This is a genomic window from Ideonella lacteola (assembly GCF_038066555.1).
Classification (GTDB): Bacteria; Pseudomonadota; Gammaproteobacteria; order Burkholderiales; family Burkholderiaceae_C; genus Ideonella; species Ideonella lacteola.
Window position 1 is genome coordinate 1 of record NZ_JBBUTG010000012.1, and the last position, 57,535, is coordinate 57,535.

47 protein-coding genes, 1 tRNA gene and 1 pseudogene (1 of these 49 cut by a window edge) are annotated in these 57,535 nt (G+C 67.6%); 28 read left to right on the forward strand and 21 right to left on the reverse strand.

What is annotated here, in order from left to right; genetic code table 11:
- The 7 genes from AACH06_RS18065 to AACH06_RS18095 all read left to right on the forward strand — a co-directional run.
- The coding region (locus AACH06_RS18065; protein WP_341427153.1) for a TlpA family protein disulfide reductase at positions 1-402 on the forward strand (402 nt) is incomplete at its 5' end.
- Positions 403-419: 17 nt separating this feature from the next.
- The gene (locus AACH06_RS18070) at positions 420-674 is read left to right on the forward strand and encodes a DUF4266 domain-containing protein (protein ID WP_341427333.1); all 255 of its coding nucleotides are present in this window, start codon (positions 420-422) and stop codon (positions 672-674) included.
- Positions 661-1,794 carry a DUF3570 domain-containing protein gene (locus AACH06_RS18075; protein ID WP_341427154.1) on the forward strand — a complete coding sequence of 378 codons (1,134 nt, stop codon included), beginning with the start codon at positions 661-663 and terminating at the stop codon, positions 1,792-1,794. The genes AACH06_RS18070 and AACH06_RS18075 overlap by 14 nt, the downstream gene beginning before the upstream one ends.
- Before the next feature lie 2 nt (positions 1,795-1,796).
- Entirely contained in the window at positions 1,797-2,756 is a 960-nt protein-coding gene (locus AACH06_RS18080; protein WP_341427155.1) for an FAD:protein FMN transferase, read from the forward strand.
- A complete protein-coding gene (gene dsbD, locus AACH06_RS18085; RefSeq protein WP_341427156.1) occupies positions 2,753-4,642 on the forward strand; it encodes a protein-disulfide reductase DsbD in 1,890 nt (629 codons plus the stop codon). Before AACH06_RS18080 ends, dsbD begins: the two co-directional genes overlap by 4 nt.
- An 11-nt stretch (positions 4,643-4,653) precedes the next feature.
- A complete protein-coding gene (trxB, locus tag AACH06_RS18090) occupies positions 4,654-5,613 on the forward strand; it encodes a thioredoxin-disulfide reductase (protein WP_341427157.1) in 960 nt (319 codons plus the stop codon).
- A 148-nt stretch (positions 5,614-5,761) separates the two neighbouring features.
- Positions 5,762-7,225 (forward strand): carotenoid oxygenase family protein, encoded by a 1,464-nt coding sequence (locus AACH06_RS18095; RefSeq protein ID WP_341427158.1) that lies wholly within the window; start codon positions 5,762-5,764, stop codon positions 7,223-7,225.
- 57 nt (positions 7,226-7,282) lie between these two features.
- Here the strand turns inward: AACH06_RS18095 and AACH06_RS18100 are convergent, their stop codons facing one another.
- From AACH06_RS18100 to ku, 7 genes are all read right to left on the reverse strand, one after another.
- Complete coding sequence (locus tag AACH06_RS18100; RefSeq protein ID WP_341427159.1) at positions 7,283-9,592, reverse strand: PAS domain-containing sensor histidine kinase; 2,310 nt, start codon at positions 9,590-9,592, stop codon at positions 7,283-7,285.
- Positions 9,593-9,614: 22 nt separating this feature from the next.
- Positions 9,615-10,472, reverse strand: coding sequence for a phosphate/phosphite/phosphonate ABC transporter substrate-binding protein (locus AACH06_RS18105; protein WP_341427160.1), 858 nt, complete (start codon positions 10,470-10,472; stop codon positions 9,615-9,617).
- Complete coding sequence (locus AACH06_RS18110; protein WP_341427161.1) at positions 10,469-10,873, reverse strand: response regulator transcription factor; 405 nt, start codon at positions 10,871-10,873, stop codon at positions 10,469-10,471. Before AACH06_RS18110 ends, AACH06_RS18105 begins: the two co-directional genes overlap by 4 nt.
- A gap of 201 nt (positions 10,874-11,074) precedes the next feature.
- A complete protein-coding gene (locus AACH06_RS18115) occupies positions 11,075-11,752 on the reverse strand; it encodes an alpha/beta hydrolase family protein (protein ID WP_341427162.1) in 678 nt (225 codons plus the stop codon).
- 19 nt (positions 11,753-11,771) lie between these two features.
- Positions 11,772-14,417 (reverse strand): DNA ligase D, encoded by a 2,646-nt coding sequence (gene ligD / locus AACH06_RS18120; RefSeq protein WP_341427163.1) that lies wholly within the window; start codon positions 14,415-14,417, stop codon positions 11,772-11,774.
- Positions 14,414-15,334: a tetratricopeptide repeat protein gene (locus AACH06_RS18125; protein ID WP_341427164.1), complete on the reverse strand. Its 921-nt coding sequence runs from the start codon at positions 15,332-15,334 to the stop codon at positions 14,414-14,416. The genes ligD and AACH06_RS18125 overlap by 4 nt, the downstream gene beginning before the upstream one ends.
- Before the next feature lie 59 nt (positions 15,335-15,393).
- The gene (ku, locus tag AACH06_RS18130) at positions 15,394-16,347 is read right to left on the reverse strand and encodes a non-homologous end joining protein Ku (protein ID WP_341427165.1); all 954 of its coding nucleotides are present in this window, start codon (positions 16,345-16,347) and stop codon (positions 15,394-15,396) included.
- A gap of 368 nt (positions 16,348-16,715) precedes the next feature.
- Between ku and AACH06_RS18135 the strand changes: the two genes are divergently transcribed.
- The 3 genes from AACH06_RS18135 (at position 16,716) to AACH06_RS18145 (ending at position 18,788) form a co-directional block, all read left to right on the forward strand.
- Entirely contained in the window at positions 16,716-17,612 is an 897-nt protein-coding gene (locus AACH06_RS18135) for a tetratricopeptide repeat protein (RefSeq protein WP_341427166.1), read from the forward strand.
- Positions 17,613-17,710: 98 nt separating this feature from the next.
- Positions 17,711-18,184 (forward strand): NUDIX hydrolase, encoded by a 474-nt coding sequence (locus AACH06_RS18140; protein ID WP_341427167.1) that lies wholly within the window; start codon positions 17,711-17,713, stop codon positions 18,182-18,184.
- Between the two features lie 67 nt (positions 18,185-18,251).
- Positions 18,252-18,788 (forward strand): GrpB family protein, encoded by a 537-nt coding sequence (locus AACH06_RS18145; protein ID WP_341427168.1) that lies wholly within the window; start codon positions 18,252-18,254, stop codon positions 18,786-18,788.
- A gap of 47 nt (positions 18,789-18,835) precedes the next feature.
- Here AACH06_RS18145 and AACH06_RS18150 read toward each other — a convergent pair whose 3' ends face one another.
- Complete coding sequence (locus AACH06_RS18150) at positions 18,836-20,530, reverse strand: sensor histidine kinase (protein WP_341427169.1); 1,695 nt, start codon at positions 20,528-20,530, stop codon at positions 18,836-18,838.
- Between the two features lie 485 nt (positions 20,531-21,015).
- On the reverse strand, positions 21,016-22,530 hold the full coding sequence (locus AACH06_RS18155; RefSeq protein WP_341427170.1) for a cellulase family glycosylhydrolase: 1,515 nt from the start codon (positions 22,528-22,530) through the stop codon (positions 21,016-21,018).
- A gap of 556 nt (positions 22,531-23,086) precedes the next feature.
- Here AACH06_RS18155 and dapA point away from each other — a divergent pair.
- A complete protein-coding gene (gene dapA, locus AACH06_RS18160) occupies positions 23,087-24,016 on the forward strand; it encodes a 4-hydroxy-tetrahydrodipicolinate synthase (protein ID WP_341427171.1) in 930 nt (309 codons plus the stop codon).
- A gap of 39 nt (positions 24,017-24,055) precedes the next feature.
- Here dapA and AACH06_RS18165 read toward each other — a convergent pair whose 3' ends face one another.
- Complete coding sequence (locus tag AACH06_RS18165; RefSeq protein ID WP_341427172.1) at positions 24,056-25,396, reverse strand: alpha/beta hydrolase family protein; 1,341 nt, start codon at positions 25,394-25,396, stop codon at positions 24,056-24,058.
- Positions 25,393-25,905: a MarR family winged helix-turn-helix transcriptional regulator gene (locus tag AACH06_RS18170; protein ID WP_341427173.1), complete on the reverse strand. Its 513-nt coding sequence runs from the start codon at positions 25,903-25,905 to the stop codon at positions 25,393-25,395. Before AACH06_RS18170 ends, AACH06_RS18165 begins: the two co-directional genes overlap by 4 nt.
- 323 nt (positions 25,906-26,228) lie before the next feature.
- Here AACH06_RS18170 and AACH06_RS18175 point away from each other — a divergent pair, with 323 nt between their 5' ends.
- Positions 26,229-26,999, forward strand: a complete 771-nt coding sequence (locus tag AACH06_RS18175; protein ID WP_341427174.1) for a hypothetical protein — start codon at positions 26,229-26,231, stop codon at positions 26,997-26,999.
- 30 nt (positions 27,000-27,029) lie between these two features.
- On the opposite strand, the gene AACH06_RS18180 is transcribed toward AACH06_RS18175, so the two are convergent.
- Both AACH06_RS18180 and AACH06_RS18185 read right to left on the reverse strand, forming a co-directional pair.
- Positions 27,030-27,857 (reverse strand): cyanophycinase, encoded by an 828-nt coding sequence (locus AACH06_RS18180; RefSeq protein ID WP_341427175.1) that lies wholly within the window; start codon positions 27,855-27,857, stop codon positions 27,030-27,032.
- Positions 27,858-28,005: 148 nt separating this feature from the next.
- Positions 28,006-28,686, reverse strand: coding sequence for an ion channel (locus AACH06_RS18185; RefSeq protein ID WP_341427176.1), 681 nt, complete (start codon positions 28,684-28,686; stop codon positions 28,006-28,008).
- Between the two features lie 281 nt (positions 28,687-28,967).
- Between AACH06_RS18185 and AACH06_RS18190 the strand changes: the two genes are divergently transcribed.
- Positions 28,968-29,822 carry an alpha/beta fold hydrolase gene (locus AACH06_RS18190; protein ID WP_341427177.1) on the forward strand — a complete coding sequence of 285 codons (855 nt, stop codon included), beginning with the start codon at positions 28,968-28,970 and terminating at the stop codon, positions 29,820-29,822.
- A gap of 43 nt (positions 29,823-29,865) precedes the next feature.
- Here AACH06_RS18190 and AACH06_RS18195 read toward each other — a convergent pair whose 3' ends face one another.
- Both AACH06_RS18195 and AACH06_RS18200 read right to left on the reverse strand, forming a co-directional pair.
- A complete protein-coding gene (locus AACH06_RS18195; protein ID WP_341427178.1) occupies positions 29,866-31,395 on the reverse strand; it encodes a protein adenylyltransferase SelO in 1,530 nt (509 codons plus the stop codon).
- A 246-nt stretch (positions 31,396-31,641) separates the two neighbouring features.
- Positions 31,642-32,610: a hypothetical protein gene (locus tag AACH06_RS18200; RefSeq protein ID WP_341427179.1), complete on the reverse strand. Its 969-nt coding sequence runs from the start codon at positions 32,608-32,610 to the stop codon at positions 31,642-31,644.
- Positions 32,611-32,942: 332 nt separating this feature from the next.
- Here AACH06_RS18200 and AACH06_RS18205 point away from each other — a divergent pair, with 332 nt between their 5' ends.
- From AACH06_RS18205 to AACH06_RS18215, 4 genes and pseudogenes are all read left to right on the forward strand, one after another.
- Positions 32,943-34,289, forward strand: coding sequence for a lysine N(6)-hydroxylase/L-ornithine N(5)-oxygenase family protein (locus AACH06_RS18205; RefSeq protein WP_341427180.1), 1,347 nt, complete (start codon positions 32,943-32,945; stop codon positions 34,287-34,289).
- Positions 34,286-35,539 carry an MFS transporter gene (locus AACH06_RS18210; RefSeq protein WP_341427181.1) on the forward strand — a complete coding sequence of 418 codons (1,254 nt, stop codon included), beginning with the start codon at positions 34,286-34,288 and terminating at the stop codon, positions 35,537-35,539. The genes AACH06_RS18205 and AACH06_RS18210 overlap by 4 nt, the downstream gene beginning before the upstream one ends.
- Before the next feature lie 3 nt (positions 35,540-35,542).
- Positions 35,543-36,040, forward strand: a pseudogene (locus tag AACH06_RS30190) (GNAT family N-acetyltransferase); the annotation flags it as partial.
- A 120-nt stretch (positions 36,041-36,160) separates the two neighbouring features.
- The gene (locus AACH06_RS18215) at positions 36,161-38,047 is read left to right on the forward strand and encodes an IucA/IucC family protein (RefSeq protein ID WP_423222057.1); all 1,887 of its coding nucleotides are present in this window, start codon (positions 36,161-36,163) and stop codon (positions 38,045-38,047) included.
- A 62-nt stretch (positions 38,048-38,109) separates the two neighbouring features.
- Here the strand turns inward: AACH06_RS18215 and AACH06_RS18220 are convergent, their stop codons facing one another.
- On the reverse strand, positions 38,110-38,607 hold the full coding sequence (locus AACH06_RS18220; RefSeq protein WP_341427183.1) for a sigma-70 family RNA polymerase sigma factor: 498 nt from the start codon (positions 38,605-38,607) through the stop codon (positions 38,110-38,112).
- A gap of 681 nt (positions 38,608-39,288) precedes the next feature.
- On the opposite strand from AACH06_RS18220, the gene AACH06_RS18225 reads away from it, so the two are divergent.
- Complete coding sequence (locus AACH06_RS18225; RefSeq protein ID WP_341427184.1) at positions 39,289-40,215, forward strand: S1 family peptidase; 927 nt, start codon at positions 39,289-39,291, stop codon at positions 40,213-40,215.
- A 62-nt stretch (positions 40,216-40,277) separates the two neighbouring features.
- Positions 40,278-40,928 (forward strand): choice-of-anchor tandem repeat GloVer-containing protein, encoded by a 651-nt coding sequence (locus AACH06_RS18230; protein ID WP_341427185.1) that lies wholly within the window; start codon positions 40,278-40,280, stop codon positions 40,926-40,928.
- A 39-nt stretch (positions 40,929-40,967) separates the two neighbouring features.
- Here AACH06_RS18230 and mfd read toward each other — a convergent pair whose 3' ends face one another.
- Positions 40,968-44,417 carry a transcription-repair coupling factor gene (gene mfd / locus AACH06_RS18235; RefSeq protein WP_341427186.1) on the reverse strand — a complete coding sequence of 1,150 codons (3,450 nt, stop codon included), beginning with the start codon at positions 44,415-44,417 and terminating at the stop codon, positions 40,968-40,970.
- A gap of 98 nt (positions 44,418-44,515) precedes the next feature.
- Between mfd and ispD the strand changes: the two genes are divergently transcribed.
- From ispD to AACH06_RS18250, 3 genes are all read left to right on the forward strand, one after another.
- Entirely contained in the window at positions 44,516-45,241 is a 726-nt protein-coding gene (gene ispD / locus AACH06_RS18240) for a 2-C-methyl-D-erythritol 4-phosphate cytidylyltransferase (RefSeq protein ID WP_341427187.1), read from the forward strand.
- Positions 45,238-45,738 (forward strand): 2-C-methyl-D-erythritol 2,4-cyclodiphosphate synthase, encoded by a 501-nt coding sequence (gene ispF, locus AACH06_RS18245; RefSeq protein ID WP_341427188.1) that lies wholly within the window; start codon positions 45,238-45,240, stop codon positions 45,736-45,738. The genes ispD and ispF overlap by 4 nt, the downstream gene beginning before the upstream one ends.
- A gap of 150 nt (positions 45,739-45,888) precedes the next feature.
- Positions 45,889-46,488, forward strand: a complete 600-nt coding sequence (locus tag AACH06_RS18250) for a chalcone isomerase family protein (protein WP_341427189.1) — start codon at positions 45,889-45,891, stop codon at positions 46,486-46,488.
- 73 nt (positions 46,489-46,561) lie between these two features.
- Here AACH06_RS18250 and AACH06_RS18255 read toward each other — a convergent pair whose 3' ends face one another.
- Complete coding sequence (locus AACH06_RS18255) at positions 46,562-47,893, reverse strand: sensor histidine kinase (RefSeq protein WP_341427190.1); 1,332 nt, start codon at positions 47,891-47,893, stop codon at positions 46,562-46,564.
- Between the two features lie 230 nt (positions 47,894-48,123).
- Positions 48,124-48,858, reverse strand: a complete 735-nt coding sequence (ompR, locus tag AACH06_RS18260) for an osmolarity response regulator transcription factor OmpR (RefSeq protein ID WP_341427191.1) — start codon at positions 48,856-48,858, stop codon at positions 48,124-48,126.
- A gap of 215 nt (positions 48,859-49,073) precedes the next feature.
- Here ompR and AACH06_RS18265 point away from each other — a divergent pair, with 215 nt between their 5' ends.
- Positions 49,074-49,778: an SIMPL domain-containing protein gene (locus AACH06_RS18265; RefSeq protein WP_341427192.1), complete on the forward strand. Its 705-nt coding sequence runs from the start codon at positions 49,074-49,076 to the stop codon at positions 49,776-49,778.
- A gap of 67 nt (positions 49,779-49,845) precedes the next feature.
- Here AACH06_RS18265 and AACH06_RS18270 read toward each other — a convergent pair whose 3' ends face one another.
- Positions 49,846-50,625 carry a 3-hydroxybutyrate dehydrogenase gene (locus tag AACH06_RS18270; RefSeq protein WP_341427193.1) on the reverse strand — a complete coding sequence of 260 codons (780 nt, stop codon included), beginning with the start codon at positions 50,623-50,625 and terminating at the stop codon, positions 49,846-49,848.
- Between the two features lie 57 nt (positions 50,626-50,682).
- On the opposite strand from AACH06_RS18270, the gene AACH06_RS18275 reads away from it, so the two are divergent.
- The 3 genes from AACH06_RS18275 to AACH06_RS18285 all read left to right on the forward strand — a co-directional run bounded on the left by AACH06_RS18275 (position 50,683) and on the right by AACH06_RS18285 (position 53,957).
- Entirely contained in the window at positions 50,683-51,558 is an 876-nt protein-coding gene (locus AACH06_RS18275) for an alpha/beta fold hydrolase (RefSeq protein WP_341427194.1), read from the forward strand.
- Complete coding sequence (locus AACH06_RS18280) at positions 51,555-53,831, forward strand: RelA/SpoT family protein (protein ID WP_341427195.1); 2,277 nt, start codon at positions 51,555-51,557, stop codon at positions 53,829-53,831. Before AACH06_RS18275 ends, AACH06_RS18280 begins: the two co-directional genes overlap by 4 nt.
- A gap of 49 nt (positions 53,832-53,880) precedes the next feature.
- Positions 53,881-53,957: transfer RNA gene (locus tag AACH06_RS18285), tRNA-Val, on the forward strand.
- 486 nt (positions 53,958-54,443) lie between these two features.
- On the opposite strand, the gene AACH06_RS18290 is transcribed toward AACH06_RS18285, so the two are convergent.
- Complete coding sequence (locus tag AACH06_RS18290) at positions 54,444-55,196, reverse strand: HEAT repeat domain-containing protein (RefSeq protein WP_341427196.1); 753 nt, start codon at positions 55,194-55,196, stop codon at positions 54,444-54,446.
- 131 nt (positions 55,197-55,327) lie between these two features.
- Between AACH06_RS18290 and AACH06_RS18295 the strand changes: the two genes are divergently transcribed.
- On the forward strand, positions 55,328-55,783 hold the full coding sequence (locus AACH06_RS18295; RefSeq protein WP_341427197.1) for a hypothetical protein: 456 nt from the start codon (positions 55,328-55,330) through the stop codon (positions 55,781-55,783).
- Between the two features lie 405 nt (positions 55,784-56,188).
- Positions 56,189-57,535: the 5' portion of a PQQ-dependent methanol/ethanol family dehydrogenase gene (locus AACH06_RS18300; protein WP_341427198.1), read on the forward strand. Its footprint extends 405 nt past the window's final position; 1,347 of the gene's 1,752 nt are visible here — the first part of the coding sequence; it begins with the start codon at positions 56,189-56,191; its stop codon lies off the right edge, out of view.

Here is a 57,535-nt window from a genome sequence, read left to right on the forward strand (position 1 = left end):
GTGCCGGGCGCCAGCGGCCAGCCCGCCGTGCCCCTGTTCGATGGCAAGGCACGCGCCACCTACATCGACTTCTGGGCGTCGTGGTGCGGCCCGTGCCGCCAGTCGTTCCCGTGGATGAACCGCATGCAAACCAAGTTCGGCCCGCAAGGCCTGCGGGTGGTGGCGGTGAACCTGGACAGCCAACCGGCTGACGCCCAGCGCTTCCTGGCCCAATGGCCAGCCCAGTTCACGCTGGCGTTCGACCCCAGCGCCGAGGCGGCGCGCCGCTTCGGCATCAAGGCCATGCCGAGCTCGGTGCTGCTAGGCGCTGATGGCAAGGTCATCACCACCCACGCCGGGTTCCGCGATGAGGACATCGCCCCGCTCGAAGCCCGCATTGCTGCGGCGCTGGGCGTTTCTTGATCGAGGAGCAAGCGTTGATGACGAACCCCAACTTCAAGCGCCCCATCGCTCGCCTGGCCGCACTGGCCGTGGTGGGCGGTGTGGCGGGCGCAGCGCTCGGCGGCTGCGCCCTGCAGCCCCCGCAGGCCTGGGAGAAGCGGGCCCTGGCCAAGCCCGAGATGACGTTCGCGGGCGACCCGCTGGCCGACCGTTTCGACCAACACACCTACGCGAGCAAGGAGAACGCCTCGGGTGGCTACGGAGTCGGTGGGGGTGGCTGTGGCTGCAACTGATTCCGCACTCGGCGGTGTGCTGGCTGCGGCGCTGCTGTTGCCCGGTGTCGTCGCTCCGGTGGCCCACGCAGAGAACGCGCCTGAACAGGGTGTGGTGGCGCTGAAGCTGTCGAGCTACCGCGACTGGCAGCCCGGGCTCGACCGGGTGAAGGTCGATGCGCCGTCGATTTACGCGCTCGTGCCCCTCGACACCCGCTGGTCGCTGGAGGGCTCGGTGGTCAACGACGCCGTCTCGGGCGCCTCGCCGCGCTACCACAGCGCGGTGTCGGGTGCCTCGAAGATGGACGATTCGCGCACCGCCGGCGACCTCAAGCTCACCCGCTACGACGAGCGGCAGGCCTGGTCGGTGGGCGTGGCGAGCTCCAGCGAGCACGACTATCGCTCCAACACCGTGTCGGGCGAATGGCGCCTGTCCAGCGACGACAACAACCGCACCTGGAACCTGGGCCTGTCGTACGGCGTGGACGACATCGGCTCGTCCAACGACCCGACGCTCGACAAGCAGCGCCGCACCTGGCAGATGATCGCCGGGGTCACCCAGGCCTGGACGGCGAACGATCTGGTGCAGTTCAACCTGGGCCTGAGTCAAGGGCGCGGCTACTACACCGACCCGTACAAGTTCCCCGACTCACGGCCGGACAAACGCCGCCAGACCACTGCGCTGCTGCGCTGGAACCATCACTTCGACAGCTGGGGCTCCACGCTGCGCAGCAGCTGGCGCGTCTACGACGACAGCTGGGGCGTGCGGTCGCACACCCTCGATGCCGCCTGGGTGCAGCCGGTGGCCCCGGGCTGGACGCTCACGCCCAGCCTGCGCTACGCCACGCAGCGCGCCGCGAGCTTCTACTTCGATCCGGTCTACGACGGCACGCTGGGCGAGCCGTTCCCGCCCGGCTTCAGTGGCCTGACGCACTACTCGGCAGACCAGCGCCTGTCGGCCTTCGGGGCGCTCACGGCCGGCCTGCGGGTCGACTGGCAGCTCACCCCGCAGTGGAAGCTGGACCTGAGCTACTCACGCTACGAGCAGCGCGGCGACTGGCGCATTGGTGGCGATGGCTCGCCGGGCCTGGAGCCGTTCTTGGCCCAGTGGTGGCAGCTCGGCATGGCGCGCAGCTTCTGACCATGCGCGGCCTGGCCCACTTCGACCGCGATGGCTGGCACTGGCGCTTTGGTGCCATGGCCTCCCACTGCGAAATCGTGGTGGGCCACCCGGAGGCGGAGGCTCGGGCTGCCGTCGACGCGGCTGTGGCCGAAGTGCGGCGCATCGAGGCCAAGTACTCGCGCTACCAGGCCGACAGCATCGTGTCGCGCATCAACGCGGCCGCCGGCACCGGCGTGGCCACCGCCATCGACCCGGAGACCGCCGGCCTGCTGGCCTTTGCCGACCAACTGCATCGGCAAAGCGGCGGCCTGTTCGACCTGACGAGCGGCGTGCTGCGGCGCGCGTGGGACTTCCGTGCTGCCCGCGTGCCGGGCGAAGAGGAGCTGGCGGCGATCCGGCCGCTCATCGGCTGGACACGCGTCGCCTGGGACGATCACCAGGTGACGCTGCCCGAGCCCGGCATGGAGCTGGACTTCGGCGGCATCGGCAAGGAATACGCGGCCGACCGGGCGCAGGCGGTGCTGCTGCAGCACGGTCTGCAGCGCGGCTTCGTGAACCTGGGGGGCGACATCCGGGTGCTCGGGCCTCGGCCGGACGGGCGGCCCTGGCGCTTCGGCATCCAGCATCCCCGCCACCCCGAGGCCACCTGTGCCAGCGTCGAGCTGCGTGAAGGAGCGCTCGCCACCAGCGGCGACTACGAGCGCTTCTTCATCACGCCCGAGGGCCGGCGCTGCTGCCACATCCTCGACCCGCGCACCGGCCAGCCGGTGGCGTACTGGCAGGCCATCAGCGTGGTCGCGCCCGTGTGCGCCGCTGCCGGTGCGCTGGCCACCATTGCCATGCTGCTCGGCGAGCAGGCCTTGTCCTTCCTGCAACGCCAGGGCGTGGCCTTCATGGCCATCGATGCCCAGGGCGGCATCGCCTCTCACGACATCACCATTTCTTCACCTGATTCCGGCGACATCGCCTTCCATCCATGAACTCATTGCTGCTCCACTGGGCCCTGCGCCTGGCCGCCTTGGTGCTGGCGGCCGCTGCCTGGCTGCCTTCGGCGCACGCCGCCGAAGAGGCCTTCCTCGACCCGGCCGAGGCCTTCCGGCCACAGGTTCGCATCGCCGCCGACGGCGCGTTGCAGATCGCCGTGGCCATCGCACCGGGCTATCACCTGTACCGCGAGCGATTCAGCCTTCGGCCCGAGGCGAGCCAGCCGCTGCCGGCTGCGACGCTGCCGCCGGGTCGCGAGACCTTTGACACCAACTTCAACCAGACGATGACGTTGTGGGAGGGCACGATCGAGGTGCGGCAGCCCCTGCCGGCCGATCTGAAGCCGACCACTGTGGGCGTCAGCTACCAAGGCTGTGCCGATCGCGGCCTGTGCTACCCGCCGCAGCAAGGCACCGTGCGGCTGACCCGCGACGCCGGTGGGGTGTTGACGGCGGCGTGGGAGCCCGCGGCGGACCTGTTCAGCGCCGCGCCGCCGACGACTTCCGGCGCGGCCGCTGCCACCGCCACCACCGCCACCGCGACCACCGCCAGCCCCGCACCCGCACCGGCGGCCGCTGACGCGGCCCTGCCGACCGACGACCACGCGAGCGTGCTGTCGTCCGGCAGCCTGCTCAAGGTCGTGCCGATGTTCCTGTTGGGCGGCCTGCTGCTGTCGTTCACGCCGTGCGTGCTGCCGATGCTGCCGATCCTGTCATCGATCATCGTTGGCCAGGGGGCCCCGGTGTCGCGCCGCCGTGGTTTCACGCTGGCCCTGGCCTACTCGCTGGGCATGGCCATGGTCTACACCGCCGCAGGTGTCGCGGCCGGCCTGATCGGCTCGGGCCTCGCCGCCACCTTGCAGAACCCGTGGGTGCTCGGCTCGTTCGCCGCGCTGCTGGCGGGGCTGTCGCTGTCGATGTTCGGCGTGTGGGAGTTCCAGATGCCCGCCGCGATCCAGAACCGCGTCAACAACGCGTCGAACCAGCTCGCGGGTGGCCGCCATCTGGCCGTGTTCTTGATGGGCGGGCTGTCGGCGCTGCTGGTGGGCCCGTGCGTGGCCGCGCCGCTGGCCGGTGCGCTGCTCTACATCAGCCAGACCCGCGACGTGGTGCTGGGCGGTGCCGCGCTGTTCGCCCTGGCGGCGGGCATGAGCGTGCCGCTGCTGATCCTTGGCCTGTCGGCGGGCAGCCTGCTGCCCCGCGCGGGCCGCTGGATGGAGCAGGTCAAGACCTTCTTCGGCCTGATGCTGCTGGGCGTGGCCCTGTGGCTCGTATCGCCGGTGCTGCCGGCCGCGGTGCTGATGTTCGTGTTGGGCGCCGGTGTGCTGGCGGCGGTGCTGTCGCTGGGCGCGTTCGAGGCCGGCACCTGGCGCCTGTGGCGTGGGGTGGGTGGCGTGGCCGCCTTGTGGGGGGTGTCGCTGATGGCGGGTGCGCTCTCCGGCGGCGACAGTGTGCTGCAGCCGCTGCGGCACCTGGCGCGCGCGGGCGGCGCCGGCTTGCCGGTGGCCCAGGCTGCGGCGGCCGAAGGGCCCTCGTTCCAGCGCATCACCAGCGTCGCGCAACTGGACGAGGCGCTGCGCACCGCCGGCCGCCCGGTGGTGATGGATGTCTACGCCGATTGGTGCGTGTCGTGCAAGGAAATGGAGCACCTCACCTTCCGCGATCCGGCCGTTCGACCGCGCCTGGAGCGCGCGATGCTGCTGCAGGCCGACGTCACGGCCGACACGCCGGAGGCCAAGGCACTGATGAAGCGCTTCAGCTTGTTCGGCCCGCCGGCCGTCATCTTCTTCGATGCGGCCGGCGCCGAAGTGGCGACGGCTCGCACCATCGGTTTTGAGAAGGCGGAAGCCTTCATGCGCCGCCTCGACCACGCCAAGCTCTGAGATTTCCACGAATGAGTGCTTCGATGACCCATGCCTCGGTCCTGATCCTCGGGTCGGGCCCGGCCGGCTACACCGCCGCCATCTACGCGGCACGCGCCAATCTGCAGCCCCTGCTCGTCACCGGCCTGACCCAAGGCGGCCAGCTGATGACCACCACCGAAGTCGACAACTGGCCTGCGGATGTGATGGGCGTGCAGGGGCCCGAGCTGATGCAGCGCTTCCAGCAGCACGCCGAACGCTTCCACACCCAGATCGTGTTCGACCACATCAACGCGGTCGACCTGTCGCAGCGCCCCTTCCGCCTGCAAGGCGACAGTGGCGCCTACACCTGCGATGCCTTGATCATCGCCACCGGCGCCTCGGCCCGCTATCTCGGCTTGCCATCGGAGGAGGCCTTCATGGGGCGTGGCGTCAGCGCCTGCGCCACCTGTGACGGCTTCTTCTACCGCGGCGAAACCGTGGCGGTGGTCGGCGGCGGCAACACGGCAGTGGAAGAGGCGCTTTACCTGTCGAACATCGCCGCCAAGGTGCACCTCGTTCACCGGCGCGACAAGTTCCGCGCGGAGCCGATCATGGTCGACAAGCTGATGGACAAGGTGGCGGCCGGCAAGATCGAGCTGCACCTGTTCAAGACCTTGGACGAGGTGCTCGGCGACGCTTCCGGCGTGACCGGTGTGCGCGTCAGAGACACGAGCGATGGTCGCACCACCGAGCTGCCACTGAAGGGATGCTTCATCGCGATCGGCCACCAGCCCAACACCGACATCTTCAAAGGCCAGCTGGAGATGAAGGACGGCTACCTCCTCACCGCCGGGGGCCACGAAGGCCTGGCCACGATGACCAGCGTGCCGGGCGTGTTCGCCGCCGGCGACGTGCAGGACCACGTCTACCGCCAGGCCATCACCTCGGCCGGCACCGGCTGCATGGCCGCGCTGGACGCCCAGCGCTTCCTGGCCGCCAGCCAGGGCTGAAAGGCGCGCTGTCCTGCCCCTTCTTCGTGGGGCGCCGGCTCGCTCCATCAGTGAATATCCGGGCAGGCAGCTTCTCGGGCCCCACGTACAACCGCGGGTGGCGCGCCGCCGCCGCTGTTCGTCGTCAGGCCCACCGAGGAGCCCCCGGATGTCCGCTGTCCTGGAACGCACTTCGCGATTCGCTGATTCCGCGCCGGCCATCGACAGCACGGCATTCAGCCGCCTGCGGGGCTTCCATACCGGCGCCCGCGAAATGGGCGACACGGTCTGCGCGGTGCATGGTCGCTTGCCGGTCTGGCTGCAGGGGCGCCTGCTGCTGAATGGGCCCGCCGTGTGGGAACTGCCCGAGGGCGCTTACCGGCATTGGTTCGACGGCCTGGCGATGTGGCATCGGCTGCAGTTCGCCGGTGGGCATGTGCTCTACCGCAGTCGGTTGGCCGACAGCCAGTCGGCCCGGCTGGCGCGGGCCGCCGGCCGGCCCGTGATGGGAGAGTTCGCCACCGCTGACACCGAGCCCTGGCTGTCGCGCTTGACGCACTTCTTCCGTCCCCGCGCCAGCGACAACCCGTCGGTGGCGATGTCGCGCATCGGCGAGCGCTGGGTCGCCTGCACGCAGACCCCGCACCTCATCAGCTTCGAGCCGGACAGCCTGGCCACGATCGGCGAGCTCGCGCACGACGATGACCTCGACCTGGCACTGATGGCCGCCCACGGCATGACGGACTCTCGTGGTGACTACTGGAACATCGGCATCGAATTCGGCCGCCGTTGCACCTACCGGCTGTTCCGCATCGCGGCCTCGGGCACGCGGCGAGAGTCGATCGCCGCCATCCAGGTGCCGCGGGCCGGCTATCTGCACGCGTTTGCGCGCAGCGCGAGCCATGTGCTGTTCGTCGAGGCGGCTTGGCGCGCCCAGCCGCTCGCTTTCTTGTTCACGCGCCGGGCCTACGCCGCCAATTTCCGGTGGGAGCCGGGCAGCGCGTCGGCCATTCACGCCATCTCTCTGGCCGACGGCTCGGTGCAACGCTGGGAGACGCCGCCGGTGATGTCCTTCCACCCCGTGCAGGCCTTCGAGGATGGGCGCGAGCTGGTGCTGGACTTGTGCGACTACCCGGATGCCGGAGTCATCGACGATCTGGCCCTGGACAGGCTGCGCGCCGGTGTTCGCCATCGTGCCGCTCCGAGGCTGACGCGCTACCGGCTGCGACCCGGCTGCGCCGACGCGCAGATCGAGCGCCTGGGCACCGGATTCGAGCTGCCGCAGATCCACCCTTCACGACCCGAGCAGGGCGCGGCGCGGTGGGCCTGGGGCGCCGGCTACGACGCGGGTGAGCGCAACCACTTCCTCGACCGCACGGTGCGGATCGACCTGCACACCGGCGATCGGCTCGAGTGGCAGCGCCCGGGTGCGATCCAGCTGGAGCCGCTGTTCGTGCCCCGGCCGGGCGCCAGCGACGAGGACGACGGCGTGTTGCTGGTGCCCACGCTGGCCGATGGCGATGCCTCGACCGTGATCGCGGTGCTCGACCCCCGCCGCATGGAGTGCCTGGCCACCATCCAGGCCCCACAGGTGGTGCCTTTCGGCTTTCATGGGGTGTTCCAGCCGCGATGAGCCGGTGCCCGTTGCCAGGCCCTTCCACCGCTGGGGCGTCGCACGACGCCGGGCGACTCAGCACACCGCGTGCAGACCGCTGTCGGACGACGACGCGGAGGCGGGCGCCAGTGGCAGCCACAAGGTCACTTCAGTGCCGCGACCCGGCTCGCTGGCCAGGCTGAGCGAACCACCCAGCAGCTCGACGATCTCTTTGACGATGCTCATGCCCAGCCCGGTGCCGGGGATGTTGCCCGAGGTGTCGGCGCGGAAGAAGCGTTCGCAGACGCGGGCCAGTTGCTCCTGCGTCATGCCGATGCCGTGGTCGCGCACCACCAGGCCGGCGCGGCCCGCGACCTCGTCCACCTCCACGTGCAGGTCGACCGCCCCGCCTTCGGGCGAGTACTTGTAGGCGTTGGACAGCACGTTGCCAAGCGCCTGGCTGAACTTGCTGCGATCGACCCGGGCCATCAGCGGCGAGGCCGGCAGTTGCATGCCGGGCGCTTCGCGCTCGTTGGGCGGCTTGAAGTCGCGCACCACGTCGCGCACCAGCTCGCACAGGTCGAGCGATTCGATGACGAAGTCCTTGCCGCGGCGCGCTTCGATGCGGGCCAGGTCCAGCAGCTCGTTGACGATCGAGATCATCAGGCCCGTCTGCCGATAGATGGTGGAGATGACCTCCTGCTGGCGCTCGGCCGACAGGCGACGGTGCATCATCAACTCGGAGAATCCGTAGATGCTCGCCATGGGCGTGCGCAGCTCGTGGGCGGCGGTCGAGAGGAACTCGCTCTTCATCTGGTCGACCTCGGATTCGAGCGTGACGTCGCGCAGATGCAGCACCTGGGAGATCTTGCCCGCGTCGCCCGGTCGCAGCGCCACTTCGAGGGTGCGCCGCGTGGGGCGTTCGATGTCGATCAGCCGGCGTCGGCGCTCGGGGCGGGCGCCTTCCTTCTCTTCGACACGCAGTTGCTCGAAGTCCAGCACCTGCGCGCGGCGGCCGAGGCAGCGCGCATTCAGCAAGCGGGCGAATTCATGCTCGTACAGCGCCAGCACTTCGCTCGCATCCAGGCCGGTGAGGCGGGTGAAGGCGGGGCTCACGTAGCTCACCGCCATGCGCTCGTCGAATGACACGAACCCATCGGGGCTCAGCGCGAAGATGGCGCTGAGCTGGTCGCTGTGCTCCTGCACCCGGTGCACCAGCTGCGAGATCATCCGCGAGATGGCTTCGATGTCGTCCGAGGCCTCGCGCTGGGGGCTGTTGAACTGCGGGAGCAGGCCCTCCAGCACGCCGCGAAGGGCGGTCAGCGCGCTGCGGCGGCTGCGCAGTTCGTCCTGCAGCCGCAGGTCCAGCGCATGCTGTTCGGAGACATCGCGGCAGGCCAGCACATGGCCGCACAGCCGCCCTTCGGCGTCGGTGATCGGCGAGAGCGTGGTGTCGAGGATGCGGTGCGTGCTGTCGCGTGCGGTGATCTCGACACGCTTGCCGCGCCAGGGCGCGAAGCTGACCGGGCTTGGGAACAGCTCTGGCAGCAGCCCGTCCAGCGCGTGGCCCAGCAGCACCTCTGCCGGTGCGGCCAGGATGTCGCAAGCCGCCGGGTTGGCCAGCACCACGCGGCCGTGGGCATCGAGGGTGAACACGCCGTCGGCGATCGCGCCCAAGGTCACGGCAGCCTGTTCGCGCTGGCTTTGCAGCGAGGCGGCCACCCGGCTGAGCACTTCGAACGTGCGTTGGAATTCGATGGGCGCGTCTGAACCCAGACCCTCGTCCGATCGTGTGGTGCCCGATCGCACCTCGGTGCCAAAGCTCTGCAGCCGCCCCAGGTCGCCCAGCCAGTGCTTGAGCGGCAGCCAGATCAGCAGCAAGCCCGCAATGAAGCCGGCCATCGCCAAGGCCAGCGCGGCCCGGGCCTGCCGCCACATGTCACCCGCGATGTTCTCGGCGGCATAGCTCAGCCGAAGCACGCCGTAGTCGCGCCCGCCGGCGACGATGGGCAGGTTCACGTCGTACAGGCGCTCGGACACCCCCGCCACCAGCCAATCGGGCGGCCGGGTGTCCGGGCCTGACGTGCGCTGCGCCTTGACCGTGCCGCCTTTGAGGTCGATGAAGGCGGCGTAGGCGAAGTCAGAGCGGTCGATGGCCGATTCGAGCGTTCGCTGGATGGTGTCGTAGTCGCCGATCACCGCGCTGTCCGACACCGCCGGGGCGATCACCTTCACCAGGCCATCGGCCCGGTCGAGCGCGGCATCGAGCTCGCGGGTGAATTGGTAGCGGTAGAACAGCGCCAGCGCGCTGCCCACGAACAGCAGCAGGGCGGTCGTGTACAGCGCGAAGACGCGGCCGACCAGCGACTTCGGCAGGCAGCGCGAAATCCAGCGAATGGGCGCCAAACCGGGCTTCCTTGTGGGTCTGTCAGCGAACCTGCGGCGGCGCGGTGCGGTAGAAGTCGCGGTAGGGCGCGTATTCGCTGCCGTCCGACGGCACGAAGTAGGCTTCAACCGTCAGCCCGACCAGCTTCGACGACTGCTCCAGGATCTCGCGACCGGCCGGGTCGGTGTGCATCTCGAAAAATGCCTTGGCGACGGCCTTCACATCCGCCTCGGGCACCTTGGACGAGTTCATCAGCGCCAGGTCGTGCAGCGGCGCCGACGACCACAGCACACGGTACTTCTTGTCTTCACGCCGCGCATAGCCTTCGACCAGCTGCGAGTTCACGCCTGCTGCCGCCGCTTTGCCGCTGAACATCTGGGCCAGTGCACCGTCGGTGTTGCCGCCGAAGACCACCTTGGTGTCGATCTTGCGCGTCAGCAACTGGCCGTAGGTGAACTTGTACGAGATGGTGGCCTCGGGGCCGGGATAGACCACCTCCTTGCCCGCCAGGCCGCTCAGGTCGGCGATGGGCGAATCGGCGGGCACCACGATCTGGCCCTGCACCGGGGGGGTCTGGCGGCGGCCGAACACCTTCCAGCCCAGCGCTTCACGCTCCGGGCTGAACAGGTGATTGCTGAACACGAACTCCACCTCGCGTGCCAGCACGAAGGCCGTGGTGTCCGCCGAGGTGCGGCCGATCTTCAGCTGCAGCTTCACGCCGCTCTTGGCACTGACGTGGTTGATGATCGGGTTCCAGTAGGCGGCGGTGAGCTGGATGCCGTACTGGTTGACCGGTGAGAACTGGTAGACCGTCTCGGCGACGGCCTGGGGCGTGCCGGTCAAGCTCGCCAAGCCCGCCAAGGCGAGCAGGCAGAGGCGGCGGCGGTGGGTTTGGGTCATGGCGAGGTCTCGGTCGTGGGGGCAGTCTGAGGGGACAGCAGCCGCTCGACGGTTTCGAGCAGGCGCTGTGGGCTGAATGGCTTGACGATGTAGGCGTGGGCGCCGGCCTCGATGCCGGTTCGGACATCGGTGGCCTGGCCGCGGGCCGACACCAGCACCACCCGGGTCGACGCCAGCATGCTGTTGGCGCGGATCTGGCGGCACACCTCCAGCCCATCGATGGGGCCGGGCATCATCACGTCCAGCAGCACGATGTCGGGCTTCAGCGTCTGGACGAGTTGCAGGGCGACGGTGGCGTCGCTGGCCTCGTGCGCTTCGGCGGGCACGTCCAGCATTTCAAGGGACCAACGAACCAGCCGACGCAGGTCGGCCTGGTCGTCGACGATCAGGACTCGCTTCATCGAAGTCTTTTCGGCATTTGCGCGCGTTCGTTGAGTGGCCGAGCGCCGGGGCATGCACTTTTGCGCGCTCCGGTGGGCGCGGATGGCTGGTCTTGATGCGGGTCAAGCCGGCACTTGGGACGTCAGCGGGGGCCGTCAATCGGGGCCGTCAACCGGGGGCCTCACCGCGGCCGTCACCGCGGCCGCCGCTCGTGCGGGACGTCAGGCGAAGCGGCCGATCCACTCGGCGGTGACGTCCAGCAGCGCCTCCAGCACCTCAGCGTCGCGCCGGCCGCTGCGTGCCAGGACATGGAAGCTGTGGTCCGCATCCGGCAGGGGGGCCAGCGTGGCACGCTCGCCCAGTTGCTCGACCACGGTCGTGATCAGGTCGAAATCGGCCAGCTCGTCACGGGTACCCTGCAGGAACAGCATCGGGCAATGCACCTGGGCCAGGTGCGCGGCGCGTTCGACCGCCGGCTTCTTCGCCGGGTGCAGCGGGAACCCGAGAAACACCAGGCCATGCACATGCGGCAGTGGGTCGGCAGCCTGGGCCTGTGAGGTCATTCGCCCGCCGAACGACTTGCCCCCCGCCACCAGCGGCAGTGTCGGCAACTGCCGCTTGGCCTCGGCCACGGCGGCGCGCACCGCCGCGTGGGCCACGGCCGGGGAGTCGGTCCGTTTGGAGCCCCGTTCCATGTACGGGAACTGGTAGCGCAGCGTGGCCACGCGGCGCTGCGCCAGCCCCTCGGCCACCGCGGCCATGAAGGGGTGGTCCATGCCGGCACCGGCACCGTGCGCGAGCACGTACACGGCCAGCGGGTCGGCAGGCGACTGCAACAGGCCGGACACGGTGGTTTCGGCGTCGACGTCTATCGACAACCTGGTGGGCAGAGGGCTCATGATGGGGTTCCGCTCGGGTTCAATCTGCCAGCATCTTGCGCGCATGGGTGAGCGTCTGCCGGCAGTCCCAGTACCCTGCCCAAGGGTCATCCTGCTGAAAGCTCAGGTACTCGCGGGCGTTCGCGATCGTCCACTGCGCACTGCTTTTCAAGGCGGTGAGCTGGCTCCAGCTGAGGGGCATGGAGACGCCGAGCCCGGGCCGGGATCGGGCCGAGAAGGCGGCGGCGGTGGTGGCGGCGTGGTTGTTGCGCAGGTAGTCGACGAACACCTTGCCCACGCGGTGTTTCGGCCCGGGGATCGCGACAAACTTCTGCGGCAGGGTGCGGGCCAGATGCTCGACGGTGGCCTTGCTGAATGCCTTGACCTTGTCATGAGACCACCGGGGCGAAATCGGCACCACCACGTGCAGCCCCTTGCCGCCCGAGGTCTTCAGCCAGCACTGCAGACCGAGCGTGTCGAGCAGCGTGTGCACGAGCACCGCGGCCTCCTGCACATCTTTCCAGGCGACGCCTTCGCCCGGGTCCAGATCGAAGACGACGCGGTCGGGTTTGTCGATGTGGCGGGTGGTGGCGTTCCAGGTGTGAAACTCCAGGACGTTCATCTGCGCCGCCGCCACCAAGGACGGGGCATCGTCCACCGCCAGCAGCGCGCCGTGATCCGGCCACAGATCGGGCGGCAGGGCGCGCAGCCCGGGGATCTTGCTGTCGGGGTGTTTCTGGAAGAAGAGTTCCCCGTTGACACCCTCGGGCGCACGCACGAGCGACACCGGCCGGTCTTTCAGGTGCGGCAGCAGCCAGTCGGCCACGCTGTCGTAGTAGCGCACCACATCGATCTTGCGCAGGCCGGTGCTGTGGTCGATCACCCGCTCGGGGTGGGTGATCTTGATGCCGTGCAGGTGGGGCGTGGGCGAGGTGGAGCCGGCCGTGCTGGTGCCGGCCGCGAAGGTGCCGACCGGGCGCGTTGCGGTGGCCGAAGGCTCGGCCACCGTGTCGGGCTCGCGCACCACCTCGCTCGCGGGCTTGTCGATGCGCTCGCCCTTGAACACGCCGGCGCGAACCTTGCCGTCTGGCGTCCAATCGGCGAATTGCACTTCCACCACCATCTGGGGCTTCACCCAGTGTTCGCTGCCCGCCACCCGGCGGCTCCAGCGACCCGGCTCGATGCTGCCGGGGTCGACGGGCGCCCGGGGCGTCTGCAGCGACGCCAGGCGCCGGTAAAGCGCGGTGGCGGTGCGGTGGTCCCAGCCGGTGCCCACGTTGCCGGCGTAGCGCAGCGCCTGCCCATCGTGGTAGCCCAGCATCAGGCTGCCCACTTCGGCCGGGGCGTTGGCGCGGTCGGTGTACCCCAACACGACGAATTCCTGCCGCTGCGTGCTTTTGAGTTTGAGCCAGGTCGCGGTGCGGGCCGACACGTAAGGGGCATCGAGCCGCTTGGCCACGATGCCTTCCAGGCGCATCGCCCGGGTGGCCTCCATCAGCTGCGCGGGCGGCACGTCGAAGTCGGGGCTGAAGCGCAGCCGGCCCGGTGCCTGGGGCCCCAGCAGTTCACGCAGCCGGGCGCGCCGCGCCCACCACGGCAGCGGCCGCAGGTCTCGCCCGTCGGCGAACGGCAGGTCGAAGAGAAAGTAGACGATGTCGTCGCTTCGCGCGCCGTCCATCGCGTTTTGCAGTGCGTTGAAGTCGGGCGCGCCATCGGCGCCCAGCACCACGATCTCGCCGTCCAGCCAGGCCTGATCCAGCCCAAGCTGTTCGACCGCAGTGGCCAGCGTCCGCATCTTGTCCGTCCAGTCGTGGCCCTTGCGGGTGTAGAGGCGGGCTCGGCCATGGTCGATGCGGGCGAGGATGCGGTAGCCGTCCCATTTGGGTTCAAGCGCCCACCGGTGGGTGGGCGGCAGCGCGGTGGCTGCCGTGGCCAGTTGGGGCTCGAGCCGGGCGGGCAGCGGCGCGGGCTTGGCCTGGGCGATGACCGCGGCCGCGTCGTCCGGCCGATCGCCGCCGGATGTCGCGGGGGCCATCGGGGGAGGGCCCTCGCGCGGTTCACGCGCTTCGGCCATCCCGAGCGGGTGCGTCATGACACTGTCCGGCAGGGCCGCGATCACGTCGTACTCGGCCGAGGGGCGGGCCCAGGCATCGCGCTTCTTGAACAGCATCCACGGGTCTTGTCGATCGCCGGGCTTGGCGATGCGCACCAGCTCCCAGCGACCGGCGAGTTTTTCGCCGTGCAGCTCGAAGATGAGCTTGCCGGCGGCCAGCCCGGCGCGCGGATCGCCCACGGGCGTCCAGGTGCCCCGGTCCCACACGATCACCCGACCGGCGCCGTACTGGCCGGGAGGGATGGTGCCCTCGAAGCCGCCGTAGGAGATGGGGTGGTCTTCCACATGCACCGCCATGCGCTTGTCCTTCGGGTCGAAGCTCGGCCCGCGGGGCACGGCCCAACTGAGCAGAACGCCGTCGAACTCCAGGCGAAAGTCATAGTGCAGGCGGCTGGCCCAGTGTTTCTGGATGACGTAGCGCAGGCCCGGCCCGGGTGGCGTGGTGGTGGCGTCGTCGGCTACTGAGGCTTGGTCGGCCGGTGGCTCGGGTGTGAGGTGAAACCGTCGCTTGGCCTGATAGCCCGAGAGTCGCTCGGCACGGGCAGGCTGGCCGGGGGCGGCGGCCTTGGTCACGGCTCCGCAGGCGTGGGGGTGACGGCGGGCTCTTGCGCCAGCTGCAGCCGCCGATAGGCGCTGTAGTGGCGCAGCGCGCCCTGGCGATCACCCAGCTGCTCGCACAGCTTCGCCGCATTGTGGTGGGCATCGAACAGGTCGGGTGCGAGTTCGAGGCTGCGCTCGTAGCGCGCCAGCGCTTCGCCAGGCCGGTTCAGGTCTTCCAGCGCAATCGCCGCGTTGAAGTGCAGCAGCGGCTCGTCGGGTTGATGGCGGATGGCCCGCTCCAGCACCTCGATCGCCTCGGTGCAGCGCCCGGCGTCGCACAACATCGCGCCCAGGTTGACGGCCGCGTAGACGTGATCGGGCGCCAGCGCCAAGGCACGGCGGTAGGCGGCCTCGGCCGCACGGGGATCGGTGGCTTCCAGCATCTCGGCCTGGCGGTACCAGTCTTTCACGCTGGGTTCGGGCAATTCCGATGCCTGAGCGGCGCTGGGTGCCGGCGTGTTCGCGCCCGCGGGGGCAGGCTCTCGCGACAGAACCGCCACGGTGCCGCGAGACGGCGCAATCTCGAAATCCATCAGCAGTTGGCCGGACTCGGCACCCCAATGGGCATCGCCTTCTTTTACGGCGACCTCATTGCCGATCGCCTTGATGCGAAGGCCGCTCAGCGGCAGCTCGGCCGGCAGGCGCTCGCGCAGCAGCTTCAGCGAACGCAGCAGCCGCTTGGGTGGGATCTTCGCGGCGCGCAGGTGGTGGGCCGTTCTCAGCAGCACCACGTCCTGGAACGAGAAGCGCCACTCTTGTCGAGGCCCGCGGGAGGGGGTGACGAAGCCCGCGGCCACCAGCGCCATCACCGCACGGCGCCCCAGGCCCAGCATCTCTTCGATCTGGCGCAGCGTGTAGGGCGTGGCAGTAACAGGGTGGGGGGCGCTCACGGCGTGGAGGCAGGACGGGACCGATCCGGGGGGCCGCATCAGCCCCCACGGCCCGCAGCTTACTTGCGTGCTCTGCCGCGGCCGCCGGAAACGAGCGCCACCGCGGGTTCTTCCACCCGAGGCGCGCGTTTGGCCGGCTTGCGTTCTTTCAACGCGCCGGCCGGGATGGACTCGGCAGCAGCCGACTTCTGGGGCTTGGCGGCCTTCGCCGGGGCCGCCGCCTGCCCGCGTGCCCCGCCACGAGCACCGATGCTGGCCCGGAGGGCCTCCATCAGGTCGATGACCTGGCCGCTGGAGGGTTCTTCGCTGTGGGCCGACGCGACGACTTCCTTGCCGGCGATCTTCGCGTCGATGGCGGCGAGGATGCGCTGCTTCTCTTCGTCGACGAACTCCGTCGGGTCGTACGCGTCCTTCGAAATCTGGTCGATCAGTTGCAGGGCAAGCTTCAGTTCGCCCGAGGACACCTCGGCCGGTTCGATGCCCAGATCCTTCAGCGACCGAACCTCGTCGGCGTAGAGCAGCTGTTGAAGCACCAGCCCGTCCTCGACCGCACGTACCTGGACCACGTACTGCTTGCCCTTGCTGGTCCAGCGGGCCAGCGCACAGCGGCCGCTTTCGCGCATGGCGGCGGCGAGCAGCGCATAGGGCTTGCCGCCGCGCTTGTCCGGCGCCAGGAAGTAGGCCCGGTCGTAGTAGATGGGATCGACCGACTTCTCGGGCACGAAGGCCACGATGTCGATCACGTGGCTGGCGGCTTCGTCCAAGGCCTTGAGCTCTTCGGCCGCAAAGAGCACGAACCGGTCTTTCTCGAACTCGTAGCCCTTGACCATCTCCGAGCGTTCGACCACCTTGCCGGTCGATTCCGAGACGTATTGCTGCTTCACCCGAGAGCCATCCTTGGCGAGCATCTTGAAGCTCACCGAGCTCGACGACTCGGTGGCCGAGTAGAGCTTCACTGGCACGTTGACCAGCCCGAAACTGAGGGTCAACGATGCGATGGACCGTGCTGCCATGGGATCTCCCGGGGTGGAGCGATAGCGCAGGGCAGCATAAATCGTTCCTCGCCGATGCGAAAGTGCCGGCGCGTGGCCTACGCGTTTACCCTGCGTGGGCCGCGGGTTGGCCGGCGGTGGCGCTTCGGCGCGATTCGGCCATTCGGTGGTTCTGCGCTAAGAAGATGCGGCCATCGGCGAAATGGCCCGCTGAACCGGCTCCATCGGCGCGAACCTGCGCTGCCTTTACGCGGTGGGTGGGAAGCCGGGTCGGCGGTTGCCGGCCCCGCGCGGGGCCGACACGGGCTCGGGTTTGAACATTCCATCACTGGCGCACCGCTTTGAACTGGCATCACAATCGGCGCCCATAACCAAGGGGCGGGCGGGGCATGAACAAGGCAGATCGGCGCAGGGCCGATACGTTGCATGAGCGAGCCGGTGAGCTCGACGATGATGCGCAAGCGCTGGCGATGTACCGCCAGGCGCTGGAGATCGACCCACGCCGGGCCGATACGCACTACAACATGGGCTTGATCTACAAGTACCAAGGGCGTTGGCAAGAATCGTTCGACCACAACCGGCAGGCCGTCGCCCTCGACCCGAACGACGAGGCCTCGAACTGGAATCTGGCGATCGCTGCCACGGCGCTGCGCGATTGGCGCACCGCGCGCGAGGTGTGGAACCGCCTGGGCCTGGCGATCCGCAAGGGTGAGGCACCCATCGAAGACGACTTTGGCATCACCCCGGTGCGGCTCGACCCGGACGACCGGGGCGAGGTGGTCTGGGCCCGCCGCATCGACCCCGTGCGCGCCCGCATCGAGAACGTGCCCTTGCCGGAATCGGGCTTTCGCCGGGGCGATGTGGTGTTGCACGACGGCGCCGCCGTGGGCCACCGGGTATCGGGCGGCAAGAGCTACCCGGTGTTCAACGTGCTGGCCCTGTTCGAGGCCGGGCCGTACGCCACCTGGCTGGCAGAAGTGTCTGCCGATGGTGTGGCCGATGTGAAAGCGCTGTGCGACGCGCTGGATGCCGCTGGCGCTGCCGCGGAAGACTGGACGACCAACGTGCGAACGCTGTGCAAGCAGTGCAGCGAAGGGACGCCGCACGACGTCCACGACCGGCGCCTGGTGGCTGAGCCCGACGGGCGCTACCGCTTGGGCATCGCGCCGGCCGACGTGGCCGCCGCGAAGAAAGCCCTGCATGCCTGGGATGCCGGTCGCGGCCGCGTGCTGGGTTTTGATTGCGTGGTGCCCGTGCCCGCCAAGGCCCACGGCGCCGGGGCTTGACCCCAGGGCTCCGCCCACGGCCAGCCGTTGCGCCGGGGCCGCTGAGGGCCCGGGCGGCCGCCGCGACCGCAAACGATTGACCGACTCTGCCCATGTCCATGATTTCTGTTCCTTTGCGCGGCCAGCGTTTTCAGGTGCGCGCTGCGGCGATCGTGATCCACGACGACCACCTGTTGGTGCACCGCGCACCCGGCGACGAGTACTGGGCGTTGCCAGGCGGTCGCGTCGAGGTCGGCGAGGACGCCGCCTCCACGGTGGTGCGCGAGATGAAGGAAGAGTTGGGCGAGGACGTGGCCTGCGGCCCGCTGTGGCACGTGGCCGAGAACTTCTTCGACCTGGGCGGCGAGCGCTTCCACGAGATTGGCTTTTACTTTCGGGCCGCGCTCCCGGCCGCGTCACGCTACCTCGACAAGACGCGTTCTCACGGCGGCGTGGAAGGCCACCTCGGCCTGGAGTTTCGCTGGTTGGCTCTGGGCAGCCTGGGTGCCATGAACCTGCGGCCGACCTTTCTTCAGGTGTCGTTGGCCGCGAACACGCTGGGCTTTTCGCATCAGGTGCAGCGCGAGTACTGATTCGGCAGGCTGTCTGGCGGCCCGCCACGCCACATGTTCAACCGAGTGCGATGAGAAAGGGTGCCCCTTGATCGAGATCGTGGCCTACAGCCCGCAGTGGGCGGTCGAGTTCGAGGCCGAAGCCTTGGCCATTCGCGGTGCGCTGGGCGATCGTGTCGTGCGCATCGAGCATGTCGGCTCCACAGCGGTGCCCGGCCTGGCCGCCAAGCCGGTGATCGACATTCAAGTGTCGGTGGTGGCCCTGCAACCCGAAGAACCCTACATCGCCGCATTGGCCACCCTGGGCTACCGGTTCATCAGCCTGGGTGATTTCGATCGGGTCTACCCATGGTTTGCCAAGCCGGGCGACTGGCCCAGCAGCCATCACGTGCATCTGTGCGTGGCCGGCGAGGCTCAGGAAGCCTCACACCTGGCCTTTCGGGACTGGTTGCGCGCGGACCCCGGCCACGCGGCGGAATACGAAGCCTTGAAGCGCCAACTGGCGGCTCGCCACGCGGGCGATTCGCTGCGATCGGTCGAACGCTATTCGCTCGACAAGAGCAGCTTCGTTCAACGTGCGCTGGCCGACTGGGCGCAGCGCGGGCGCGGCTCCCAGATCGGCTGAGGGCATCCATTTGGCAGGCGCGAGCTGCGGACGCCGAACCCGATCCGCTACGCCGCGGCGGACGTAACGGGCCCCGGCAGTTGAATCCAGAACGAACTGCCTTGCCCCGGCCCCGCACTGCGTACGCCCACGGTGCCCCCGTGCAGCGCCACGAGGCGCTTGACCAGCGACAAGCCGAGGCCCAGGCCGCGCTGATGGTCGGGCCCGCCCGTTGAGCCGTCGGGCGACCGGACTTGGTAGAACAGGTCGAAGACCAGGCCGCAGGCTTCGGGCGTCATCCCGATGCCGTTGTCGCTCACCTCGATGACCACGCCGCTGATGTCCGACAAGTCGCGCGTCTCGCGTACCGCCAACTCGATGCGCCCACCCGCCGACGTGTACTTGGCCGCGTTGCTCAACAGGTTGCCGACGCACTGGACCAGGCGGCCCCGGTCGGCGCGCACGTGGAACGGCTGCGCAGGCAGAACCACGGCGAGCGCGTGCTGCCGGCCCTCCATGGCGGAACGGCTCGACTCGATCGCCAACTCGACCACCTCCGCCAGGTCGACGTCTTCGATCTGAAGCGCCAGCTTGCCTTCGGCGATCTGGGCTGCGTCCATCAGGTCGTCGACCAGCCTGGACAGGAGGCCAGACTGTCGGTGGATCACCTCCACGGCTTTGCGGACGTGTTCGTGGCACACATCCGTTCTGCCCATCAGGTGAGTGGCCATGGTGATGGCGGAAAGGGGCGAGCGGAGCTCGTGCGCTACCAGCGCGAGGAACACATCTTTGTGCCGCGCCGCCTCTTCCAGCTGTTCGGTTCGGCGTCGCACACGTGCTTCCAGGTTCGCATTGGCCACCCGCAGGCGGGCAAGCGCCTGGCTGTGCTGACGCGACAGTGCCGCGACAGACAAGGTCAGGGCCGACGACACCGCGAGGAACAGCTGCAGCATCACGGCTTGCCAGGCCTCGGTCGATGCTTGAGCTGAGAAGGGGCTCAGGCCCGCCACGGTGAAGTACGTGGACATCAGCGTCAGCGTGAGGATCGAGACGGCGGCCCCCGCAAACTGGAAGCTCATGGAGGCCCACAGCAGGACGGGCGTCACCACGTAGGCCAATGGAAGTCGCCCGCTCAGCGCGAGGGTCGCCACCAGGAGCAGAGCGCAGGCCAGCGCGGCCACCTCACCCCAGCGCGAGCGGGGAGGCCATCGCGGATGTCGAAGGGCCTGTCCGGCGATGAGCACCAACGGGGCGCCGATCATCGCCCCGGTGGCATCGCCAGACCACCACAGCAGAAAGGCCCGCCCCAAGGGCTGGCCTTGGGCGTAGTGCAGGGTGGCCGCACCGATCACGGCCGATGCGATCGGTGCGATGGCGGCGCCAACGAACAGAAGCACGAGCACATCGCGCAAGCCGTCCAGTCGGAAGCTGGCCCGGGTCGCCCAGCGCCGGATCATGACGGCGCCCAGCCCCGCCGCCGCAGCATTCCCGGCGTGCAGCGCCAAGGCCACGCCGATGGGATTGCGGAACCACAGGTGGTTGGCCAGGAGTTCCGCCCCCGCGGCGGCCAGCATGTAAACCGGCCAATGCACGGTGCGCGCCTTCAGCAGCACGGCGAGGTACAGGCCGCCAGGAATCCACAGCGAGATGCCGGTACCCGGGACAATGGCCAGCCACCAGGCCACGGCGCAACTGGCGACGTAAGCCGCAAAAAAGGCCAGGCACCGGCCGACTTGGGGGCGTCGTTGAATGAAAGTACTCACGATCGAGGTATCAACGCTTGCTCCCACGGGCCTTCGAAAAGAGGGCCCCTGGCTCTGCCGCTTCCAGGTTCTGGCCAAGGTCGATCGGCGCGTGAGGTGATCGGCGGGCTGTCTCCTCGTGACGCCAAACTTTCTGACCGCCAGCACGCGACTCGCGCCAGACACCCGCGCTGGCGTCTCGTCGAATCAAACGGGGTGCGATCTGAAGCGGCAGTATCACATCCTGCCGGCGCTGGGCACCTGGGCAGTGGCGCACATGAGGCGGATCGCCGACAGGGGCCCACACCTGCGGTGACGGGCGGGAGAAATCAGCGGCGCAGGCGAAGCGCGGCCTTTGATCGTGCGACGGGAAGTCTCAAGCCTCAAACGGACTTCTGCGACTGAACGAGGCGTGCGAGAGCGGCGGGCGCCCTGAAGGTAAACAGCCGGCCCGCGTCGATGCGGGCCGGCCGGAAGTTCAAAGTCGCTGGTTCAGCGGGCGGGGTTCAGTAGCAGGCGCTGTTGAAGCGGTCGCCGCCGTCCCAGGCGCAGTTGCCGCCGATGCACTGGTACAGGTTGTTGGCGAAGCTGTTCGATCCGTGATCGAAGATCTTGAACCAGCCGCCGTCGTCCCACACCGAGGTGGGCATGCCCTTGGGGCCGGCGTACTGGGCATCCATCTTCTGGTACCACAGGCGGATGTTGTTGCACTGCATGACCTGGTAGCGGCTGCCCCAGCCCGTGCCCCACTCGCCGATGTACACCGGCATGCCGCGGCCCACCGAGTTGGCCCAGGCCAGCATCGTGTCCATCGGGCTGTAGAGGTCGGCCTCGGTCCAGTTGTCGGCGTAGTCGCCTTGGTGGTCGCCGTTGAATGACCAGGGGTTGTAGTGGTGGAACTCGGCCATCAGGTAGGCGTCGTTGCCATTGCCCACGCCGTTCAAGTCAGGCCAGGTCTGGGCCATCTCGCCCGCGCCGAACCACTGGTTGCCGCCGATGGCGATGATGCGCTGCGGGTCGACAGCGCGGATCTTGGCGTAGGCCAGCGATGTCATGTTGCGCAGGTTCGCCGGTGACATGGCGCTGCCGTCGCTCAGGTGCGGCTCGTTCAGGATCTCGTAAATCAGGCGGTGGTCGCGGTCCTTGAAGATGTCGGCAATGTCGGCCCACAGTCGTTCGAGCACCCAGGAGCGGTTGTTGTCCTTCAGCGCCGATTCGTGGTGGGCATTGATCACCACGTACAGGCCGGGCAACGACAAGGCGTAGTCGACCGTCTGCTTGATTTCGGCCAGGCGCGGGTGGCTGCGGTTCACATCGCCGACCAGCGGGTTGTTCACCAGCATCGAGCCGTGCGCTTCTTCCGTCCAGGTGATGGGGATGCGGACATTGCGGTAGCCCTGGGCATAGTAGGCATCGATCTTCGCCTTGGCCGCCACGAAGGTGGGCGGGTTGCCGGTGAGGTCGTACATGTTGCCCAGGTTGAAGCCCTTGTGCATGTTCTTGGCGGCTTGCTGGGCGGTCTCGCCACCGCCGCTGCACTTGGGCACCAGCTTGAACCAGTTCAGGTTCCAGCCACCCTGGGTGATGGCGATGCCGAAGGCCTGGTCGCCGCCGGGCAGCGTGACCTCCTGGGAGATGGTCTTCCAGGTCTGCTTGCCGCCGGTCTTGGGCACTTTCACCTGTGCATAGGTGGTGCCGCCGCCGGCCTTCTCGAAATTGAAGGTGCCGCCGCTGCTCTTGCTGGCCACCCGCGCCTTGAAGGCGTAGGTGCCGGAGCAGGGCAGGTTCACGGCCGCATAGCTCAGCCAGTCGCCGGCGTCCGTGCCGGTCACATCCTTGCCGCCGCCCTTGTCCTGGGTGGCTTCGACGGTGACGCCGCTCATGTAGGCGTAGTTCTCGGCCTCCACCGTGATGGCGGCCTGCAGCTCGCCGGCGCAGGCCCAGGCGGCGGCAAAGGCGATGGCGTGCCATGCGGCACGCGGGTGACGTCGCGGCGTTGTTCGCAGCGGGGTGTTGCTCATGACTCTCTCCTCAATGGTCGTATGAAACGCCGCGTCTTGGCGCGGCGCGCCCGCGGTGGGCTTGGCGGTAGGCCTTGGGGCCACGAAGCCCGCGGCCGATGTCATTCTTGATGCGGCGTGGCGACGAATGGTGACCAGATGTTGGAGGGCCAGGTCGGTTCTCCGCGCCCTTGGCGATGGCTCGAAAGCCACGATCACGGGGCGGTGCGGCGGCACCGCTGCCTGGGCTTTCGCGCCCTTGCGTTTGCCGGTGTACGGCTGGTGACATTCCTCGGCCCGGGGAATGCTGTGAAGGTGCATGGCCCGGGGCGAGGCCCCTTGGGCATTGCCCGTACACTGCCGCCATGCGCGCAGGCCCAGCCCTCCCTCGTGGCGCCGACCTCACGGTCGGTGGCCGCTTGGCTGCGCTCAAATCGAAAAAACCAGAGCTCATCTGACCGGAGCTCGCGTTCCGTCGTCGGATGAGCGACGGAACGCCACCAGGCCGCCTCGCGCGGCTGCGCCACCCCCGCTCTGCCCGCCGACGGTTTCTCGATCGGTCGATCCGGAGTCACCCATGCAGACCCTTGCCGAATCCCACGCCGCCGCCGGCCCTGCTGGCACCACCACGCCCTTCGGGGGCATTTGGGTGCCGCTCGTCACCCCGTTTCGCGAGGGGGCGGTGGACCACGAAGGCCTGAAGCGCTTGGTTCGCCACCTGGACCACCAAGGTCTGGCCGGCCTGGTGGTGTGTGGCAGCACCGGCGAAGCGGCCGCGTTGGACGAAGCTGAGCAGCGCGCGGTGCTGGACACCGTGATGTCGGTGCGTGGCGACCTGAAGGTGATCGTCGGGGTGTCGGGCGTCACGCCCGGTGGCGTGGCCCGCCGCTTGCGCGAGCTCGCCGGCCTGCCGCTGGCGGGGGTGCTGGTGCCTTCGCCTTACTACGTGAAGCCCTCGCAGGCGGGCTTGATCGACTTCTTCAACACGGTGGCCGATGCCTCGCCCGTGCCCGTGGTGCTTTACGACATTCCCGGTCGCACCGGCGTGCGTATCGACACCGACACGATGCTGACGCTGGCACGACACCCCCGCATTCAGGCGGTGAAGGATTGTGCGGGCGACCCTGACCACACCCAGGCGGTGATCGACGACGGCCGGCTCCAACTGCTCTGCGGCGACGATGCGCGCATCTTCACCAGCCTGTGTCAGGGGGCCGTGGGGGCGATCGCCGCCTCGGCCCACCTGCATCCGGCTGCGTTCGCACGACTGCATCGCCAGCTCCAGGCGGGCGACCTGCTGGCGGCGCGCCCGGCGTGGCGGGCCCTGTGGCCGCTGACTCGGGCCTTGTTTGCCGAGCCCAACCCCGGCCCGGTGAAGGCCGCTCTGGCGCTGCGGCTGGGGTTGTCGAACGAGTTGCGCGCACCGATGACCGCGGCTTCGCCGGGCCTCACGGCCAGACTGGCCAGCTTGCTGGAGGTGCTGGACGCGGGCGAGCGCCGCGCATAGGCACGGCCCTTTCGGGACGGGCGCCACGGCCCATCCGGGCTAGCGCGTGACGTCCGCCTCTGCGATGGTGCTCGGGACGGTGCCGTCGCGCGCGAACCCCGCCAGCAGGCCGAGCAGCGAAGCGGGTTGCCGGGTCGACAGTCGCTCGCCGCTGGACGCTGTCTCGAACTCGTACAGCCCGTGCTCGACGTTTCGATAGACGACGACCGAGACGGGCCGCCCCGCCGCGCGGAGGGCCTTCAATCGGCGATAGGTCTCTGCATAGGGGGCATCGATGTCCTCGGCGCCGAGGACCCACAGCTGCCGCGCTGGTACCGCCTGAAGCGCCGGCATGGGGTCGTGGTCCGGAATCACCCCATGGAACAGGCGAGGGCCCTCGGCGCGCAAGAAGGCCTCCGGCGTGTTGATCATCAGGTGGGTGACGTTGCCCCGCACATGGGGCAGCCAGGGCTCGCGGCCGTACTTGGCCAGCACCGCGCGCAGCCCGTCGTAGCCGGAATCGAATCGGCTCAGCAGGATGGCCCGGGCGGCCACGCCGACCTCTTGTGCCTTGGCGGCGTCTTCACCGCTGAATCCGTGGCGCGACATGTCCAGCGCGATGGCCTCGCGGTCTTCATCGAACGGTGATACCGCGAGACCGTAACCCACCATCAGAAAGTCGACCGGCGCGATGCGGGCCGCAAGAGGCGCCGTCCAGCCGCCCTGGCTGGTGCCGTATACGCCGACCCGAGTGGCGCGAGGGCCTGCCATTCGGCGCGCCTGGTTGATCGCCGAGGCAGCGTCCCGGGCCAGTTGGTGCAAGTCATGGGTGAAGGTGCCGGTCGATCGGCCGGTGCCTCGCTTGTCGTACACGAACACGCCGACTCCCATCGCGGGCAGCAGGCGCTGCAGCGAGAATCGTTCGAGGGCCGACGTGTCTTCAGAACCGTGGATCAGGACGACGATCGGCGCCCGGTCGGGCCCGGTCGGCATCACCAACCGGCCCGCCAGCAACGCGCCGTCGGCGGCCCCAAAGGTAGCGTCCTGGGTGTCGAAGGCGACCCGGCGGCCCGGTTGCCCGCCGAAGCGGATGCGGCCCGCTGCGCACTCGCTCATGTCGACGTCGACGCCGTCGTCGCGCCCCGTCCAGCCGAGCGTGCTGCGCCAGCGCGGGCCCTCGGCGGGCGACAGCAAGCCGGTGGTGCCGTCCAGGCGCCGCCACCGCAGGCTGCCAGCGGGCGCGGCGGGCGCCAGATCGACACTGCCGCCGTCGGCCAAGCGGTACAGGCCCGTGGCGCAAGCCGCGACATCAGGCCCGCCCGGGGCGGCTGTCGCGCGCAGGCCGGGCCAGGCCCCCAACATCAGGGTGAGCGCCAGAGCTGCGCCAACGCTTGCTTTCATGCTGCGGTTCCCGTCTTGGAAGGTTGATGCTGAGCGGCGATCCGCTCAGACAGCTGAATACGGCGGACGTGCGCCTCGGCTGCTTGCAGCGTGGCCATGAGATCGACGCCGGATTCCGCCGCCAGCTGGCGTTGCACGTCGGCGTGCGCCTTGAGTGCGGCCTGCACCCGCTTGGCCTCGGCACGCCCGCGAGGCGTCAGCCGGTAGGGGCGACGTCGGCGATCGGCCTCGTCCTGAAAGCGTTCGATCAGTCCCAGTTGCTCCAGGGGCGCCAATCGCGACGCCACCAACTGGTGTGACTGCCCGTCCGAATGAGCGATCTCGACCAGGCTGGCCGGGCCCCGAAGCAGAAGAAACATCAGCGCCGAGTGCGTTCGAACCGGTGCCACCAGGCCGATCGAATCGGCGAAGGCCTGGGTTTCCTTGCAAATGGCATCGGCCAGGCGCTCGGCGAAGTGCGCCACAAAGGCCGGCCTCAGGTCTTCGAGAAAGTTCAGCGGCGGGGTCATGACCCAAGTATGCAATTATTTGCGCAAAAGTTGGGATAAATTTGCAGATGAGCGCTGGACAGCCCTGGGGAGATGACCGGGGCAGGGGCGGCGAGTTGCGTACCTAACGAATTAGCTTGGGTGCTTCTGAATCCGCGGCGTGGTCAGGGTCAATGGTGGCAACGGGCGCGACCCAGCCGTCTTCAACGTGGCGGCCCGGAGGAGGGGCGTCCCTTGCACGGTGCCGAGGCGCGGGTGAGGGTGTTCATGCTTGCGCGTCAGCCAGCCAGGCTCTAGGGTGGGAAGCACCAAGCGAAATGCCCATGGGGCAGGGAGGTTTCCGTATGCAACGCATGTCTCTGGTCTATGCCGTCAAGGCAGCGCTGGCCGCGGTGGCGGTCACGGCGATGACGCCGGCCATGGCTGATCCGACTCCGGTGAAGATCACCAATCACCGCGGGGCCGCGGTCTATGTGAGTTTCAGTAACGTGCAAGGGGCGGGCAGCATCACCTGGGGTGCTGGCTGCCAGAAGACGGGCGCCACGTCGAAGGCCGCGTATGCGATGGTGAAGGCCGGCCAAAGTTGTTCGGCCACGGTGGCGAGCACCAACGGCTCGTCGCGCTTCTGTGCGGCGCCCAAGTCGCCGCCATCGAATTGCTGGGAGTCTCAGGCCAACCACCTGACGATGATCGAAACGAACTTCGAGCCCGCCAGTGCGCCGGGGTGTTTCGGTGGCGGCTCTTGCGTGTGGTACGACGTCAGCGTGATCCCGTCCACCTGCACCGACGAGGCCTGGCGGCGCAACGAGTGTGCCGGGCAGGGCGGTGCCTCGTACAACCTGCCGGTGACGCTGGCGTGCCAGGGCACACCGGCCATGCCCACCTACACCTGCCGGGGTCCGAAGACCGATCAATACGGGCCCGAGATGTACCCCAGCCAATGTGGCAACCCGCACGGGACTTGCGCTGTGGGCTCCTCGCCCGGCGGCAAACCCTGCGTCGACGGCGTCGCTGCCTATTTCTTCCCGATGTTCACGCCGCCGGAGAACGCCTACCAGCCGAACGCGGTCTGCATCGCCCGCACGCTCACGATCGACCTGCTCTCGGGCAAGTGATGCCTCTCGGCCTCTGACGGGGCCGGCAGGTCAACCGCACGCCGCGGTGGTCAGCAGGTGCACTGCCGTGGCGATGCCCGGGCCCACGGGGGTTGCGCCCGCATGGCGGGTGTAGCGGCCTCCGGCGGGCAGCAGGTGAACGACCACCTTTTCGAGTTGCAGCGCCTCGCCATGGGCGCACGCCACCCTGTCGATGGTGCTGCTGCTGCCGTCCACGACGGTCACCGCTCCGGAGCCGATCACCTCGATGGAATCGAACGGCCGCACCACCAGCGCCGTGTCTTCGTCGATGCCCAGGCCCATCAGCGGTGGGTGGTGCGCCAAGGCGGCGAACAGCCGCGGCAGGCGTCCGCGCTCGGAGAAATGCTGGTCGATGATCACGCCGTGCAGCAGCCCCAGGCCGCGGGCCAGTCGCACCATGTCTTTGGTGGGGGGCGAGCGCACCTCGCCGCTGGCCATCATGTGTTCAGACATCACCGAGGCCCCCGCGCTGGTTCCGGCGACGCACTGGCCGCGGTGCGCAAAGCCTTCGCGGATGGCCACCGCAGCGCGGCTGCCGGCCAAGGCGCTCATCAGCCGTGTCTGGTCGCCACCGGTCATGAAGACGATGTCGGCCTCGGTGATCGTGCGCACGTGGGCGGCGTGGTCCGCGGCGTGGCGATCCGGCAGGTCCAGACGCTGCCGATGGCGCACGCCCAGGTCTTCGAAGGCGCCGTCGTAGGCCTGCCAGACGACGTCCGGTTCGGCGCTGGCGGCGGTGATGACGACGATCTTTGGCTGCGCCCGCTCGCTGAGCGCCACGATCCGGCGCAGCACGGGCTTGTCGTTGTCGCGGTCTTCGTTGCCGCCGATGATCACGAGAGTGCCGGGTCGTCCTGATCGCTGTAGGGGCATGTCTCTGGGTCGCCGTCTCGAAGTGCCGGTATCTTGGCAAGTGATGTGCCTCGGCGCCAGTGTCTCCGGTCAGTGGCGTCGGCGGCGCGCGTGCACTCGTTGGCCTTGGGGCTCAGGCCGCCGGGGTGTCGCGCTGGTCGATGAGCGTGAGGCCGATCAGCCGCGACACAACAGCGGCCAGGTACATCACCCCCACGAACATCTCCACCGCAGCCACCATGCGTGCATGGGTGGTCAGCGGGATCACGTCGCCAATGCCGGTGCTGGAGAGCAGCGCGAAGCTCATGTACATCAGCTCGGTCCAGGTGCGGGCCGACTGGGGGTTCACCGCGGCGGCGAAGCAGCCCGGCTGCAGGGCCTGCATCAGAAGGTAGACGTAGGCGAAGCCCCAGGCCAACAGCGTGAAGGTGCCCCCGGCGGCGAACAGCTCGTCGGTGGTGGCGTGCCGGTCGGCCATCATGTAGGCAATGAGGCTGCCCGCGGCGTAGAAATAGAAGATTGCTTCCAGGGCTGACGACCAGGGCAGCAGGTGCGGCATGTCGAACAAGGCCTGCAGCGCCAGCAGCACGATCGCCGGCAAGGCGATGCCGGCGGAGACCCAGTTGAGGCCGGGCGTGCGACGCACCATGCCAGTGGTCAGCGCCAGCACCAGGATGCCGAACACGCCGAATCCGATGCGGCCGGCGTTGGTGTTCTCGATGAACGGGTAGAGCAGCATGCCGGCCAACTGCACCGCCAGCAGGATGGCGGAAGGGTGGCGGCGGGTGTTGTCGATCCAGCGGATGAGGTGCATCGGCGCATTTTCGGGTGCCGGCGCGAACTTTTTCGTTCCTGCGGGAACAATGACCCGTTCCGAGTTCGCCGGCCACGAGGTGGCTCGCGAGCCCTCCTGCTCTGCAGGCTCACCCGACTCAGATGATGTTCACCTTGTCCAGCTCTTCGCCTCGTGCTCGCTGCCGGCCCACCGCGTCGGCCAGGCGGCGCAGGCTCTTTGCCAGTACGGCGCTGTGGTTCGCCGCCTTCGTCGGCGGGCTGCCGGCGCATGCCGAACCACCCTCCGAAGCAGCATCACAGGTGGCTTCGGGCTCACAGGTGGTTTCGGGCTCACAGGTGGTTTCGGGCGTGGCGCCGGCCACCGCCCCGGCGGATGCCCTGACCGCCGATGCACAGCTCGCGCTCGTGGGCGGGCGGCAGGTGGAGGTCTCTGTCACCCGCGTTCCGCAGGCCCGTGCCACGGTGGTGTTCGAGAACGGTCTGATGCTGCCGTTGACCACTTGGCAAGCGGTCCGGTCGACGCTCGGCGATTGCTGCCACACCTTGGCCTACAACCGCGCTGGCGTGGGTCGAAGCGCCGAGACTTCGGAGCCCGCTTCGCCGGGCCAGGTGGCACAGGACCTTCAGCGGCTTCTGCAAGACCAGCAACTGCCGCCCCCGTACATCCTGGTCGGGCATTCGCTTGGGGGGCAATACGCGCAAACCTTCGCCAGCCTCTACCCGGATCAGGTTCAAGGCCTGGTGCTGGTGGATGCCTTGCCGGTGGGCGTCGTCAAACGGGGGGCCGACTTTCCGTGGTTCACACGGTTGGCCCTGTGGCTTTTTGCGCCCGACTTTGCGCGGCGCGAGATCATGGGCATTCACCCGATGGGCGAGGCCCTGATGGCCGGCCCGCGGTTCGATGGCCAGCGGGTGATTCGGCTGGTCGCGCACAGTCAGGCATCACCGAAGGCTGAGGGGCTGATCAAAGACCTCTGGAAAGGCGTGATCCTGGCCGAGGACTTCGGCGTCTGGGCGGTGGACCCTGACGAGGCGGAGGCGCGCATGGACCAGCTCTATCCGCAATCGATCGTTCGGCCGGTGCAGGCGCATCATCGTGTCCAGGAGATGGCACCTCAATGGGTGGTCGACGCCGTCCGGCAACTGGCGCCTTGAGCCGTGGCCGTGGGCCGCGGGCGCCGGCCGATCAAGTGCCGGATCAAGTGCCGCAGAAGGTGCGGTAGCAGGCCGTCACGGCGGCGGGTGCAGGCTCGCCGTAGCGGGCCCGTTCTGGCGCTTCGTCGAAGGGGTGGCGCACTGCCTCCAGCAGGCGCTCGAAGGGCCCGATGTCGTCGCGCTCGGTGGCCGCTTCGAGCGCTTCTTCGACGAGGTGGTTGCGCGGGATCACGAAGGGGTTCGCACGCCGCAGTCGCTCGGCCCGGTCCGCTGTCCAGGTGGGTGGCGAAGCGCCGCGCGTGGATGACGCATCGTCGGCCTCGCAGCGTGACCGCCAGCGGGTCAGCCAGGGTTGCAGGGCCTGGGGTTCGCTGAACAGTGCGAGCAGGGGCGCTTCCTGCCCGGCCGCGGCGTCCGCCAGCCGTCGCCAGGCGAGGGTGAAGTCGACTTGCTGCCGGTGCAGTTCGGCCAACCAGTCGGCCACCAGGGCGTCGTCGGCCTCGTTGTCCGCCTCCTGGGCGTGCGCCAGGCCCAGCTTGGCGCGCTGGCCCTCGCGCAGCGCCCGTTCGAACTGATCGGCGAACCGACTGAGGATGCCGGTGACCTGGTCGATCGCCTGCTTCACGTCGGCCTCGGCCTCGCTGGGTGCGATCAGCGGCAACAGTGCTTCGGCCAGGCGGGCCAGGTTCCATTGCGCGATGGGCGGCTGGTTGGCGTAGGCGTAGCGGCCCTGTTGGTCGATGCTGCTGAAGACCGCGCGGGGATCGAAGGCCTCCATGAAGGCGCAGGGGCCGTAGTCGATCGTCTCACCCGACAGCGCCATGTTGTCGGTGTTCATCACGCCGTGAATGAAACCCACGTTCATCCATTGCGCCACCAGGCGGGCCTGGCGTTCGCATACCGCGTTCAGCAGGCCCAGGTAGCGATCAGGTTGGCCGACGAGGCCCGGGTCGTGGCGGGCCAGGGTGTAGTCGGCCAGGCGGCGGAGCTGCTCGATATCGCCGCGGTGCGCGGCGTACTGGAAGGTGCCCACCCGCAGGTGGCTGGCCGCAACGCGCGTCAGCACCGCGCCCGGCAGCGGGTGTTCGCGGTACACCGGCTCGCCCGTGGCGGCCACCGCGAGCGCACGGGTCGTCGGGATGCCCAGTGCATGCATCGCTTCACCCAGGATGGCTTCGCGCAGCATCGGGCCGATGGCGGCCTTGCCGTCGCCGCCCCGGGCAAAGGGGGTGCGGCCCGAGCCTTTGTAGGCGATGTCGCGGCGGCGGCCCTGGCGATCGATCACCTCGCCCAGCAGCAGCGCGCGGCCGTCGCCCAGCTGCGGTGAGAAACCGCCGAACTGGTGGCCGGCGTAGGCCTGGGCCACCGGCTGGGCGCCTTCGGGCACCTGGTTGCCGGCCAGCAGCGCGGCGCCATCAGTGCCCTCGAGCACCGACAGGGGCAGGTTCAGCTCCTCGGCCAGCGGGCGGTTCAGAAACAGCAGTTGCGGCGCCGGCACCGAGGCAGGCTGCCATGGCACGTACAGCCCCGTGAGTTCGCGGGCGTAGGTGTTGTCGAAAGCGAAAGCGGGCATCCGCGAAGTGTCGCGGTTTCGCCGCGCGGGTGCGGCGCCGCAGGAATTCGGCCCCGCCAGGTGGGGGCTTAGGGCGTGCTCACACTACGTAGCCCCGATGCGTTGCCCAACTTGCCCAGGCACCAGCCTGGGCGGCGTCGGGCGCCTTGCCCTGCATCCCTGGACAACCCGTTCGCACGGGGCTGCGTAGTGTGAACACGCCCTGATCCGGTGGCCCCGAGGGGGAGGCCCCCGGGGCGGGGGGCGTCAGTTGGCGCTGAAGGTGATCTTGGTGACGTTCTTCGTCACAGCCACCCCGTAGTTGCAGGCGGGCGCGCTGTTCGACTTCATCGTGTTCCAGCTGCTCGGCGTGGACTCATTGCCGTTCATGTCGAACACATGAATGTTCGAGAAGGTGATGCTGCCGTTCGAGGGGTATTGGCTGCAGCGGTCGACGCCGTAAGCCTCCTTGGCGCCGCCGAAGTACCAGTCGAACGCCTGGCCGAAGCCTTCGGTGTCGAAGGTGGTCGATTGCCCCGTGTTCTTGTCGACGCTCTTGATCGTCCAGTTGGTGCACACGCCGTTGCTGCAGTTGGCCCCGATCATCGAGCCCTTGATCTTGTCGCCGGTGTTCACGGGGATCGTTGAGCCGTGCCAGGTCTTGCCATCCTTGCAGCAGTTCCAGTTGGTCATCGTCCAGCGCGAATCGCCGAAGCCGTTCCACGCCAGCACGGGTTGCAGGATGGTCTGCACACCGCCGGCGTCTTCGAGGCCGGGGAAGTAGTACAGCACCTGCCCGCTCTTGGTGGTGGGGCCGCTGGGCACCACGAAGTTGGCCACCATCTTCTTGGCCGGCGGCGTGACGTTGGCGTTCGAGTTGCTGTCGGCCACCCAGCCGTTGAACAAGGCGGGCTGCATCCCCGGCTCGACACGTTCGACCGTGCCCTGGCGGGCGACGAAACGCGGGTGCATGCAAGCGGCGGTCTTTGCGACGCTGCCATCACGGCGAACGACGTTGCCTTGCCCGTCGACACGTTCGCCTTCGGCCACGTGGATCACGCATGACGGGTGGAACATGCCATTGGGCGTGACCACGTAGTCCGCGGGTACGCCCAAGGGGCGCGCGGCCTCGTTCAGGTCGCCGACGGTGGTGAGTGCCGATGGGGCGGCCGATGCCGCGCTGGCCCAGGCCGCCATGGAAAGGATGGCGATGCCGATGTGACGGATCAGGTTCATGAGCTCCTCCTACGAGATGAAACAACTGCGGTGGTGTGGCCGAGAGGCGTGGGACCCCATCAGCGCACGGTGCTGGTGGTGATGGCAAACCGGTCCGTTCCCCTGGGCCGGCGCCCGCCGCGGTCATGCTGGTGTGTGCGGGAAGAGTGGTCTTCCCGTGGCTCTCGCGGCTGGTCCCACTCTACTCAGCAGCCGAGGCATCGCGCCATCGGAGATTTGCAAGCATTGACAGATGTTGACCGTGCCTCCACCCGCACGTTGGGCGGGTGAACCGCCGAACAAATCCGCTGCCGGTTCGTCTTCTTCGGTGACACAGCATTCATCGGAGCGTCATGCAGACCGAACCTCTTTACGACGTCGTTGCCGTGGGCCTGGGCCCGTTCAACCTCAGCCTGGCCTGCCTGCTGGAGCCGCTGGCCGGCGTGCGCAGCCTCTTTCTCGAACGAGAGCCAGAGTTCAACTGGCACCCCGGCCTGATGCTGCCGGACGCCACCTTGCAGAACCCCTTTCTGGCCGACCTCGTGACGCTGGCGGATCCCACCAGCCGCTTCAGCTATCTCAACCATTGCCGTGCCGAGGGGCGCCTGTACCGGCGCTTCATCCGCGAGAGCTACACCCTCACACGCCTGGAATACAACCGTTACTGTCAGTGGGCCACGAAGCAGCTCGGCTCACTTCGCTTCGACAGCGAGGTTCGGCAGATCGAGCACGACGCGGCACGCGGTGAGTACCTCGTGAAGGGGGTGTCGCCGAAGAGCCGCGAGCCCTTCTCGGTGCGCACCCGCAAGTTGGTGATCGGCATCGGCTCGGTGCCGAGCTTTCCGGCCAGCGGCGAGCCGCACCAGGGGCTGGTTCACAGCAGTGCCTACTTGCAGCACAAGCGGCGGCTGCAGGCGAAGCGCTCGATCACCGTGATCGGCAGTGGCCAGAGCGGCGCGGAGATCGTGCTCGATCTGCTGCGCGAGCAGCCTCATCACGGCTACGCGCTGCAGTGGATCACACGCTCGCCGCGCTTCTTCCCGATGGAATACAGCAAGCTGACGATCGAGCTGAGCTCGCCGGAGTACGCCCGCCATTTCCAGCGCCTGCCGGCGCCGGCGCGTGAGCGGCTGCTGCGCGACCAGCGCGCCATCACCCATGGCATCAATGCGCGGCTGATCGACGCGATCTACGACGAGCTGGAAGATCGCGCCCAGCGGGCTGCGCCATCGGCCCAACTGCTGCCCGGCTGCGAGCTGACGTCCTGCCAGTTCGACCCGATCCGCGGCGACTATGCGCTCAGCTTCCACCACACCGATCTCGAGGCCAGCTACCTGCACCGCACCGATGGCTTGATCTTCGCCACGGGCTATGCGCACCGGGTGCCCGCCTTCATCGAGGGGGTGCGCCATCGGCTGCGATTCGACGCGCACGGCCGCTACGAGCAGGCCGAGAACCACAGCGTCGACGTGACCGGGCACGAGGTGTTCGTGCAGAACGCCGGCTTTCATGTGCAGGGGCTCACCAGCCCCGATCTGGGCATGAGCTGCCTGCGCAACGCGGCCCTGGTCAAAGAATTGACGGGGGTGGATCACTACCCGGTCGAGCCCCGCATCGCCTTGCAGCATTTCGAGCCACCGGTGGGCGGGCCACTGCAGCGGGTGGAGCGGGATGCGGCCGAGCGCGAGGTGCTGGCGTGAACCGGACCCTGCGCCACAGCATCGTGCTGATGTCGGCGTTTGCCTGCTTCAGCGATGCAGTGCTGATCGCTTTCTACCCTCAGTTCTTTGCCGAGCGCTTCGGCATGCACAGCGAGTTGCACACGGGGGCCTACGTGGCCTGCATCTCGCTGGCCGTGATGCTGGCGTTTCCGCTCTGGGCACAGGTGGCCAGGAGGGTCGACACGCTGCGCCTGCTGGTGTGGACACAGGCTGCTGCGGGGGCGCTGTGCCTGGCATCCATCTGGGCGCCGGCGTTGTGGGTGTACTGGCTGCTGTCGATGGCGATGTTCGTCTGCAAGAGCAGCTACCTGCTGATGTACCCGTACCTGCTGCGGCTTCAATCGACCGATGAGCACGCCGCAACGGTGGGGCTGCTGTCGGTGATCGTGCACCTGGTGGGCATTGCCGGGGCTGCGGCGGGCGGTGCGCTGCTGCAAGGCTGGGGAGCCACCGGTTGCCTGGTGTTCATGGCCGCGGGCGATCTCTTCCAGATGGCGGTTTGTGCCTGGCTGCTGGCCTCGGGCCGGGCGCCGCACGCGGGGGGCATGGCGAAGGCCGACGCCGACGGGCCCAAACGCCCGGTGAGCCGTGCCATCTGGCGCCTGTCGTGGCTGGTGCTGATGTTCGATCTCAGCGCCTACCTGGTGGGGCCGTTCTTCACCGAGCACTGGCAGCGCCTGACCGGGTCGCCCGATCCGCTTCTGGCGGGCCTGGCCTATGCGGTGCCAGCGGGCATGGCGCTGCTGGGTCTGGCCTACAACCACCTGGCCTGCGCGGCCGGCCGATGGCGGGTCGATGCCTTGCTGCCGAACCTGCTGGTGGGGGCGGCGGGGTTGATGCTGCAGGCGGCGCCTTCGCCTGCCTGGCTGCTGATCGGCCGGTGCCTGTTTGGCTGGGCGCTGTTCCAGGGCATCGTCATGCTGGAGACGCGCGTCTTCAAGCTCAGTACCCCCAAGGACTACGCGACCGACTACGCCTTCTTCAACGTCTTCCAGAACTTGGGGGTGCTCGTGGCCTCACTGGTGGCGGGTTGGGTGGTGCAGATGCTCGGCGCGCCGCTGACCTTCACGGTGGCTGCCATCGGCTGGCTGATCACCGCGGTGATGGTGCCCTGGGCCTTTGGCACCGGTGAAGCCATGCCCCGCGGCGCGCCAGAGGCCGCCACGCCCGAGGGGGCGGCCACGAGGCCGGCTGCCACGCACCACACGCCCGAAACCCAACACGCCTGAACCATGATCGACTACACCTTGGCGCCCAGCGGCTGGCAGCCGCCGGGGCCGGCCGGCCTGCGCCTGCGCACGCTCGACCCCGCCGCCGATGCGGCCTGGCTTCAACGCTGGTTCAGTGCGCCGCGCGCCAGTTTCTGGGGCATGCAGCAGCACAGCGTGGCGGATGTCGAGGCCGTCTACAGCCGAATGCAGGGCAGCGGCCAAGCGCTGGCCTGTGTGGGCGAGATCGATGGCGCGCCCGCCTTCGTGCTGGAGTGCTACGACCCCGTGCAAGACGAGATCAGCCGCCACCACCCGGTCGAGCCGGGTGATGTGGGCATGCATTTCTTCGTGGGCCCGGTGCCCGCTGGCCGGAGCGCTGTGCCCGGATTCACCCGGCTCGTCTTTCGCACGCTGATGACCTTCATCTTCGACTACCTCGGCGCGCGCCGCGTGGTGGTGGAGCCGGACATCGGCAACACCAAAGTGCATGCGCTGAACGCCGCGATGGGCTTTGTGGTGCACCGGCCCATTGCGCTGGCCCACAAGACGGCGTTGCTGTCGAGTTGCACCCGAGATCAGTTTCTGCAGGTCACCGTGCCCGCTTCACCCTTGCTTTCGTCATCCAAAGGACTCTGCCGCATGACACGTTCCACTGAAAGATCCGACATCAACGTCAATCATCTGAACCCGGAGGTCTGGCAACGCGCCAATCGGCACCTTGTGCGCAAGGCGATCGCCGAGTTCTCGCACGAGCAGGTACTTCAGCCCGAGCCGGTGGGGGCCCCGGGTCGCGACGGCTGGCAACGCTACCGTCTGGTCAGCGACGATCAGCAAGCGATTTATGAGTTCGAAGCCCAGCGCATGCCGCTGCGACATTGGCGCATGGACGCCCGCTCGATCGAGAAGCGGGTCGAGGGGCGGCTGGCCGCGCTCGACGCGCTGCAGTTCATCATCGAGTTCAAGCAGACGATGGGGTTCAAGCCCGAGTTGCTGCCGATCTACCTCGAAGAGATCAGCAGCACGCTGTACGGCGCCGCCTACAAGCTGACCAACGGGCGGCGTGCCAGCGCGGCGTTGGTCGATGCCGAGTTCCAGGAGATCGAGGCGGCGATGAGCGAGGGCCACCCAGGCTTCGTGGCCAACAACGGCCGCGTGGGTTTCGATGCGATCGACTACACCGCCTACACGCCCGAGACCGGCGCCCGATTCGCGGTGGTGTGGCTGGCCGTGAGCCGCGCGCATGCCGAGTTCAATGCGATCTCGGGCCTGAGCCACGAACAGTTGCTCGAGGAAGAGTTGGGGCCCCAGCGGTTGGCCGGCTTCCATGATCAGCTGCGGGCCATGAACCTGCGGCCGGACGACTACTGGCTGATGCCTGCGCACCCCTGGCAGTGGACGAACAAGCTTGCGATCGGGTTCGCCGCCGAGGTGGCCAACCGAAACATCGTCTTCCTGGGGCACAGTGACGACGAGTACCAGGCCCAGCAATCGATCCGCACGTTCTTCAATGTCAGCCGGCCTACTCGCCGCTATGTGAAGACGTCGCTGTCCATCCTGAACATGGGCTTCATGCGGGGCCTGTCGCCGTACTACATGTCGGGCACGCCGGCGATCAACGAGTGGGTGCATGGTGTGGTGCAGCAAGACGCATCGTTGCGGGACTATGGTTTCACGGTGCTGCGCGAAGTGGCGTCCATTGGCTACCGCAACCGATACTTGGAGTCGGCTGTCGACAAGGACAGTGCTTACCGCAAGATGTTCTCCGCCTTATGGCGCGAGAGCCCGCTGCCTCTGCTGAAGCCGGGCCAGAAGCTGATGTCGATGACGGCGCTGGCGCATGTCGACGCGCAGGGCGAGGCATTGCTGGCGTTGTTGATCCAGCGCTCAGGGCTCGATGCGAAGACCTGGGTGCGTCGCTACCTGCGCGCGTTCCTCGCGCCGATGCTGCATTGCTTCTACGCCCATGATCTGGTGTTCATGCCGCACGGTGAGAACCTGATCCTGGTGATGGAGAACCACGTGCCGGTGCGAGCTCTGATGAAGGACATCGCCGAGGAATGCGCGGTGTTCGACGATGTCGAGCGGCTGGGTGAACGCATCGGGCGCATCGCCGTGGAGATGCCCGACGAGTTCAAGCTGCTGTTCCTGTTCATCGACATCTTCGACGGCTTCTTCCGCCATGTGCAGCAGGTGTTGGCAGACGCGGGCTGCATGGATGCCGAAGCGTTCTGGGCGCTGGTGGCCGAGTGCGGGCATCAATACCAGCGGGCCCACCCGCAGTTCGCGGCCAAATACGAACGCTTCGATCTCTTCACGCCGACCTTCGAGCACTCGTGCCTGAACCGGTTGCAGTTGTGGAACAACACCCACATGCTCAACCTGGCGGACCCGGCCTCGGGCCTGAAGTTCGCCGAACCGTTGGAGAACCCGATTGCGGCGTTCCGCCGTCCGTCTTCGGTGGGCAGCCGCGGCGTGGAAGGCGTTGCCGCGCAGCCGGGGCGTTCGGGCGAGTGCGTGCCGGTCTGATCTTTGGTCTGAGGTGGGGCGGGCCATGCGTGAGGCATGGCCCAGCACATGCGAGAGAGGGGTCAGTCGGCGGGCAGCGCGGCGCGGCAGCAGGCGAGGGCCTGCTGCACCGAGGCGTGGGTGGTGGAAAGCGACAGGCCCAACTGCGTGGCCACCTCTCTCAGCGGCAGGCCGTCAATCTGATGCAACTCGAACGCGCGGCGTGGGCGTTCGGGAAGAGCGGCCAGCGCCTGGCAGACCAATGCGATGTGCTGACGACCGATGGCATGGCGCTCTGGTGAGGCGCACGGGCATCTGGCGTCCAGTTCGTCGGGTGTCTCTTCGAAGAGATCGCCCTCGACGTTCGCCCGGCGCCTGTCGTCGATCGCCAGGTTGCGCACGATGCGGTGGCAGTAGGACACCGGTTCATTCAATGCGCCGCGCGGGCAGGCCGTGGCACGCAGGTAGGCGTCGTGCAACAGATCGTCGGCGCGCTGGGCGTCACCCACGATCTTCAGGGCGGTCTGTCGAAGTTGCGGCCTGTGGGTGATGAACACCGTGGCCAAGGGGTGGTTGGGCAAGAGAGTCTCCCTGTCGCGATGGTTTATGGATTGGAAGGTAATGAGAAGCATTCGCATTGAAATGGTAGCGACTTCCCCTGCCCGCGGGTGAAAACACCCAGGCTGTCGGGGGGAAACGATGGGAGCTAACCGTCGGCGCGAATGACTGCGACGGCATCGCAGGAAGGTGACGAGGCGCACCACAGGCCGCGCCCCAGTCGACCGACAGCAACGCAGTCAGCTTGCAGGGCTAACCGACAAGAAGGGTGGCCACTGTCTGGAGATTCGCGTCAAGCCGGCGCGGCATGCGAACAGCGCTCTTCGGCTTGCCGGACTATCGCCAGCCAAGAACTCTTCGCCCACAGACCTAACGCGAAAAAATGATGCACATGGTCATGGCGTGCGGGCCAGTCGGGCGCCATGTTGGCAACGACGCGTAACGATCAAGATGCATCAAATGATCGCGCGCAGATCTGGCGTCTCGCGGTCTGCCTGCCTACATTCATCTTCAGCGGACAACGCGATCACAGCCCGGCAAGTAGGGCCCTTGCCGGGACATCAACGTGCACTTCAGCATGTGGCAACTGCCGTCTAGGCAGTGTCGCCAGGCAGGGTTGCGTCGTCTCGCGATGGTGTCTTGAAACCCGCCGCACGCACTTCCGGCCCGAAGGCCGCGGCCACCCATGTAGTGAGGAGCTTATGTTGAAACCAACGTTTGGCCTGAAGTCAGCTGGCCGCCCGTTCGTCCATGCTTTCCTGTGGTTCGCCGCCGTGGCGTCGATGCCGGCGCTGGCGGCAGAAGAGGCCGCGTCTCCTGGCGTGAATCCGCATCGCCTGCGGGTGCAGCAATGGCTGTCTGCCGTACCCCAGGCCGAAGGGTCAGCGGCCACTGAGGCCACCACGGTGGTGGACGGCAAACCGGCCAAGCCGGGCAAGTGGCCGTTCATGGTGTCGCTCGTCGACAAGAGCAACTCCAACAACTACGCGGCCCACTTCTGCGGTGGCTCGCTGATCGATTCGAAGAACGTGCTGACCGCGGCGCACTGCGTTCAAGGCGCCACTGCCAACAGCATTCAGGTGCTGGTCGGCACGCAAAGCCTGGTCGAAGGGGGGCGGCGCATCAACGTCACGCGCGTCACGGTGAACCCTGGCTTCACCGCCGACCCGTTCTTGGAGGGCGACGTGGCGGTGCTGAGGCTGGCCGAGGCGGTGACCGACATTGCGCCGGTGGTCTATGCGGGTTCCACCGCCCAAGACGACGCTATAGCGCCCGACAACTCACGCACCACGGTGATGGGCTGGGGTGCATTGGCATGGAACAAGGACGGCCCCGAGGTGCTCTACCAAGCCCCCCTGGTTCGCAACACGATCGACGAATGCAACGGCCTGAGCCTCTACAACGGCGAACTCACGGCGAACCACGTGTGCGCCGGTGATCTGCAGAACCCGGGCAAGAGCGCCTGCTACGGCGACTCGGGCGGCCCGCTGGTCGGCAAGGACGGCAATGGCAAGACGGTGCAGATCGGTGTGGTGAGCGGCGGCCCGCGTGTGTGCGGCGATGTCCCCGGCTACTTCGCACGCGTCGGTGCCTATGCGAAGTGGATCAAGCAGCAGGTGGCGAAGCCCTGAGTGGGCTTCGCGGGAACCCGCTGAACGATTGCCGGCTTGTTGCCGGCGATCGTCGAGGTGTGGTGCACACTCCGCGCCGCCGGAGCGTTCAGATACCCACCGCCCTGGGCGGCTTACCTTGGAGCAAGAGCTCGCGATGGCCACCGGTCGAAGGTACAGACGGTGCGCTGTGGGGCACGGTTTTCAGTGGTGGTCTTGGTGGCGGCAACGGCTACAAAAGCTACGTCGCGATCTACCGCTACGAGCGTGGTGGGCGGCTCGATACCGTCTACCGGTTTGGCCAAGACGGCTTCATGGGCTGCTACCCCGAAGCTGGTTTGATCCTGGCGTCGGACGGGAACTTCTACGGCATCACCGCGGGGGGCGGCCGGGTGTTCAGGCTCGGTCTGGATGGCGAGTACACCGTGGTTCATCACTTCGGTGTCGGTCAGGCCGGTGGTGTTCGGTCGTTTCCTCTCGTGCAGGGCCCTGATGGCGCGCTGTATGGCGGTTGCCAAAGTGGGGGCGAGCAAGGCGTCAGAACGATCTGCCGGATGACGCTCGATGGCGGCTGCGCCGACATCCACCACTTTTCCGGCGGCGGGCCGCGGGTCGGCAAGTGGCCCGTGGGCAGCCTGGTGGCCACCGCCGACGGCCGGATGTACGGCACCATCGACGGCCCGCTGGAGGCTGACGCCGGCTCGGTGTTCGTCCTGGGCAAGGCCACCGTTTGAGCGGCCAGGTCCGACTCACCGACTGCCGGGCCTCTTCGGTCACTTCATCACCGGTTGCCCCAGCGCGCGCAAGGTATCGCGGATGAACTGAGCCCGGTCGCGTGGCTCGGCGATCTCGCGCTCGATGCGCAGCTTGTCGTTGCCCGCCAGCTTCACGTGCCTGTTCTTCTGCACCAGCTCGATGATGCGCATCGCGTCGATCGGCGGGTTGGGGCGGAAGGTGATGCTCATCTGGCGTGGACCGGCATCGATCTTCTGCACACCATAGGGCTTGGCCAGGATGCGCAGGCGGTGGGTGTCGAACAGCGTCTGCCCCTGTGCCGGCAGCTTGCCGAACCGATCGGTCACCTCTTCGAGCAGCGCATCAAGGTGCTCGGCGCGCTCGGCGCTGGCCAGGCGTTTGTAGAGGTTCAGTCGCATGTGCACATCGCCGCAGTAGGCGTCGGGCAGCAGCGCAGGGGCGTGCAGGTTGATCTCGGTGGTGCTGCCGAAGATGCCGCTGGTGGGCGAGAGCAGGTCGGGCTCCTCGCCGTTCTTGAGCGCCCGAACGGCTTCCGAAAGCATGTCGTTGTAGAGCTGGAAGCCCACTTCCATCATGTTGCCGCTCTGGCTGTCGCCCAGCACCTCGCCGGCACCGCGGATCTCCAGGTCGTGCATGGCCAGGTAGAAACCTGAGCCGAGCTCTTCCATCTCCTGAATGGCCTCCAGCCTTTGTGCGGCCTGCTTCGTGAGGCCTTCGACATCGGGCACCAGCAGGTAGGCGTAGGCCTGGTGGTGGCTGCGGCCGACGCGACCCCGCAGTTGGTGCAACTGTGCCAGGCCGAACTTGTCGGCGCGGCTGATGACGATGGTGTTGGCGCTCGGCACGTCGATGCCGGTCTCGATGATGGTTGAGCACAGCAGCAGGTTGTGGCGCTGGCCGACGAAATCGCGCATCACACGTTCCAGCTCACGCTCGGGCATCTGGCCGTGGGCCACGCCGATGCGCGCCTCAGGCAGCAGCTCTTGCAGTTTCTGGCGCCGGTTCTCGATGGTCTCGACCTCGTTGTGCAGGAAGTAGACCTGGCCACCGCGCTTCAGCTCGCGCAGCACCGCCTCGCGGATCGTGCTGTTGCCTTCATTGCGCACGAAGGTCTTGATGGCCAGCCGGCGCTGCGGCGCGGTGGCGATCACGCTGAGGTCACGCAGGCCCTCGAGCGCCATGCCCAAGGTGCGCGGGATCGGGGTGGCGGTCAGGGTGAGCACGTCGACCTCGGCGCGCATGGCCTTGATCGCTTCTTTGTGACGCACACCGAAGCGGTGTTCCTCGTCGATGATCAGCAGGCCGAGGCGCTTGAACTTCACATCCTTGCTGAGCAGCTTGTGGGTGCCGACGACGATGTCGACCGTGCCGGCCTCGATGCCGTCGAGTGCCGCCTGCACTTCCTTGGCGGTGCGGAAGCGGCTGAGCTCGGCCACCTTCACCGGCCACTTGCCGAATCGGTCGGCGATGGTCTGGTAGTGCTGCTCGGCCAGCAGGGTGGTCGGAGCCAGCAGAGCGACCTGCTTGCCGCCGTGCACCGCGACGAAGGCGGCGCGCAGGGCCACCTCGGTCTTGCCGAAGCCCACGTCGCCGCAGACGAGGCGGTCCATCGGCTTCGGGCTGATCAGGTCCTGGATCACCGCGTGGATCGCGGCACGCTGGTCGGGCGTCTCTTCGAAACCGAAGCTGGCGGCAAAAGCCTCGTAGTCGTGGGGTGAGAAGCGGTGCGCCAGGCCCTCGCGCGCGGCGCGCAAGGCGTAGAGGTTGAGCAGCTCGGCGGCCGTGTCGCGCACCTGCTCGGCGGCCTTGCGCCGTGCCTTGTCCCACTGGTTGCTGCCCAGCTTGTGCAGCGGCGCTTCTTCGGCGCTGACACCGGTGTAGCGGCTGATCAGGTGCAACTGCGAGACCGGCACGTAGAGCGTGGCGTTGTCGGCGTAGGTGAGGTGCAGGAACTCGGAGTTGCCGTCGCCCAGGTCGATGTGGATGAGGCCCTGGTAGCGGCCAATGCCGTGGCTGGCGTGCACGACCGGATCGCCGATCTTCAGCTCGGACAGGTCCTTGATCAGCGCGTCGACGTTGCTGGTCTGTTCCTGCTTCTTGCGGCGGCGCGTGGTGGGGGCGCTGGCGAAGAGCTCGGTTTCGGTGATGAACTGGATCGCGCGCTTTTCTTCCGGCTCGTGCCAGAAGAAGCCGGCCGCCAGCGGCGCGGCGGTGATGGCGACTTTCTCGTCGCCGGCCTCGAACTCGGCCAGTGTGGCCACGCTCGGCACATCGATCTTGTGATCGCGCAGCAGTTCGAGCAGGCTTTCTCGGCGGCCTTCGCTCTCGGCCACCAGCAGCACCCGATGGGGCGTTGAATCGAGGTGCTTCTCGAGCGCCGAGAGAGGCTCGGTGGCGCCACGGTCGGTGGCCACATCGGGCAGCGGGCGAGCCCAATCGACGGGCTCGTGGCCGCGCAGGCTCAGCGTAGCATGCCCGGCCACCTGGCCGAAGAACTCGTCGACCTTCAGGAATACCGCTTCCGGCGGCAGGATGGGGCGATCCGGGTCATGCTGCAGGAACCGATGCCGCTCGCGGGTGTCGGCCCAAAAGCGTTGCAGCGCATCGTCCACCTCGCCGTGCAGTGCCAGCATGGCCTGATCGCTGAAGTAGTCGAAGATCGTGGCGGGTTCGTCGAAGAACAGCGGCAGGTAGTACTCGATGCCCGCGGTCGCGATGCCCTGCGCGATGTCCTTGTAGATGCGCGATTTGGTCGGATCACCATCGAGCTTTTCGCGCCAGCGCTGACGAAAGCGGGTGCGCGCCGCCTCGTCCATCGGGAACTCGCGCCCGGGCAGCAGCCGCACTTCGGGCACCGGGTAGAGGCTTCTCTGCGAATCGGGGTCGAAGGTGCGGATGGAATCGATCTCGTTGTCGAACAGGTCGACACGGTAGGGCACGGGCGAGCCCATCGGGAACAGGTCGATCAGGCCACCGCGCACGGCGTATTCGCCGGGCGACACCACCTGGCTCACGTGGCTGTAGCCCGCCAGCGTGAGCTGGCTCTTGAAAGCCGCCTCGTCGAGCTTGGCCTTCTGCTTGAACTGAAAGGTGGTGGCCGCCAGGAACGAAGGCGGCGCGATGCGGGTGAGGGCGGTGGTCGCGGGCAGCAGCACCACATCCACCTCGTGCTGATGGATGCGCCAGAGTGTGGCCAGGCGCTCGGAGATCAGGTCCTGGTGCGGGCTGAAGGTGTCGTAGGGCAGGGTTTCCCAATCGGGAAACACGGCCACGCGCAGGCCCGGCGCGAAGAAGGGCAACTCGTCGGCCAGGCGTTGAGCGTCGCCTGGCTCGGCGGTGACGATCGCCAGCAAGCGCTGCTCCGACGCACGAGCCTGTGCCACGCGCGCGAGCAGCAGCGCATCGGCCGAGCCGGTGGGGCGAGGCAGGGTGAATCGTTTGCCGGGGGCGATGACGGGCAGCTGCATGCGGGCCTTGAAAACGGGCGGGGTCCAAAGCACACCGCCCCGCGGCGACGGGGGTCGGCGAGGGGCGAGGTGAAAGCCGTAATTCTAGAATTCGCCGCATGATCATCGAAGCTGCCGGCAGCAAGCCCCGCTGCTATGCGTTGGTACCCTGTGCGGGGGTGGGGGCGCGGTCGGGTGCGGCCGGGCCCAAACAGTACGAGCCGGTGGCCGATCGGCCGATGGTGGCCCACACGCTCGAAGCGCTCGGTCAGGTGCACAGGCTGGCGGCGACACTCGTGGTGCTGGCTCCGGACGACGACCGGTTCGACACGGTGATGCCGGGGTTCGAGGGCGAGCGCGGTTGGGTGGCGCGCTGCGGGGGATCCACCCGCGCCGAGACCGTGGCGCAGGGGCTGGTGGCGCTGCGAGAGCGCGGTGCCCAGCCACATGATTGGGTGCTCGTGCACGACGCGGCGCGTTGCCTCATCCGCGCCGAATGGGTCGACCGTCTGATCGATGCCTGCATGGATGACGAGGTGGGCGGCCTGCTGGCCCTGCCCGTGGCTGACACGTTGAAGGCGCAGGGCCTGGACACCCGTGTGGCTGCCACCGTGGACCGCAATGGCAAGTGGGCGGCCCAGACGCCGCAGATGTTCCGGCTCGGCCTGCTGGCGCCCGCGTTGGCGCATGCGGGCGCTGGCGTGACCGACGAGTCGAGCGCGGTCGAAGCGCTGGGGCACGAACCCAGGCTGGTCCGTGGCGAATGGGAAAACTTCAAACTCACCTGGCCGGGTGACTTTCAATTGGCCGAGCGCCTGCTCGCCACGAGGAGCAAGCTGACATGAACCCGACCTCCACACTGCCGGCGCTGCGGATCGGCGAAGGCTGGGACACCCACGCGCTCGTCATCGGCCGCCCCTTGGTGCTGGGCGGCGTGGCCGTTCCCCACACGCATGGGCTGCTCGGCCACTCGGATGCCGATGCCTTGCTGCATGCGATCACCGATGCGGTGCTCGGCGCTGCCGGGCTGGGCGACATTGGCCGCCACTTCCCCGACACCGCTGCTGAGTTCAAGGGTGCCGACTCTTTCGTGCTGCTGGCCGAGGCCGCCCGGCGGGTGCGGGATGCGGGCTGGGCGGTGGTCAACGTCGACTGCACCATCGTCGCCCAGGCGCCGAAGATGGCACCGCACATTCCGGCCATGTGCCAACGCATTGCCGAGGCGCTCGGGCTCAGCACCGGCCAGGTGAACGTCAAGGCCAAGACGGCCGAAAAGATGGGGCCCGTGGGTGAGGGCCGGGCGATCGAAGCACGTGCGGTGTGCCTGTTGGCCGCGGTCTGAGGCCGCGGGCGCCACCGTGGCTGCCCTTGGGGGGCTCTGTTAACCCGTAGGCGAGCGGGGCGTGAGACGAGGCAATATCGGCACTGTGAAGAAGTGTTCCGGTTCGTTGCCGTGAAGTACCACAAAGACAGAGATTCCTGGAGGGATGAGATGAGCAGATCGACGAGGCGCCAGTTCTCGTTGGGCTTGGCCGCCGTGTGTTGGACGGGCGGCCGGGTGGCCTGGGCGGCCAATGGCGCGCCGTTCGAGAGCACGGTGCAGGTCCAGGGCGCCACCTTGGCGCTCAACGGCAGTGGCAGCCGCTACCGGCTGATGTTCCGGGTGTACGACATGGCGCTGTACCTGCCGCGAAAGGCCAACGCGGTGGACGCCATCATCAACATGGACGGCCCGAAGCGGCTGGCCTTCGTGGCTCAGCGTGACCTGCCCGGCACCGACCTGGGCGTGGCCTTCATCAAGGGCCTACAGGCCAACAACACCAACGACCAGGTGCAGCGCCACACGTCGTCGTCCACCCGCCTGATCGAAATTTTCTCGGGCAAGCCCAAGCTCGCCGCGGGCGATACCTTCGCGATGGACTTTCTGCCCGGCAAGGGCACGCAGTTCTACATACAGGGCCAGCCGCAGGGCGCGCCGGTGGGCGATGCGGAGTTCTTTTCGATGATCCTGCGCATCTGGCTGGGCCCGTCGGCGGTGGAACTTCCGCTGAAAGAGGCGCTGCTCGGCAATCCGCCCCGGTCGACATACTGAAGGGGGCAGGGCGGGGCGAGCCGCCGCTGACCCACACCATTCGTCACGCCGCGCCGACAGGCGCCCGCGGCATTCAAGCCCGCTTGAGGCGAATGTGGGCGATCAGCCCGCCATCGCGCGCATTGGCCAGCTCGAGGTTGCCGTCCATGCGCTGCAGCGACTTCTTGACGATCGCCAGGCCCAGGCCGGCGCCCGTGGCGGCGGTGCGGGCGGCGTCGCCGCGGAAGAAGGGCGTTGTCAGATGTTCGAGCTTTTCCTGCGGCACGCCGGAGCCGTAGTCGCGCACGGTGACGATGATCGAGTCGCCCACCTGAACGTGGGTCACCTTCACCTTGGTGATTCCGGTGTCGATGCTGCGGCCGTAGCGGCGAGCGTTCTCGAACAGGTTGGCGAAGACGCGGCCGAGTTCGGTGTCGTCGCCTTTCACGCGAAGCCCTGGCGTGAGCCGCAGCGAGATGCGGATCTGCGAGGTGTCGCGGAAGGCAGCGGCTTCGCGAACGATCACCTGCGTCAAGTCGACCGGGCCGGTGCGCGTTTCGTCCGGCCGCGCGTAGTCCATGAACTTGTCGATGATCGCGTCGAGCTGGTCGATGTCCGCCGCCATGTTGCGTCGAGCTTCGTCGTCCGCCACGCTGATCTCGGCCTCCAGGCGCAGCCGGGCCAGAGGGGTGCGCAGGTCGTGGCTGATGCCCGCCAGCATCACCGCCCGTTGCTCTTCCACCTTGGCCAGCTCACGCGCCATGCGGTTGAAGCCGATGTTCACCGCCCGGATTTCGCTGGTGATGGTGGATTCATCCAGCCGCGAGTCGTATTCGCCTTCACGGATGCGGCTGGCGGCGAATGACAGGTTCTGCAGCGGCCGGTTGATCAGCCGGGCGATCATCACCGAGCCCAGCAGCGTGGCGACCAGCGCGATGGCCACCCAGACGAACCAGGTGCCCGGGGTGAGCGGCTTCAGTCGAGCCGATTCGGCCTGCATCCAGTACGGATCACGCTCGATGTTGAAGCCCACCCACAGCGCATCCACGCCGTTGACGGTGCGCGCAACGATCGTGCCTTCGCCCAGCCGATTGCGCAGATCGGTGGCGACCAGGCGGGTGAAGCGATCGGTTTCGAACGGCTCCCAGCGGTCACCCGGCTCGCGCGGCAGGATCTTGACGGCCTCCTGGTCGCTCATGGTCTTGACCACGGCGATGCGGTTGATGCCGTCGGAAAAGCGCAGCGCGGCCCGCGACAGGTTGACCAGGCTGGCGATCTGCTGCGCGGCCTGGACGGCCCGGGGCTCGAACTCGAGTTGCCTGAGCGTCTGCACCCATGCAAACACGCCGCCAAAAAGCAGCAGGCCGAGCAGGAAGAAGGTGCGCCAGAAGAGGTTGAGCGCGAACGGGGGACGGGCGATCGCCATTACAGGACTGCGTCAGATATTCTTGCGATTGTGACGGAGCGCCACGGGGCGGCCGCTCAGGCGAACCCGGCCATGTGGCGCATCGAAGGGCGCGTCCACGTACGGGGTGGACGAGAGCGGCTGTGCAGTCCAACCCGGCAGCCTCATGAAGCAGTGCCGGGGCGCCCCGAGTTTCGTCATCCCGCTCGGGGCGTGGCGGGCCGGGCGCTGCCCGGTCCTCGGGGCTGCTCTCAGGCGGCGTCGCCCGGCACGAACACGTAGCCCACGCCCCAGACCGTCTGGATGTAGCGCGGGTTGGACGGATCGGGTTCCAGCATCTTGCGCAGGCGCGAGATCTGCACGTCCAGGCTGCGGTCGAAGGGCTCGAACTCGCGGCCGCGGGCCAACTGGGCCAGCTTGTCGCGCGACAAGGGCTGGCGCGGGTGGCGAACCAGGGCCTTCAGCATCGAGAACTCGCCGGTCGTCAAGGTGATCTGCTCGCCGTCTTTGGTCAGACGGCGCAGCGACAGGTCGAACTCGAACGGGCCGAAGGTCACCACCTGCGGATCCTTGGCGGGCGCGCCGGGGGCTTCTTGCGCCGGGCGGCGGCGCAGAACGGCGTGGATGCGGGCCAGCAGTTCGCGCGGGTTGAACGGCTTGGGCAGGTAGTCGTCGGCGCCGACTTCCAGGCCGACGATGCGGTCGACATCTTCGACCTTCGCCGTCAGCATGATGATCGGGGTGGAGTCGTTGGCGGCGCGCAGGCGGCGGCAGATCGACAGGCCATCTTCACCGGGCAGCATCAGGTCGAGCACGATCAGGTCGATGGTCTCGCGGGTCTGCAGGCGGTTCAGGGCCTTGGCGTCCTCGGCCAGCAGCACCTCGAATCCTTCCTGGGTGAGGTAGCGCCGCAGCAGGTCGCGGATGCGGGCATCGTCGTCAACGACGACGATGCGGTCCGGGCGGGCATTGCTGGTGGTGCTCATAGCGACTCCAAATTTGTAACAGAGGCATTGTGCAAGCCGAAAACCCTGGTTTTTGGCTGCCCTGACCCTCTGTTACAAATGTTGCCCCCTCTGGCGAGCGGTTTGCCCGTGGCCTTGTCGGCCCGCAAACGGCCCACGTTCGTTGAAACTTCACCCTCTACTTCATGCGCTTTATGCCGACTCGCTCATCTTTCTCGCCCCGTCATGTCGCCTCGATGGCGGCTGCCTTTCTGGTCGCCGCGGCGCCCGTGCTGGCTTCAGCCCAGGCGCCGGCCGCTGCCAGCCCGGCACCCGAAGGGGTGCTGTCGATCACCAGCTCGGCGACGGTCGACGTGCCGCACGACTGGATGATGCTGACGCTGTCGGCCAACCGAGAGGGCGTCGACGCCACCGCGGTGCAAACCCAGCTGAAGCAGGCACTCGACGCGGCCATGGCGGAAGCCCGCAAAGTGGCCAAGCCGGGCCAGGTGGAACTGCAGTCGGGCGCGTTCTCCGTGCAGCCGCGCTACAACCAGAAGGGCCAGGCCAATGGCTGGCAGGGCCGCACCGAGCTCACGATCGAGGGTCGCGACATGGCGGCCATCGCGCAGCTCAGTGGTCGCATCAGCTCGATGACGATCTTGCGGGTGGACTATGGCCTGTCGCGCGAGGCGCGCGAGAAGGTCGAAGGCGAGGTATCGGCCCAGGCTGTGGCACGGTTCCGGGCGAGGGCGGCTGATTTGGCCAAGCAGTTCGGCTATGCCGGCTACGCGATTCGCGAGGTCAACGTCGCGACCGACGGCTCGGCGCCGCCGCCTCAGCCCTACGCACGGGGCATGATGGCCGCCAAGGCCGAGATGGCCGATGGCCCGCTGGCCACCGAGCCGGGCAAGGGCACGGTGTCGGCCAGCGTCAGCGGCAGTGTTCAGATGAAGCCCTGATCGGGGCGGGGCCCGCGTCGCGTCGGGCCCCGATCTCATCCGTTCACCGGGTCAAAGCGTCACAGCGTCACTGGGCGACCCAGCCGCCATCGACGTTGATGGCGGCGCCGCGAATGTTGGCCGCGGCCGGCGAGCACAGGAACACCGCCAGGCCCGCCAGCTCTTCGGGGGTGGTGAACTGCAGCGACGGCTGCTTCTCGGCCAGCAACTGCTTTTTCGCCTCGTCATTGCTGATCTGCTGGGCCTGTGCACGCGCGTCGACCTGCTTTTGCACCAGCGGCGTCAGCACCCAGCCCGGGCAGATGGCATTGACCGTGACCGGCGTGGTGGCGGTTTCGAGCGCCACCGCCTTGGTGAGGCCGATGATGCCGTGCTTGGCCGCCACGTAGGCCGACTTCTGGGCCGACGCCACCAGCCCGTGCACCGACGCCACGTTGAGAATGCGCCCGAAGCCGCGCTGCTTCATGCCCGGCAGCGCCACCCGGATCGCGTGGAAGGCCGAGCTGAGGTTGATGGCGATGATGGCGTCCCAGCGCTCGACCGGGAACTCTTCGACTGGCGCCACGTGCTGGATGCCCGCGTTGTTGACCAGCACGTCGACCGCGCCGAACTCTTCTTCGCAGGCCCGGATCATGGCCTCGATCTCAGCCGGCTTGCTCATGTCAGCGCCGTGGTAGCTGACTCTGGCCCCGCCGGTCGAGAACTTGGCGACCTCGGCCTTGGCTGCTTCGACATCGCCGAAGCCGTTGAGCATCACGTGGGCGCCCTGGGCGGCCAGGGCCTGGGCGATGCCCAGGCCGATACCACTGGTGGAGCCGGTAATCAGCGCGGTCTTTCCATTGAGCATGAACAATCTCCGGGTGGGTTGCTACAGTGATTATCAAGACACCGACCTTGCAAGAACATGAACAACACGTCTTCACCCCGCTTCGACAGCGTGCAATGCCTGGACACGCGGGGGCTGCATCGCATGGCCTGGACAGAGTGGGGCGACCCACACAACCCGCGGGTGCTGCTGTGCGTGCACGGCTTGACCCGGCAAGGGCGAGATTTCGACACCCTGGCCCAGGCGCTGGCGGTGGACTATCGCGTGGTGTGCCCCGACGTGGTCGGGCGCGGCCGCTCGGACTGGCTGGCCGATCCGGCCGGCTACGCGATTCCCAGCTATGTGGCCGACATGGTGACGCTCATCGCTCGCCTGAACGCACGTGAGTTGCACTGGGTGGGCACGTCGATGGGTGGGCTGATCGGCATCAGTCTCGCCGGGTTGCAGAACTCGCCGATCCGGAAGCTGGTGCTCAACGACGTCGGCCCGAAGATCGAATTCGAGGCGCTCACGCGGATTGGCGAATACCTGGGTGAGCGGGCCCACTGGGCGACCGTGGATGAAGCGGCCGATGCGTTGTGGGAGCTGTCGAAGAGTTTCGGCCCGCACACCCGTGAGCAATGGCTGGCGTTGACGCGGCCCCAGCTGATCCCCGACGGTGCGGGTTTCAAACCCCATTACGACCCCCGCCTGGCGCTGCCTTTTCATGCCGTCACGCCCCAGGTGGCGGCGGCTGGAGAGTTGATGCTCTGGCATCTGTACGACCAGATCCAGTGTCCGACGATGGTGATTCGCGGGGCCGAATCCGATCTGCTCAGCGCCGCCACGACCCAGTTGATGGCGCAACGGGGCCCGCGTGCAAGGGTGCATGAGGTGGCCGGTGTAGGCCACGCGCCGATGCTGGTTCAACCCGACCAGGTCGAGGCGGTGCGCAGCTTCCTGTTGGGCCCATGAAGAGCCAGGCTGTTGCGCTGGCCGAGCCGTCTGCGCCGATCGTGGCGCTGGCCGATGACCTGAGCGCACCTCCACCCGCACCGGCGGCCGCACCGGGGGCCGAGCCGGTCGACCAGGGCGCTTCCGCACTGGAGCGGGCTCGTGCCTTCGCCGAGCCGCTGCTGCAGGGGCGTGTGCTTGACACCGGCGAAGACGCGTATGCGCACGCCGATGGCGTCGCCGCGATCTTGCGGGCCATTGGCGGTGCGCCGGGCCTGCAGGCCACCGCGTACCTCGTCTACGCGGCCGATGGGTTGCAGCGCCCTGAAGAAGTGGTGGCCAAGGCCTTCGGCCCTTCGTATGCCAGCCTGGTGGGGTTGACACGCAAGCTCGTGCAGATCCAGCGGGCCGCGCGTGAGGCGCAAGTCGAGCAGGAGTTCCAGGCGCGTCAGACCGAGCGGGTGCGCAAGATGCTGCTGGCGTTCTCGCGCGATCTGCGTGTGGTGCTGCTGCGCCTGGCCTCGCGCCTGCAGACCTTGCGCTACTACGCGGCCGAGAAGCAGCCGTGCCCGCATGCGCTGGCGCTGGAGTCGCAGCAGGTCTTCGCGCCTTTGGCCAATCGGTTGGGCATCTGGCAGATCAAATGGGAGATGGAAGACCTTGCCTTCCGCTTCCTGCAGCCCGACGAATACCGCCGCATTGCCCGGCTGCTGGCCGAAAAGCGCGTGGAGCGCGAAGCGGGCGTCGAGGTCGTCCGGCGTCAGATGGCCGAAGACTTGAACGCGCACGGTGTGGCCGCGCTGGTCTACGGGCGGCCCAAGCACCTCTACAGCATCTGGAAGAAGATGCAGGGCAAGCAGCTCGATTTCGCGAAGGTGCTCGATGTGCGTGCGCTGCGCGTGATCGTGGCCGATGTGCCTGCCTGCTATGCCGCGCTGAGCCGCGTGCACGAGCGCTACAACGCCGTGTCGGGCGAGTACGACGACTACATCGCCAAGCCCAAACCCAATGGCTATCGCTCGCTGCACACCGTGGTGCTGGGTGACGACGGCCGACCGATCGAAGTGCAGATTCGCACGCAGGCCATGCACGAGCATGCCGAGTACGGCGTGGCCGCCCACTGGGCCTACAAAGAGGCGGGGGTCAAGGGCTACGCTGGCGTGAGCGCTGCGGGTGAATTCGAGGAGCGTGTGGCCGAGGCGCGCAAGGCCGTGTTGCGCCAGCTGCTGGCTTGGGAGCGGGATTTCTCGTCCACCAGCGCACCGGCGGGCGAGGGCACCAGCTTCGACGACCGCATCTATGTCTTCACGCCCCAGGCCACGGTGATCGAGCTGACGGCGGGGGGCACCCCGATCGACTTCGCCTACGCGGTGCACACCGACCTGGGCCACCGTTGCCGGGGCGCGAAGGTGGATGGCGCCATGGTGCCGTTGAACACCCCGCTGCAAAACGGGCAGACGGTCGAGGTCATCGCCACCAAGGAGGGTGGGCCGTCGCTCGATTGGTTGAACACCGAACTTGGGTTCCTGCAAAGCCCCCGTTCGCGCTCGAAGGTGCGTGCCTGGTTCAACGCCCTTGCAAACGGTGAAACGATCGCGAAAGGACGCGACCTCGTCGAAAAGCTGCTGCAGCGCGAAGGCAAGACAGCGCTGAAGCTCGACGATCTGGCCGAGAAGCTCGGCTTTCGCGATGCGCAGGCCTTGTTCGAGGTGGTGGGCAAGGACGAGTACTCGCTGCGCAACATCGAGACCTTGCTGCGCCCGCCCGAGCCGCCGCCCGAGGCCGACGAAATGCCGGCGCTTCGTCGCTCGCGCGCCGATGTCACTGGCGCCAAAGGGGGCGTGCTGGTCGTGGGGGTGGAGTCGCTGCTGACCAACCTCGCGCGCTGCTGCCGCCCGGCGCCGCCGGATGCGATCGGCGGCTTCGTCACGCGCGGCAAGGGTGTGGCCATCCATCGGCGCGACTGCACGAACTTCCGCCACATGGCCGCGCAGATGCCCGAGCGGGTGATTGCGGTCGAGTGGGGCACCCCGCCCAAGGACCGCGATGCTGCCTATCCGGTGGATGTGTCCATCGAGGCGAGCGATCGCCAGGGCCTACTGCGCGACATCTCCGAAGTCTTCGCCAAAGAGAAGATGAATGTCACCGGCGTGAAGACCCAATCGGTGCGCGATGCCGAGGGCAAAACCGCCTGGATGGTGTTCACCGTCGAGGTGGCCGATGCCTCGCGTTTGCGTCAGGTGATGTCGCAGGTGGCCAGGGTGTCGGGCGTCCGCCACGTGCGTCGCAAATAGAATTTGCGGGCACCCTCAAAAACCTTGCTATACTGCGAGGCTTCGCAGCAGGCGCGTAGCTCAGTTGGTTAGAGCACCACCTTGACATGGTGGGGGTCGTTGGTTCGAATCCAATCGCGCCTACCAGATACGATGGCCCGTAAGTTGTTGTCACTCAACGCCTTACGGGCCTTTTCGCTTCTGGCGTCCATCGGCTGGGGAAGAATCTGGGAAGAATTCTGCCCCGCGCAGATCGCCCCACCGCCGCCCATGATCTCGGCCATCCGGTTGCGCATCGCGCCGCCGTCGGCTCCAGGGATCCACCGCGCGTAGACCTCCAGCAGTATCTTGACGCTGTGCCCGAGCTGGGCCGCGATGTAGGCCGGCGCGATGCTGTTGCTGGGCGCGCCTGAGGGAACGGTCTTCCAGAACCCCGGCTCGATGTGCTGCAGCGTGAATCTAACGTCCACCAGCGGCTGCGCCGGGCTCGTGAGCGATTGCGTACCAAGTACGGGCTGCGCGAGTTGGTGACATCGCCGCTTGAGGGCCTGGATGACACTGGGCTTGCGTTCTACCTCAAGCAACGAGAGGTCATTTCAACGCAGGCTCCGCTGTCCTGACGCTCCGTTGGCGTCAACGCCGATCGGCGGCTGCCTGGCGTTGGCGCCACCATGTCCTGGCCCTTTGAATCGCAGCAACTTCTCGCTGCTGGCTGGGAGGACCGGAGACAGATGGCGGGAAGCCGAAATCCTGCCCTGTGAGCTGTTCGATCCCTTCGGCGGCCCTCATGGCGACCAGGTGGTCCTTGTCGTCAAGGTATGTCGCAAGGAACGGCACATCCTCTCGCTTACCTAAATCTGCAACGGCACCGACCACCCATGTCCGGGTCTGGGCCGACGAGTGCAGGGCTTTGGTCTTTAGAACGGCAACAGATTCGACAGCATGCAGCATCGTCAGGGCCAATGACATTTGCTCAATGACGCCGCCGTCCTTCTCGTTCTTGATCGCCTGCATCAGGAACGATGTCACCGACGTGTCTTTGATTTCGCCGAGCGCGCGTGCGGAGTTGGCCCGAACGTAGGCGTGTTTCGATGACAGCGACTGGGCCAAGAACGGCACCGCCCCTTTGAATCGGAGGTGACCGATGCCGCGTATCGCGAGCCAAGCAGTATCCGAGTCGCCGGCGCTTCTGGCGACCTCGAGCAAGGCCGGACCAGCATCTGGGTAGCTCTGCGTGAGCTTGTCCAGGATCAGCTCCTTTGCCGCCACATCTCGCTCGGTCTGAAAGCTTGCAAGCAACTGGGAAGAGCCTTCCGCGGCGAACGCAGGCACGTAGAGCAGTCCTGCTGTCATGAGAAGGGCTGACACGATCTTCAAAGTTTTCATTGCAGCTGCAGGCCTGATCGCAACTCGGAATTGCGACTGTACGACTGAAAGGAGCGCCGGGCCGTGCTTCCCAGCCAGTCGCGACCCCATCGTCAAACCATGTGGTCGCGCATTGCAAGGCGAGGGGATAGATGAACATGGACCCGTGCGTTCTTACGGCGATCGCCACCGGCATCGTCTCCGTCGTCACGACGGCGGTCGGCATCCGCGGCGCCGTGCGCAAGCAGGCCGAAGAGAACGAGGCGACGATCCAGCGGATTGCGCTGGAGCAATCGCAAGCTGCCTTCGCCTCGGTGCAAATGGAAATCGACCGCTTGCGCGCCGACAACGACCGGCTGCGTGCCGACAACGATCGTTTGACCCGCATGGTCGATGACGTGGGCCGCGACAACGCCCGGATGGCCGAGCGCCTGCAGCACATCGAGGCGCGCAGACCGAATCTGGTGTGCAGGCCAGTTGCCGGTGAGATCAAAAGCCGGCAAAACAGGCGCATGGCCAGGGAAGAATCCAGGGAGGAATTCGGCGATTCCAAGCTAACTGACGCCTACTGCTCCCTGGTACGGTTGACGTGCGATGACCTCGATTAGCGGCGCTTATTAGTTCGAATCCAATCGCGCCTACCAAACACGATGGCCCCTGGTTCTTCACGGAACCAGGGGCCTCTTCGTTTCTGGGTCGCACGTAGGCACCGCGTGTGCGCTGAACCGACACCGGACCCGCGCAGCGACATGAACGCGGTCTCGCATCGCTCTGCCGGGAAGGCGAGCGCGGCATTGCGACACACGAGCACAGCCAGCTGTCCCAGGCTGCCACAAGCCGAACGCCGGATGACCGTGTGGCTCTGGGTTCACCCGCATCCACACGGCTTGTTGGCGCGCCTTTGGGGATGGCATGGGGGTGGCATGGGCATTGCGCAAAAAGGGCGCTCCCGGGATACGCGGCGGTTCGCTGCGGCGGGCGCTTCACTCTACGCAATACCGGAGACATTCACCATGCGCGTTCCTGCCCTTCGTGCACTTTCCGCCGCGGTCATCGGCGCCACGGCGTCGCTCGCTGTGCCTGCGGCCGTCACCGATCAGATGATTCAAGCCGAGCCGCGAACCGGCAAGAGCGTGCTCTCGTGGGGCCTGTCGACGGATGGGCAGCGCTACTCGCCGCTCAAGCAGATCAATGCAAGCACCGTGTCTCGCCTGACGCCCGCCTGGGCCTTCTCGTTCGGCGGCGAAAAGCAGCGCGGGCAGGAAAGCCAGCCGCTGATCTACAACGGCAAGATGTTCGTCACCGCGTCGTACTCGCGCCTGTTTGCGCTGGACGCGGCCACGGGCAAGAAACTGTGGAAGTACGAGCATCGTCTGCCCGAGGGCATCATGCCCTGCTGTGACGTGGTCAACCGCGGCGCGGCGCTGTACGACAACCTGGTCATCTTCAGCACGCTCGATGCGCAGCTCGTGGCGCTGAACCAGGACACCGGCGAACTGGTCTGGAAGGAAAAGATCGACGACTACCAGGCGGGTTACTCGAACACGGCGGCTCCCATCATCGCGGGCGGCCTGCTGCTGACCGGCGTGTCGGGCGGCGAATTCGGCGTGGTGGGCCGCGTCGAGGCGCGTGATGCCAAGACGGGCCAGTTGGTGTGGGTGCGTCCCACCGTCGAGGGCCACATGGGCTACAGGTTCGACGCCAGCGGCAACAAGATCGAGAACGGCATCTCCGGCACCACCAACCAGAGCTGGCCGGGCGATTTGTGGAAGACCGGTGGGGCCGCCACCTGGCTGGGCGGCACCTATGACGCGAAGACAGGCCTGGCCTACTTCGGCACCGGCAACCCGGCGCCGTGGAACAGCCACCTGCGCAAGGGCGACAACCTCTTCTCGTGCTCCACGGTGGCCATCGATGTGAAGACCGGCCAGATCAAGTGGCACTACCAGGGCACCCCGAACGATGGCTGGGATTTCGATGGCGTCAACGAGTTCGTCACCTTCGACGCGGGCAATGGCCGGCGCCTGGGCGGCAAGGCCGACCGCAATGGCTTCTTCTACGTGCTCGATGCGCAGACAGGCAAGCTGGAGAACGCGTTCCCGTTCGTCAAGAAGATCACCTGGGCCAGCAGCATCGATCTGAAAACAGGCCGCCCCAACTTCGTGGCCGAGAACCGCCCCAGCGATCCCACGCTGGGTGATGGCAAGAAGGGCGCCTCGGTCTTCTCGGCGCCGTCGTTCCTGGGCGGCAAGAACCAGATGCCGATGGCGTATTCGCCCGACACCAAGTTGTTCTACGTGCCGGCCAACGAGTGGGGCATGGAGATCTGGAACGAGCCCATCGCCTACAAGAAGGGCGCG

Excerpts from the sequence above, each read along its gene's own strand:
- AACH06_RS18070 (WP_341427333.1), top strand. The coding sequence starts at position 420 with ATGACGAACCCCAACTTCAAGCGCCCCATCGCTCGCCTGGCCGCACTG.
- AACH06_RS18080 (WP_341427155.1), top strand. The coding sequence starts at position 1,797 with ATGCGCGGCCTGGCCCACTTCGACCGCGATGGCTGGCACTGGCGCTTT.
- dsbD (WP_341427156.1), top strand. The coding sequence starts at position 2,753 with ATGAACTCATTGCTGCTCCACTGGGCCCTGCGCCTGGCCGCCTTGGTG.
- trxB (WP_341427157.1), top strand. The coding sequence starts at position 4,654 with ATGAGTGCTTCGATGACCCATGCCTCGGTCCTGATCCTCGGGTCGGGC.
- AACH06_RS18095 (WP_341427158.1), top strand. The coding sequence starts at position 5,762 with ATGTCCGCTGTCCTGGAACGCACTTCGCGATTCGCTGATTCCGCGCCG.
- AACH06_RS18105 (WP_341427160.1), bottom strand. The coding sequence starts at position 10,472 with ATGACCCAAACCCACCGCCGCCGCCTCTGCCTGCTCGCCTTGGCGGGC.
- AACH06_RS18110 (WP_341427161.1), bottom strand. The coding sequence starts at position 10,873 with ATGAAGCGAGTCCTGATCGTCGACGACCAGGCCGACCTGCGTCGGCTG.
- AACH06_RS18115 (WP_341427162.1), bottom strand. The coding sequence starts at position 11,752 with ATGAGCCCTCTGCCCACCAGGTTGTCGATAGACGTCGACGCCGAAACC.
- ku (WP_341427165.1), bottom strand. The coding sequence starts at position 16,347 with ATGGCAGCACGGTCCATCGCATCGTTGACCCTCAGTTTCGGGCTGGTC.
- AACH06_RS18135 (WP_341427166.1), top strand. The coding sequence starts at position 16,716 with ATGAACAAGGCAGATCGGCGCAGGGCCGATACGTTGCATGAGCGAGCC.
- AACH06_RS18140 (WP_341427167.1), top strand. The coding sequence starts at position 17,711 with ATGATTTCTGTTCCTTTGCGCGGCCAGCGTTTTCAGGTGCGCGCTGCG.
- AACH06_RS18155 (WP_341427170.1), bottom strand. The coding sequence starts at position 22,530 with ATGAGCAACACCCCGCTGCGAACAACGCCGCGACGTCACCCGCGTGCC.
- dapA (WP_341427171.1), top strand. The coding sequence starts at position 23,087 with ATGCAGACCCTTGCCGAATCCCACGCCGCCGCCGGCCCTGCTGGCACC.
- AACH06_RS18165 (WP_341427172.1), bottom strand. The coding sequence starts at position 25,396 with ATGAAAGCAAGCGTTGGCGCAGCTCTGGCGCTCACCCTGATGTTGGGG.
- AACH06_RS18170 (WP_341427173.1), bottom strand. The coding sequence starts at position 25,905 with ATGACCCCGCCGCTGAACTTTCTCGAAGACCTGAGGCCGGCCTTTGTG.
- AACH06_RS18175 (WP_341427174.1), top strand. The coding sequence starts at position 26,229 with ATGCAACGCATGTCTCTGGTCTATGCCGTCAAGGCAGCGCTGGCCGCG.
- AACH06_RS18185 (WP_341427176.1), bottom strand. The coding sequence starts at position 28,686 with ATGCACCTCATCCGCTGGATCGACAACACCCGCCGCCACCCTTCCGCC.
- AACH06_RS18195 (WP_341427178.1), bottom strand. The coding sequence starts at position 31,395 with ATGCCCGCTTTCGCTTTCGACAACACCTACGCCCGCGAACTCACGGGG.
- AACH06_RS18200 (WP_341427179.1), bottom strand. The coding sequence starts at position 32,610 with ATGAACCTGATCCGTCACATCGGCATCGCCATCCTTTCCATGGCGGCC.
- AACH06_RS18205 (WP_341427180.1), top strand. The coding sequence starts at position 32,943 with ATGCAGACCGAACCTCTTTACGACGTCGTTGCCGTGGGCCTGGGCCCG.
- AACH06_RS18215 (WP_423222057.1), top strand. The coding sequence starts at position 36,161 with ATGACACGTTCCACTGAAAGATCCGACATCAACGTCAATCATCTGAAC.
- mfd (WP_341427186.1), bottom strand. The coding sequence starts at position 44,417 with ATGCAGCTGCCCGTCATCGCCCCCGGCAAACGATTCACCCTGCCTCGC.
- ispD (WP_341427187.1), top strand. The coding sequence starts at position 44,516 with ATGATCATCGAAGCTGCCGGCAGCAAGCCCCGCTGCTATGCGTTGGTA.
- ispF (WP_341427188.1), top strand. The coding sequence starts at position 45,238 with ATGAACCCGACCTCCACACTGCCGGCGCTGCGGATCGGCGAAGGCTGG.
- AACH06_RS18250 (WP_341427189.1), top strand. The coding sequence starts at position 45,889 with ATGAGCAGATCGACGAGGCGCCAGTTCTCGTTGGGCTTGGCCGCCGTG.
- AACH06_RS18255 (WP_341427190.1), bottom strand. The coding sequence starts at position 47,893 with ATGGCGATCGCCCGTCCCCCGTTCGCGCTCAACCTCTTCTGGCGCACC.
- ompR (WP_341427191.1), bottom strand. The coding sequence starts at position 48,858 with ATGAGCACCACCAGCAATGCCCGCCCGGACCGCATCGTCGTCGTTGAC.
- AACH06_RS18265 (WP_341427192.1), top strand. The coding sequence starts at position 49,074 with ATGGCGGCTGCCTTTCTGGTCGCCGCGGCGCCCGTGCTGGCTTCAGCC.
- AACH06_RS18270 (WP_341427193.1), bottom strand. The coding sequence starts at position 50,625 with ATGCTCAATGGAAAGACCGCGCTGATTACCGGCTCCACCAGTGGTATC.
- AACH06_RS18275 (WP_341427194.1), top strand. The coding sequence starts at position 50,683 with ATGAACAACACGTCTTCACCCCGCTTCGACAGCGTGCAATGCCTGGAC.
- AACH06_RS18280 (WP_341427195.1), top strand. The coding sequence starts at position 51,555 with ATGAAGAGCCAGGCTGTTGCGCTGGCCGAGCCGTCTGCGCCGATCGTG.
- AACH06_RS18290 (WP_341427196.1), bottom strand. The coding sequence starts at position 55,196 with ATGAAAACTTTGAAGATCGTGTCAGCCCTTCTCATGACAGCAGGACTG.
- AACH06_RS18295 (WP_341427197.1), top strand. The coding sequence starts at position 55,328 with ATGAACATGGACCCGTGCGTTCTTACGGCGATCGCCACCGGCATCGTC.